Annotated in this window: 56 protein-coding genes, 1 tRNA gene, 2 pseudogenes and 1 riboswitch (1 of these 60 running past the window's edge); of the genes and pseudogenes, 25 read left to right on the forward strand and 34 right to left on the reverse strand. The window is 73.8% G+C overall.

Annotated elements, in window-relative coordinates; genetic code table 11:
• Positions 1-522: 522 nt before the first annotated feature.
• Together ACFWMZ_RS05830 and ACFWMZ_RS05835 are read right to left on the reverse strand one after the other, a co-directional pair.
• On the reverse strand, positions 523-1455 hold the full coding sequence (locus ACFWMZ_RS05830) for a M56 family metallopeptidase (protein WP_383178422.1): 933 nt from the start codon (positions 1453-1455) through the stop codon (positions 523-525).
• Between the two features lies 1 nt (position 1456).
• Entirely contained in the window at positions 1457-1852 is a 396-nt protein-coding gene (locus ACFWMZ_RS05835) for a BlaI/MecI/CopY family transcriptional regulator (protein ID WP_383178419.1), read from the reverse strand.
• Positions 1853-2207: 355 nt separating this feature from the next.
• On the opposite strand from ACFWMZ_RS05835, the gene ACFWMZ_RS05840 reads away from it, so the two are divergent.
• The 3 genes from ACFWMZ_RS05840 (at position 2208) to ACFWMZ_RS05850 (ending at position 4184) form a co-directional block, all read left to right on the forward strand.
• Complete coding sequence (locus ACFWMZ_RS05840) at positions 2208-2876, forward strand: hypothetical protein (protein WP_383199696.1); 669 nt, start codon at positions 2208-2210, stop codon at positions 2874-2876.
• Between the two features lie 493 nt (positions 2877-3369).
• Complete coding sequence (locus ACFWMZ_RS05845; protein ID WP_383178413.1) at positions 3370-3753, forward strand: GNAT family N-acetyltransferase; 384 nt, start codon at positions 3370-3372, stop codon at positions 3751-3753.
• A 167-nt stretch (positions 3754-3920) separates the two neighbouring features.
• Entirely contained in the window at positions 3921-4184 is a 264-nt protein-coding gene (locus tag ACFWMZ_RS05850) for a DUF5133 domain-containing protein (RefSeq protein ID WP_383178410.1), read from the forward strand.
• A gap of 213 nt (positions 4185-4397) precedes the next feature.
• On the opposite strand, the gene ACFWMZ_RS05855 is transcribed toward ACFWMZ_RS05850, so the two are convergent.
• Positions 4398-4802 carry a VOC family protein gene (locus ACFWMZ_RS05855; RefSeq protein ID WP_383178407.1) on the reverse strand — a complete coding sequence of 135 codons (405 nt, stop codon included), beginning with the start codon at positions 4800-4802 and terminating at the stop codon, positions 4398-4400.
• A 174-nt stretch (positions 4803-4976) separates the two neighbouring features.
• On the opposite strand from ACFWMZ_RS05855, the gene ACFWMZ_RS05860 reads away from it, so the two are divergent.
• A complete protein-coding gene (locus ACFWMZ_RS05860) occupies positions 4977-5615 on the forward strand; it encodes a DUF4232 domain-containing protein (protein WP_383178404.1) in 639 nt (212 codons plus the stop codon).
• A gap of 16 nt (positions 5616-5631) precedes the next feature.
• On the opposite strand, the gene ACFWMZ_RS05865 is transcribed toward ACFWMZ_RS05860, so the two are convergent.
• On the reverse strand, positions 5632-6150 hold the full coding sequence (locus ACFWMZ_RS05865) for a hypothetical protein (RefSeq protein ID WP_383178401.1): 519 nt from the start codon (positions 6148-6150) through the stop codon (positions 5632-5634).
• 236 nt (positions 6151-6386) lie between these two features.
• Here ACFWMZ_RS05865 and ACFWMZ_RS05870 point away from each other — a divergent pair, with 236 nt between their 5' ends.
• Complete coding sequence (locus tag ACFWMZ_RS05870) at positions 6387-6755, forward strand: hypothetical protein (protein WP_383178398.1); 369 nt, start codon at positions 6387-6389, stop codon at positions 6753-6755.
• Positions 6756-6772: 17 nt separating this feature from the next.
• Here the strand turns inward: ACFWMZ_RS05870 and ACFWMZ_RS05875 are convergent.
• The 6 genes and pseudogenes from ACFWMZ_RS05875 to ACFWMZ_RS05900 form a co-directional block, all read right to left on the reverse strand.
• A pseudogene (locus ACFWMZ_RS05875) lies at positions 6773-7100 on the reverse strand (DUF1295 domain-containing protein); the annotation flags it as partial.
• A 207-nt stretch (positions 7101-7307) separates the two neighbouring features.
• Positions 7308-7808 carry a TspO/MBR family protein gene (locus ACFWMZ_RS05880; RefSeq protein ID WP_383178395.1) on the reverse strand — a complete coding sequence of 167 codons (501 nt, stop codon included), beginning with the start codon at positions 7806-7808 and terminating at the stop codon, positions 7308-7310.
• Positions 7809-7896: 88 nt separating this feature from the next.
• On the reverse strand, positions 7897-8457 hold the full coding sequence (gene dps / locus ACFWMZ_RS05885; protein ID WP_383178392.1) for a DNA starvation/stationary phase protection protein Dps: 561 nt from the start codon (positions 8455-8457) through the stop codon (positions 7897-7899).
• A 280-nt stretch (positions 8458-8737) separates the two neighbouring features.
• On the reverse strand, positions 8738-9580 hold the full coding sequence (locus ACFWMZ_RS05890; protein WP_383178389.1) for an ABC transporter ATP-binding protein: 843 nt from the start codon (positions 9578-9580) through the stop codon (positions 8738-8740).
• Positions 9577-10641 (reverse strand): FecCD family ABC transporter permease, encoded by a 1065-nt coding sequence (locus ACFWMZ_RS05895; protein WP_383178386.1) that lies wholly within the window; start codon positions 10639-10641, stop codon positions 9577-9579. The genes ACFWMZ_RS05890 and ACFWMZ_RS05895 overlap by 4 nt, the downstream gene beginning before the upstream one ends.
• Before the next feature lie 6 nt (positions 10642-10647).
• Positions 10648-11646, reverse strand: a complete 999-nt coding sequence (locus tag ACFWMZ_RS05900) for an ABC transporter substrate-binding protein (protein WP_383199697.1) — start codon at positions 11644-11646, stop codon at positions 10648-10650.
• Between the two features lie 57 nt (positions 11647-11703).
• Positions 11704-11791, reverse strand: a riboswitch (cobalamin riboswitch).
• A gap of 195 nt (positions 11792-11986) precedes the next feature.
• Between ACFWMZ_RS05900 and ACFWMZ_RS05905 the strand changes: the two genes are divergently transcribed.
• Positions 11987-12790, forward strand: a complete 804-nt coding sequence (locus ACFWMZ_RS05905) for an IclR family transcriptional regulator (protein ID WP_383178380.1) — start codon at positions 11987-11989, stop codon at positions 12788-12790.
• A gap of 22 nt (positions 12791-12812) precedes the next feature.
• Here ACFWMZ_RS05905 and ACFWMZ_RS05910 read toward each other — a convergent pair whose 3' ends face one another.
• From ACFWMZ_RS05910 to ACFWMZ_RS05920, 3 genes are all read right to left on the reverse strand, one after another.
• Positions 12813-13622, reverse strand: coding sequence for an SAM-dependent methyltransferase (locus ACFWMZ_RS05910; RefSeq protein ID WP_383178377.1), 810 nt, complete (start codon positions 13620-13622; stop codon positions 12813-12815).
• 88 nt (positions 13623-13710) lie between these two features.
• Positions 13711-15366 carry a SpoIIE family protein phosphatase gene (locus ACFWMZ_RS05915; protein WP_383178374.1) on the reverse strand — a complete coding sequence of 552 codons (1656 nt, stop codon included), beginning with the start codon at positions 15364-15366 and terminating at the stop codon, positions 13711-13713.
• A gap of 175 nt (positions 15367-15541) precedes the next feature.
• Entirely contained in the window at positions 15542-16462 is a 921-nt protein-coding gene (locus ACFWMZ_RS05920; RefSeq protein ID WP_383178371.1) for an NADP-dependent oxidoreductase, read from the reverse strand.
• A gap of 70 nt (positions 16463-16532) precedes the next feature.
• Between ACFWMZ_RS05920 and ACFWMZ_RS05925 the strand changes: the two genes are divergently transcribed.
• The 4 genes and pseudogenes from ACFWMZ_RS05925 (at position 16533) to ACFWMZ_RS05940 (ending at position 20265) form a co-directional block, all read left to right on the forward strand.
• Positions 16533-17123, forward strand: a complete 591-nt coding sequence (locus ACFWMZ_RS05925; RefSeq protein WP_383199699.1) for a TetR/AcrR family transcriptional regulator — start codon at positions 16533-16535, stop codon at positions 17121-17123.
• Positions 17124-17241: 118 nt separating this feature from the next.
• The gene (gene hutU, locus ACFWMZ_RS05930; RefSeq protein WP_383199701.1) at positions 17242-18933 is read left to right on the forward strand and encodes a urocanate hydratase; all 1692 of its coding nucleotides are present in this window, start codon (positions 17242-17244) and stop codon (positions 18931-18933) included.
• 176 nt (positions 18934-19109) lie between these two features.
• Positions 19110-19885: pseudogene (locus tag ACFWMZ_RS05935) on the forward strand (phosphotransferase family protein).
• Positions 19886-20001: 116 nt separating this feature from the next.
• Complete coding sequence (locus ACFWMZ_RS05940) at positions 20002-20265, forward strand: hypothetical protein (RefSeq protein ID WP_383199703.1); 264 nt, start codon at positions 20002-20004, stop codon at positions 20263-20265.
• A 29-nt stretch (positions 20266-20294) separates the two neighbouring features.
• Here ACFWMZ_RS05940 and tatA read toward each other — a convergent pair whose 3' ends face one another.
• Together tatA and ACFWMZ_RS05950 are read right to left on the reverse strand one after the other, a co-directional pair.
• Entirely contained in the window at positions 20295-20564 is a 270-nt protein-coding gene (gene tatA / locus ACFWMZ_RS05945; protein WP_383199705.1) for a Sec-independent protein translocase subunit TatA, read from the reverse strand.
• A 232-nt stretch (positions 20565-20796) separates the two neighbouring features.
• Positions 20797-22299 carry a SulP family inorganic anion transporter gene (locus tag ACFWMZ_RS05950; protein WP_383178354.1) on the reverse strand — a complete coding sequence of 501 codons (1503 nt, stop codon included), beginning with the start codon at positions 22297-22299 and terminating at the stop codon, positions 20797-20799.
• Between the two features lie 400 nt (positions 22300-22699).
• On the opposite strand from ACFWMZ_RS05950, the gene ACFWMZ_RS05955 reads away from it, so the two are divergent.
• On the forward strand, positions 22700-23095 hold the full coding sequence (locus ACFWMZ_RS05955) for a MerR family transcriptional regulator (protein ID WP_383199707.1): 396 nt from the start codon (positions 22700-22702) through the stop codon (positions 23093-23095).
• 251 nt (positions 23096-23346) lie between these two features.
• Here the strand turns inward: ACFWMZ_RS05955 and mgtA are convergent, their stop codons facing one another.
• From mgtA to ACFWMZ_RS05980, 5 genes are all read right to left on the reverse strand, one after another.
• A complete protein-coding gene (gene mgtA, locus ACFWMZ_RS05960) occupies positions 23347-26004 on the reverse strand; it encodes a magnesium-translocating P-type ATPase (RefSeq protein WP_383199709.1) in 2658 nt (885 codons plus the stop codon).
• Positions 25997-26353, reverse strand: a complete 357-nt coding sequence (locus tag ACFWMZ_RS05965) for an ArsR/SmtB family transcription factor (RefSeq protein WP_383178345.1) — start codon at positions 26351-26353, stop codon at positions 25997-25999. Before ACFWMZ_RS05965 ends, mgtA begins: the two co-directional genes overlap by 8 nt.
• Before the next feature lie 370 nt (positions 26354-26723).
• Positions 26724-27353: a hypothetical protein gene (locus ACFWMZ_RS05970; protein ID WP_383178342.1), complete on the reverse strand. Its 630-nt coding sequence runs from the start codon at positions 27351-27353 to the stop codon at positions 26724-26726.
• 70 nt (positions 27354-27423) lie between these two features.
• Positions 27424-28038 (reverse strand): hypothetical protein, encoded by a 615-nt coding sequence (locus tag ACFWMZ_RS05975; RefSeq protein ID WP_383178340.1) that lies wholly within the window; start codon positions 28036-28038, stop codon positions 27424-27426.
• A gap of 193 nt (positions 28039-28231) precedes the next feature.
• A complete protein-coding gene (locus ACFWMZ_RS05980; protein WP_383199711.1) occupies positions 28232-28957 on the reverse strand; it encodes an SDR family oxidoreductase in 726 nt (241 codons plus the stop codon).
• Positions 28958-29028: 71 nt separating this feature from the next.
• Here ACFWMZ_RS05980 and ACFWMZ_RS05985 point away from each other — a divergent pair, with 71 nt between their 5' ends.
• A complete protein-coding gene (locus tag ACFWMZ_RS05985) occupies positions 29029-29403 on the forward strand; it encodes a MerR family transcriptional regulator (RefSeq protein ID WP_383178334.1) in 375 nt (124 codons plus the stop codon).
• A 22-nt stretch (positions 29404-29425) separates the two neighbouring features.
• Here the strand turns inward: ACFWMZ_RS05985 and ACFWMZ_RS05990 are convergent, their stop codons facing one another.
• Both ACFWMZ_RS05990 and ACFWMZ_RS05995 read right to left on the reverse strand, forming a co-directional pair.
• Positions 29426-30136 (reverse strand): type 1 glutamine amidotransferase, encoded by a 711-nt coding sequence (locus ACFWMZ_RS05990; RefSeq protein WP_383178331.1) that lies wholly within the window; start codon positions 30134-30136, stop codon positions 29426-29428.
• A gap of 146 nt (positions 30137-30282) precedes the next feature.
• Positions 30283-31569 (reverse strand): NAD(P)/FAD-dependent oxidoreductase, encoded by a 1287-nt coding sequence (locus tag ACFWMZ_RS05995; RefSeq protein ID WP_383199713.1) that lies wholly within the window; start codon positions 31567-31569, stop codon positions 30283-30285.
• A gap of 295 nt (positions 31570-31864) precedes the next feature.
• Between ACFWMZ_RS05995 and ACFWMZ_RS06000 the strand changes: the two genes are divergently transcribed.
• The 6 genes from ACFWMZ_RS06000 (at position 31865) to ACFWMZ_RS06025 (ending at position 36218) form a co-directional block, all read left to right on the forward strand.
• On the forward strand, positions 31865-32551 hold the full coding sequence (locus ACFWMZ_RS06000) for a class I SAM-dependent methyltransferase (protein WP_383199807.1): 687 nt from the start codon (positions 31865-31867) through the stop codon (positions 32549-32551).
• Between the two features lie 131 nt (positions 32552-32682).
• Positions 32683-32970, forward strand: coding sequence for a hypothetical protein (locus ACFWMZ_RS06005; RefSeq protein ID WP_383199715.1), 288 nt, complete (start codon positions 32683-32685; stop codon positions 32968-32970).
• A gap of 117 nt (positions 32971-33087) precedes the next feature.
• Positions 33088-34347, forward strand: coding sequence for a DUF308 domain-containing protein (locus ACFWMZ_RS06010; protein ID WP_383199717.1), 1260 nt, complete (start codon positions 33088-33090; stop codon positions 34345-34347).
• Positions 34341-34775 (forward strand): hypothetical protein, encoded by a 435-nt coding sequence (locus ACFWMZ_RS06015; protein WP_383199719.1) that lies wholly within the window; start codon positions 34341-34343, stop codon positions 34773-34775. The genes ACFWMZ_RS06010 and ACFWMZ_RS06015 overlap by 7 nt, the downstream gene beginning before the upstream one ends.
• A 115-nt stretch (positions 34776-34890) precedes the next feature.
• Positions 34891-35457: a hypothetical protein gene (locus tag ACFWMZ_RS06020; protein ID WP_383199720.1), complete on the forward strand. Its 567-nt coding sequence runs from the start codon at positions 34891-34893 to the stop codon at positions 35455-35457.
• Positions 35454-36218 carry a hypothetical protein gene (locus tag ACFWMZ_RS06025; RefSeq protein WP_383199722.1) on the forward strand — a complete coding sequence of 255 codons (765 nt, stop codon included), beginning with the start codon at positions 35454-35456 and terminating at the stop codon, positions 36216-36218. Before ACFWMZ_RS06020 ends, ACFWMZ_RS06025 begins: the two co-directional genes overlap by 4 nt.
• Positions 36219-36227: 9 nt before the next feature.
• Here ACFWMZ_RS06025 and ACFWMZ_RS06030 read toward each other — a convergent pair whose 3' ends face one another.
• The 4 genes from ACFWMZ_RS06030 to ACFWMZ_RS06045 all read right to left on the reverse strand — a co-directional run bounded on the left by ACFWMZ_RS06030 (position 36228) and on the right by ACFWMZ_RS06045 (position 38714).
• Positions 36228-36974: a hypothetical protein gene (locus ACFWMZ_RS06030; protein ID WP_383178311.1), complete on the reverse strand. Its 747-nt coding sequence runs from the start codon at positions 36972-36974 to the stop codon at positions 36228-36230.
• Between the two features lie 227 nt (positions 36975-37201).
• Positions 37202-37576 carry a VOC family protein gene (locus ACFWMZ_RS06035; RefSeq protein ID WP_383178308.1) on the reverse strand — a complete coding sequence of 125 codons (375 nt, stop codon included), beginning with the start codon at positions 37574-37576 and terminating at the stop codon, positions 37202-37204.
• 246 nt (positions 37577-37822) lie between these two features.
• Positions 37823-37999, reverse strand: coding sequence for a DUF397 domain-containing protein (locus tag ACFWMZ_RS06040; protein WP_383199724.1), 177 nt, complete (start codon positions 37997-37999; stop codon positions 37823-37825).
• A 7-nt stretch (positions 38000-38006) separates the two neighbouring features.
• Positions 38007-38714: a FadR/GntR family transcriptional regulator gene (locus ACFWMZ_RS06045; RefSeq protein ID WP_383199726.1), complete on the reverse strand. Its 708-nt coding sequence runs from the start codon at positions 38712-38714 to the stop codon at positions 38007-38009.
• Positions 38715-39038: 324 nt separating this feature from the next.
• Between ACFWMZ_RS06045 and ACFWMZ_RS06050 the strand changes: the two genes are divergently transcribed.
• The 3 genes from ACFWMZ_RS06050 to ACFWMZ_RS06060 all read left to right on the forward strand — a co-directional run bounded on the left by ACFWMZ_RS06050 (position 39039) and on the right by ACFWMZ_RS06060 (position 43286).
• Entirely contained in the window at positions 39039-40349 is a 1311-nt protein-coding gene (locus ACFWMZ_RS06050; protein WP_383178299.1) for an SLC13 family permease, read from the forward strand.
• A 95-nt stretch (positions 40350-40444) separates the two neighbouring features.
• On the forward strand, positions 40445-41926 hold the full coding sequence (locus ACFWMZ_RS06055; protein WP_383199728.1) for an acyl-CoA synthetase: 1482 nt from the start codon (positions 40445-40447) through the stop codon (positions 41924-41926).
• Positions 41919-43286 (forward strand): carboxyl transferase domain-containing protein, encoded by a 1368-nt coding sequence (locus ACFWMZ_RS06060; protein WP_383199730.1) that lies wholly within the window; start codon positions 41919-41921, stop codon positions 43284-43286. Before ACFWMZ_RS06055 ends, ACFWMZ_RS06060 begins: the two co-directional genes overlap by 8 nt.
• A gap of 54 nt (positions 43287-43340) precedes the next feature.
• On the opposite strand, the gene ACFWMZ_RS06065 is transcribed toward ACFWMZ_RS06060, so the two are convergent.
• Both ACFWMZ_RS06065 and ACFWMZ_RS06070 read right to left on the reverse strand, forming a co-directional pair.
• Complete coding sequence (locus ACFWMZ_RS06065) at positions 43341-43829, reverse strand: MarR family transcriptional regulator (protein ID WP_383178290.1); 489 nt, start codon at positions 43827-43829, stop codon at positions 43341-43343.
• 153 nt (positions 43830-43982) lie between these two features.
• Positions 43983-44480 carry a GNAT family N-acetyltransferase gene (locus ACFWMZ_RS06070; RefSeq protein ID WP_383178287.1) on the reverse strand — a complete coding sequence of 166 codons (498 nt, stop codon included), beginning with the start codon at positions 44478-44480 and terminating at the stop codon, positions 43983-43985.
• 158 nt (positions 44481-44638) lie between these two features.
• Between ACFWMZ_RS06070 and ACFWMZ_RS06075 the strand changes: the two genes are divergently transcribed.
• The 3 genes from ACFWMZ_RS06075 (at position 44639) to ACFWMZ_RS06085 (ending at position 46875) form a co-directional block, all read left to right on the forward strand.
• Complete coding sequence (locus tag ACFWMZ_RS06075) at positions 44639-45112, forward strand: VOC family protein (RefSeq protein WP_383199732.1); 474 nt, start codon at positions 44639-44641, stop codon at positions 45110-45112.
• 100 nt (positions 45113-45212) lie between these two features.
• Positions 45213-45839, forward strand: a complete 627-nt coding sequence (locus tag ACFWMZ_RS06080) for an RraA family protein (protein ID WP_383199734.1) — start codon at positions 45213-45215, stop codon at positions 45837-45839.
• Positions 45840-45915: 76 nt separating this feature from the next.
• Complete coding sequence (locus ACFWMZ_RS06085; protein ID WP_383178278.1) at positions 45916-46875, forward strand: D-2-hydroxyacid dehydrogenase family protein; 960 nt, start codon at positions 45916-45918, stop codon at positions 46873-46875.
• 30 nt (positions 46876-46905) lie between these two features.
• Here the strand turns inward: ACFWMZ_RS06085 and ACFWMZ_RS06090 are convergent, their stop codons facing one another.
• A complete protein-coding gene (locus ACFWMZ_RS06090; protein ID WP_383178275.1) occupies positions 46906-47763 on the reverse strand; it encodes a DMT family transporter in 858 nt (285 codons plus the stop codon).
• A gap of 99 nt (positions 47764-47862) precedes the next feature.
• Positions 47863-48801: an alpha/beta hydrolase family protein gene (locus tag ACFWMZ_RS06095; RefSeq protein WP_383199736.1), complete on the reverse strand. Its 939-nt coding sequence runs from the start codon at positions 48799-48801 to the stop codon at positions 47863-47865.
• Positions 48802-48897: 96 nt separating this feature from the next.
• Here ACFWMZ_RS06095 and ACFWMZ_RS06100 point away from each other — a divergent pair, with 96 nt between their 5' ends.
• Positions 48898-49278, forward strand: coding sequence for a MerR family transcriptional regulator (locus tag ACFWMZ_RS06100; RefSeq protein WP_383178431.1), 381 nt, complete (start codon positions 48898-48900; stop codon positions 49276-49278).
• Between the two features lie 72 nt (positions 49279-49350).
• Here the strand turns inward: ACFWMZ_RS06100 and ACFWMZ_RS06105 are convergent.
• The 4 genes from ACFWMZ_RS06105 to tmk form a co-directional block, all read right to left on the reverse strand.
• A tRNA-Thr gene (locus ACFWMZ_RS06105) sits at positions 49351-49424 on the reverse strand.
• Positions 49425-49553: 129 nt separating this feature from the next.
• Positions 49554-51149: an alpha/beta hydrolase gene (locus ACFWMZ_RS06110; protein ID WP_383199738.1), complete on the reverse strand. Its 1596-nt coding sequence runs from the start codon at positions 51147-51149 to the stop codon at positions 49554-49556.
• 159 nt (positions 51150-51308) lie between these two features.
• Complete coding sequence (locus ACFWMZ_RS06115) at positions 51309-52520, reverse strand: DNA polymerase III subunit delta' (protein ID WP_383199740.1); 1212 nt, start codon at positions 52518-52520, stop codon at positions 51309-51311.
• A gap of 628 nt (positions 52521-53148) precedes the next feature.
• On the reverse strand, positions 53149-54032 hold the end of the coding sequence (tmk, locus tag ACFWMZ_RS06120; RefSeq protein WP_383199742.1) for a dTMP kinase. It continues 2347 nt past the right edge of the window; 884 of the gene's 3231 nt are visible here — the last part of the coding sequence; the start codon falls outside the window, past its right edge; its stop codon occupies positions 53149-53151.

Below are 54032 nucleotides of genomic sequence, written 5' to 3' on the forward strand. Positions count from 1 at the left end.
CCGCCGGTGGGCGGGCAGACCGTCCCCCATTGCTCGGTCCGCCACCGTGACGGTGATGAATGGGAGAACCACCGCACCGCTCCACGACAGGGACCCCAGACGGCCACACCTGTCGGACGAAGGACTGCTCGGTGACGGCCCCTACCCACCACCGGCGGATAGTCGCCGACGAGACGGGAGGGCGGGGACGGGCCGGGGTGCCCCCGCAGCAAACTGACAACCTCGGCCGCCTTGAAGCGACTGACCCTTGAGCTGTCAGTTTGTGAGGAGGTACCCCGGCCCGGCCCCGCCCGCACCACCCGGCGAACGAACCGCGACCCCCAAGCCCGGCCGGCGCTTGAGGCCAATCAGTGACCGGCACGGGCAAGACGCGGCACAGCCACACCCCAGCCCGGCCGGCGATTGAGGCCAATCAGTGACCGGCACGGCCAAGCGGCGCCCAGCCAACCCCCAGCCCGGCCGGCGCCTGAGGCCGGCAGTGACCGGCACGGTCGGGATGGAGGGCGGGCACAAACGACAGCCCTACAGCGGCGTAGCCGCCTTGAGCACCAGCAGCAAGGTCAGGGCCGCGTTGGCCGAGGAGGCGGCGGAGGCCGCGGCCCCGGTGGTGGCCATGAGGAAGGCGAGCCCCGGCCGGGTCATGGCGGGCGGCAGGCGCCGCGGCGAGGGGGCGGGCCCCAGCAGCGCCGCCACCCGGCGCGGTACGGGCCCGGGCGCGGCCTCCGCGAAGGCCAGCCCGAGGCGCGGCCCGGCGCGGGAGCTGAGCGCCGCCCGGCCGACGGCGCGGGCGGTCAGGCGCCGGTCGCCGACGGCGAGGGCGGCCTCCTCGTCGGCCCAGCGCTCGGCCCCGTAGGCGACGGCGGAGCGCAGCGGGCGCAGCAGCGGGTTGAGGCAGGCGGCGAGGCGGACGGCGAGCAGGAGCCGGTGGTGGCGCCCGTCGAGGTGGGCCTGTTCGTGGGCGAGCAGGGCGTGCCGCTCACCGGGGTCGAGGCTCTCCAGCATGGCCCGGGAGACGACGATGCGGCCGGGCCGCCCGGGCAGGGCGTAGGCGTACGGCTCGGGGTCGGGCAGCACGGCGGGGCGCGCCCCCGGCATCCCCGCCAGGGCGCGGCGGGTGCGCAGGCGCAGCCGGGCCTCGCGGACCAGGGTGAGGGCGCAGGCGGTGAGCGCGGCGAGGAGGGCGAGGAGGGCGGCGCTGCCGGTCACCTCGTCGTAGGGGACGACGGCGCGGACCTCGGGGGCGGCCCAGGCGTCGGGGAGCGGGTTGCCCGGGAGGCGGGCCGTCCCGGCGACGACGAGCAGGGCGAGGCAGAGGGTGCTGCACACCGCGAGGACCAGGCTGAGCGCGGCGAGCAGCCGGGTGCCGGTGCGCGGGTGGAGGTGCTGCTCGGCGAGGCGGGCTATGGGGTGCGCGGTGAGCGGCAGGATCAGCGGGAGGAAGACGAAGAGTCCCATGTCAGCCGCCGTCGGTGTCGCCCCGGGCGCTCTCCAGCAGGGCCCGCAGAAGACGCTCGTCGTCGCCGGAGAGTGAGGAGACGAAGCTGGTGAGGACGGCGTCGCGGTCGCGTTCGCCGTCCAGGACGCGGCGCATCCGCAGAGCGGCGAGCCCGGCCTCGTCGGCGGCGGCCGTCCAGAGGAAGGCGCGTCCGGAGCGCTCGCGGGTGACGGCGTTCTTGGCGCAGAGCCGCGACAGGATGGTCATGACGGTGGTGTACGCGAGGTCGCCGCCGAGGCGTTCGCGGACCCAGGCGGCCGAGACGGGCTCGTCCGCGGTGTGCAGCACGGCGAGGACCTGTGCCTCCAGCTCGCCCTGTCCGCGCCGCCTGCCGGCCTGTGCGTTCTCCTCGGCCATGCGGCCACCTCCCGTTGTCCGACCCGACGGCTCCCATTCTCCGGGATGGGCGGGGATGGCGGGGACACCTCCGCCGATCAGGGGCGGGGGCCCGCCGGTACGCCCCGGGGGCAGACGACGGCAAGGCCGCCCGGGCAGCGCCGACCGGAGCCCGCACCCCACCCCGTCGCACATCCGTCGCGGCCCCGTCGCGAAACTGGCAGACAGTCACCACGCGATCCGCACACCCCGGAGGGCAACCTTCCCGCTGAGACAGGACCCGGACAAACGGGGGATCATTTCGGCACCGGTCCGCCCCTAGTGTCCGTGACGTCAGCAGGGAAACACCGCACTTCGAACGCCGCTGGAGATCACGATGCGTACACGTCTCACCACCCGTTCCGCCCGCCTCGTCCTGGCCGCCACCGCCGTGGCCGCGCTCGCCGTGACCACCACCGCCTGCGGCCCCGAGGACAACGGCGCGGCGCCCGCCGCCTCCGCCGCCGATTCCGCCAAGGGCGGCGGCGCCGACAGCGGCGGTGACTCCGGCGAGGAGGAAGCGGGCTCCGCCACCGGGACCCAGAGCAGCAAGGGCGGCGAGAGCAGCGGCAGCGGTGAGCAGGAGAAGGACGGCTACGGGCAGTCCTGCGGCACCAACGACCTGGACTTCACGCTCACCCCCAAGTCCCAGGCCGGCGGCTACTACCAGGTCACCGCCAAGGCGAAGTCGGGGATCACCTGCTACCTGGACGTCAACACGCCCAGCGTCTCCTTCGGGTCGAACGCCGAGGGCGTGGCCTCCCCCGTCGGGCAGGGCGGGGAGGACCCGATCAAGCTGAGCGGCTCCGCCGTCGCCTACACCGGCATCAACCCGAAGACCACCAAGGAGAACTCCGGCACGGAGTTCGAGCACGTCATCATCGCCACCACCGAGGACGACCCCCACCCCGCCCAGCTCAAGCTCCCCGAGCCGGCCCTCGTCGAGAAGCCGATCGTCACCAACTGGTCCGTCAACGCCTCCGAGACCGTGCCGATCCTGGTCTGACCCCTCGGTGACGGGCCCCGCACCAGGGGCCCGTCCGGCGTCACGGGCCGGACGGGCCGGACGGGCGGGAGAGCCCTGAGGGCAGCCGCACAGGCGGAGGGGCCGCACAGGCGGAGGGGGCCGGGCAGGCCGACGGGGACCTCGTCCTGGTCGTGATCGAGGTCCCCGCCGGCGGTCCCGCAGACGGAATGCGGGACCGGAGGGGCACCGGGACCACGGCCGGGTGGCCGCCGTCAGAAGGTCCCGGGTGCCGGGATGTGGACGGGCCGTGCGGTGCACGGGGCCTTCCGGGGGCCTCCCGGTGGCCGTAAGCACTCCGTCGGTCCGAAGCTGTGAAGGTGCGCCGCGCGAGTGGCGCCACGGCGGAACAGGCCCGGATCGCGGCCCTGGCCCGCCTGGATCTCTACAGTAATGTAGAACTCACCTGGGTCGGCAAGTGCCCACCACATTCCCCGGAGACGGGCCCCCTCCGGGCCGAGGCCGGGAGCCGCCCGTGACGCGACACCCCCGCTCCATCAGACCCGAGCCCGACGCCGCCCCCGCCTTCCACGCCACCTCGGGCGAGGATCCGGCGGGCCCCCGCGAACTGGTCGTCCGGGACAGCGCCGACCGCGAGATCGGCAAGGTCGAGTTCCGGATCTGCCGCGCCTGCGGCACCGGCCACGTCGACTCGGTCACCGTCGCCCCGTCCTGGCAGGGCCAGGGCCTGGCCCGCGAGGCCCTGCACCGCATCCTCCCGGACGACCTCACCCTGACCTGGACCACCTCCCGCCAGAGCGGCCAGGGCCGCGCCTTCTTCGCGGCGGTCACGGAGGAGACGGGGATCCCCTTTCCGGCGGGGCAGCCGGGGTGTGCGCATCTGCGGGGCCCGGGCTGAGGCAGACCGGCGGGCGCCGGGCCCTCCCCCGGTTGACGTGGGCCGGCGGCGTGACAGCACTCACCCCGGCGGCCGGGGGCGGTCTCCGTCCGGTGCGGCGGGGTGAGCATGGGAAGCGCGTACGCGGACATACGGAGATCAGCCTCATGAAGAAAGGGCCGCCACCCATGATCACCCCTCTTCCCCAGCTCCTGCGTACGCTGCTGTCCCGCTATGCCCAGGCACGCATCTCACAGTTCGAGTGCGACACGGCGGCCAACCGGCGGGCCCTGGGGGACGCCGCCTACACCCTGTGCGTCACCACCGGGACTCGCGACATCAAGGAAGCCCTGTACAGGGCGGACGACCTGCTGGCCGGAAACTGCCCGGAGGTCGGGCTCTCGGGGCCCACTCCCGGCAGGGAGCGGGCCGCTCAGCCCTTGGTCGCCTGACCCCCGGCACCTGGTCGGTGACGGCGGCCGGCAGTTGCTCGTCGGCCGCGCCGCCGGCTGCGATCAGCGCGTCGACTGCGTCGCCGGGCGGCTCGCCGCCGTACGCGAAACCGAGGAAAGACCCGCCTCACGCACCCGGTGGACGGCCGGTCCCCACCCGGTCCGCGCCGGAGTGGAAGGTGGACTTGGGGCAGGGGGACCGGCCCTGACGCGTCAGCCGGACGGCCGGTCGCCGCCGCCGCCGCTGGGTGCGTGGCTCAGGTCGACCACGCAGAAGATGTTGTCGTCCGGGTCGGCGAGGACCACGAAGTCGGGCTCGGGCGGGTACAGCTCCCAGTCGACGGTGCGCGCGCCGAGCCCGACCAGGCGGCGTACCTCCGCCTGCTGCTCCTCGGCCGAGTCGGTGAAGAGGTCCAGGTGGAGGCGGGGGCGCGGTTCGGGCGGGGACTCGCTGTACAGCACGGCGAGGGCCCGGCCCGAGCCGTCGGCGTGGTAGAGCGTCCGCCACGTGTCGGAGCGCCATTCCTCCGTCGCCACCAGATTCAGGGCCGCCGTCCAGAAGGCGACCGCGCGGGGGACGTCCGTGACACCGATGACGGGGATACCGAGTCGCAGCATGCGGCGAGCCTAGGGCCCGACACGCCCGGCGGCCACCTGTAACAGGAATGTCTGCGTGTAACAGACATGTATGAAGGGCCGGTCGGGCGGAACGGCCCACCGGGCCGGGTGGGTCTACATGATCAGCAAGGCTCGCTCGTACCGGGCACACGTCACGACCGCTAAGGAAGAACGATGCGCGCTCAGAAGATCACCCTCGCCGCTCTGGCCCTCGTCACCGGCCTCTCCCTCACCGCCTGCCAGGGCGACGACGACGCCGCCGCGAGCGCGCCGGACGCGGGTTCGCCCTCCTCTTCCTCCTCGTCGGACGGGGCGTCGGGCGACGGCGGCGCGGCCGACGGGACGGACGCGGCGACCGGCGGCGAGTCGGCCACCTCGGAGGCGCCCGAGGGCAGCGGCGGCGGCCAGATCAACACCGGGCCCTGCGAGACGTCGGACCTCGACATCAGCAGCGCCCACGGCATGGGCGAAGGCACCCTGCACATCGCCTTCAAGAACACCGGCGACGCCTGCTTCCTCAAGGGCTTCCCGGGCGTCGACCTCAAGGCCGACAGCGGCCCGGGCGGCATCAACTCCAACCGCAGCGACCTCGCCACCCCCACCGTCGTCCTCAAGACCGGCGAGTCGACCCGCGCCACCCTCCACTACCCGGCCAACGACTCCGGCGGCTCCGGCGTCGACATCACCCTGCTCGTCGTCACCCCGCCCAACGAGACCCACTCCAAGACCATCCCGACCAAGATCAACGTCCCCGTCTCCGACCACTCCACCTCGGACGTCACGATCGACCCGGTCGGCACCGGCAAGCAGTGAGCCCAGTGGGGCCGCGTCAGCCGACGGGCCCCCAGTCACGGCGCGGACGCGGCGGCTCCGCCGGGAGTTCCGGCACGCGAGCCGCCCGCCGCCGCCCCCGGACCCCGTCGCGCGCCCTCCCGTACAGCAGCGCGACGAGACCGCCGAGCGCGGGCAGCCCGAGAAGCCCCGCGAGCCCGACCGCGAACCACCCCTGGCTGTCGCCGTCGCTCAGATCGCGGACACCACTGACGGCGAGCGCCACCACCACGACGACCCAGGGCAGCAGCCACGGCCAGGGGGAGGGCTCCGGCACCGGCTCCCCGCGCCGCCCCTCGCAGTACGCCGCGTACCAGTAGCGGGCACACCACCAGGCGACCGCGAAGGCAGACCCCGCTCCCGCCACGACCCCCACACGTGCGAGCACGTCCAGGCGCTCGCGGATGGCGACGACCGTGAGGACCGCCCCGAAGAACCCCATGAAGAGGCACAACACCGTGCCGACCGTGAGGCGGCGCCACCGAGAGCCGTCGAGTACGCGAGGCGAGATGTACATTGCTCCACCCTAGGGACGGACGGGCCGCCGAGCCCGGCCGGCACCTGAGGCCACGGTTCCAGTCCGGCCGGCGCTTGAGGCCATCTCGTCAGCCCGTCCGGCGCCTGAGGCCGTCTCGTCAGCCCGGCCGGCGCTTGAGGCCACCCCGTTCGCCCCGTCGCAAGGGTGCGGGCGCACCCGGGGGGGCAGGCCTGGGGCGAAGCCCCAGTGACGCGAACCCCCGACCGGAGGTCGAGATGCACACCCCCTTGCTCCGCGCCGTAGGCGCCGCCACGGCCGTGTACGGCGCCCTGGTGACCGCCCGCCCAGCCCTTCTGGCCCGCCCGTCGGGCCTGACCACGCCGGACGGCGGGGTCGCGAGGGAGACGGAGATCTGCCTCCGTCCCCTGGTCTGGCGCGACCTGGCCGTGGGGATCGCCATGGCCACGGCCCCGGAGGGCCCTGCCCTGCGTACGGCCACCGCCGTACGCATCGCCTCCGACCTGGGCGACGCCCTGCTGCTCGGCCCGACCCTGGACCGCGCGTACCGTCCGAAGGTCCTCGCGGTCTCGGTCGGCTGGGCCGCCCTCTCGGTGATCGGTCTGTACGCCCGCCGGGGCAAATGACCGGCGCCCGGAGCCGCCTACCGCCTGGGCGGCAGCGGGAAGAACCCGCTGGCGCGCTCCCGGTGGGCGGCGTACCCGGGGCGCTCGGCCATGTGCCGCTCCAGCAGGGCCTTCCCGCTGCCGAAGATGAGCAGGTACGACATGACGAGCGGGGCGGCCACCGTGGCCCCGGCGACCGCCGGGTCCGCGCAGACCAGCAGGAACAGCCCCCACCAGACGCAGAAGTCGCCGAAGTGGTTCGGGTGGCGGGTCCAGGACCACAGGCCCCCGGTCCATGATCCGCCCCTTGCTGGCCGGATCGGCCTTGAAACGGGCGAGCTGCGCGTCCCCGACCGCCTCGCCGGCGCCCCGGGCGGCGGCGCGCAGGGCGAGTTCGCCCCAGCCGGTGCCGATCTCCAGCAGGCGGGTTCGGCGAAGAGCCGCAGCAGGTGCGGGCAGGTCCGCTCGTTGTGCACGAGGAACCCGGAGTCGACCGACCGGACCATCCCGTCGAGCATTCGGCCATGATGGCCTGACTGAATCATTCAGTCATACGTTCGCGGCCGTGCCCCCTCATTCGTTGCTCACCCAGATCGCCCAGTTCAGCGCCCCCGCGAACGCCACCCAGCACAGGTACGGCAGCAGGAGGGCGGCGGCCCTGCGGTCGATCCGGAGGAAGAGCAGGATCGTCGCGACGATGGCCATGGCCAGCAGGGCGATGTCGGCGAAGGCGAGACCGTACTGGCCGGCGCCGAAGAAGAGGGGTGTCCAGGCGAGGTTGAGGGCGAGTTGCGCGCCCCAGGCCGTCATGGCGCGGCGGCGGCCGCGGTGGGTGGTGCGGGCGACGAGCCACCCGGCGACGGCGATGGTGACGTACAGGACCGTCCAGACCGGGCCGAAGAGCCAGGCGGGCGGGGCCCAGGCCGGGCGGTCGAGGGAGGCGTAGGTCTCGCCCGCGTCGCTCGCGGCGAGGCCGCCGACGGCCGCGACGGCGAAGCAGAGGACCAGCAGGCCCAGCAGGAGCGGCCAGCCGCCCGCGCGGTTCACCGTCGGCGGGCGGGAGCTGCGGGCCATGGGGCCTCCTGTCTGCGGATTCGTCGCGGCGTCGTGGGCCACGCCGGCACGGCTGGGGTGCCGACGCGCCTGCCCGCGCCCGGCCGGATCAGTCGGTGGCGCGCTCGGCGGCCGACTCCTCGGTGGAGGCTCCGGCGGTACGCAGCGAGCCGCCCGAGGTCTCCAGGTGGGCGCGGACGAACCACTGGAACTGCTCCAGGTCGCGCAGCTGCTCGATGAGGAGGTCCTCGGTGGCCGGGTCGATCTCGCCCGCCTGGGCGACGGCCTTGCGGACATCCTCGACGACCCCGGTGTAGACGACGTCCAGGGCGCCGAGGTGGGAGATGGCGTCGCCCCGGCCGATGCTGTAGTCCTCCCAGGTGCGGGCGGAGACCAGCGCGCCGGGCGTGCCCTTGGCGACGCCGCCGAGCGCCGCGATCCGCTCGGCCACGTCGTCGGCCATGTCACGGACCCGGTCGACCTGCGGGTCGAGCATCTCGTGCACCGCGATGAAGTGCGGGCCGATCACGTTCCAGTGGATGTGCTTCAGCGTCAGGTGGAGGTCGTTGAGGGCGTACAGCCGCAGGCGCAGCAGGTCGATGAGTTTGCCGCCCTGCTCGACCGTGAGGCCGGGGACGGTGTAGCGGGGGGTGGTGGTGTCAGCGGGCATGGTGTGTGTCGTCCGTCCTGTGCGGGGGCCACCGGGGGTGCGGTGAGCTGGTGATCCCTTTCTGTTCCCCGTGATCGCGTGGCCCACCGCGCGCCCACTCGACGGAGTGACACCACCGGCCGGGTATTGACGCCATGCGGGCGAGAGCGGGCAGGGCGCCCTCACTCCGGGGAAGTGCCCTCACCCGCGGAGGGACCCGGCTGCCTCCGGGGGCGGAACTCATCGGCGCCGGGCGGGCTTTCGGCCCGGCGCGCGCGGCGTGCGGGGGCGCCCGCCCCGCCTACTCCGGCACGTAGACCACGTTCGGCGCCCCCGTCACCGGGTGCGGGGCGACGCGGGTGTGGACGCCGTAGACCTCGTGGAGGAGGTCTTCGGTGAGGACTTCGGTGGGGGTGCCGGTGGCGACGAGGCGGCCGGCGGCGAGGACGTAGAGGCGGTCGCAGTAGGCGGCGGCGAGGTTGAGGTCGTGGAGGACGACGAGGACGGTCGGGGGGAGGGTGCGGGCCAGGTGGAGGATGTCCAGCTGGTAGCGGATGTCGAGGTGGTTGGTGGGCTCGTCCAGGGCGAGGATGCGGGGGCGCTGGACGAGGGCGCGGGCGATCAGGGCGCGTTGGCGTTCGCCGCCGGAGAGTTCGTCCAGGCGGCGGTCGGCGAGGTGGGCGGCGCCGACGCGTTCCAGGGCGGCCCGCACCTGGACGGCGTCCTCGGCGGTGTCGCCCTCCCAGAACCGCTTGTGCGGGCTGTGCCCCATGGCGACGGTCTCGCGGACGGTGAGGCCGAAGGCGCCGGTCGCGTCCTGCGGTACGGCGGCGACCAGGCGGGCCCGCTCCTTGGCGCTCAGCCCGGCCGCGTCCTGCCCGTCGAGGAGGAGGCGGCCGGAGGTGGCGGTGAGGGTGCCGTAGACGCAGCGCAGCAAGGTGGTCTTGCCGCTGCCGTTGGGGCCGACCACGCCGACGGTCTCGCCGGGGGACACCTCCAGGTCGACGCCGTCGAGGAGGACGGCGCCCTCGCGGCCGCGGCCGGGCGGGGGGAGGCGGTAGCCGAGCGCTTCGGCGCGCAGGGAGCCGGGCGGGGCGGCGCCGAATCCGGGGTCGGTGGGGGCGGGGGCGGTGCGGTGGCTCATCCGACGATTCCTTCTCCGCGGGAGGACCGCCGCAGCAGCCAGAGGAAGAACGGGCCGCCGGTGAGGGCGGTGACGACGCCGACGGGGATCTCCTCGGGCGAGGCGACGGTCCGGGCGACCAGGTCGGCGACGACGAGGAAGAGGGCGCCGCCGAGCGCGGTGACCGGCAGCAGTCTGCGGTGCCCGGCGCCGACCAGCAGGCGGGCGGCGTGCGGCACCATCAGGCCGATGAAGCCGATCGCCCCGCTGACCGCGACCAGCACGCCGACCACCAGGGAGGCGAGGACGAAGGCGGCGGCGCGGAACCGGTGGGTGTCCAGGCCGAGGACGGTGGCGCCCTCCTCCCCGGCGAGGAGCAGGTCGAGCGGCCTGGAGAGGGCGAGCAGCAGGGCGGTCCCCACGATCAGCACGGCGGCCGGGAGGAAGAGGCCGTCCCAGCGGGCGCCGCCGAGGCCGCCGAGGGTCCAGAAGAGGATGGCGCGGGCGTGCTCGGCCTTGCTGGAGAGCACCAGGGCGAGGCTGGTCAGCGCGGAGAGGATGTACTGCACGGCGACCCCGGCGAGGATGAGCCTGCCGGTGGTCATGGTTCCGCCGCGCCGCGCCATCGCGTAGACGACGACCAGCGCGCCCATCGAGCCGGTGAAGGCGGCGACGGGCAGGGCGACCGTGCCGAGCAGGCCGGTGCCGACGCCCGCGACGATGACGAGGACCGCCCCGGTGGAGGCGCCCGAGGAGGCGCCGAGCAGGAACGGGTCGGCCAGCGGGTTGCGGACCAGCGCCTGGAGGACCGTACCGGCGACGGCGAGCCCCGCGCCGACGACGACGGCGAGCAGCACGCGCGGCAGCCGCACGTTCCAGATGACCGGCGCCAGCGGCGTCGGCTCGCTGCCGGTGAGCGCGGCCAGCACCTCGCCGGGCGGAATGCGGACGGAGCCGAGGGCGAGCCCGGCGACGCCCGCGACGAGCAGCAGCCCGGTGAGGAGGGTCAGGACGACGGGGTACGGCAGGGCCCGGCGGCGGGACTTGACCGCCGCCGGGGTGTCCGCGAGGGCGGTCACCACGGGGCCCTACCGGGCGGCGCGGTCGGGGTGGAGCTGGTCCGCCAGCTCGTCCACGGCGTCGGGGACGCGTGGGCCGAGGACGGCGGAGGAGAGCGGCAGGACGGCGAACCGCCTGTTCTTGACGGCCGGCACGTCCTTGAGCGCCGGGTCGTTCAGGAGCTGCTTCTTCTTGGCGGAGACGGGCGTGCCGCCGTAGTCGTAGATGACGGCGATCTCCGGCTGGCGCTCGACGACCTTCTCCCAGGAGACGTCGCCGAAGGACTTGTCGAGGTCGGCGAAGACGTTGCGGCCGCCGGCGCGGGTGACGATGTCGTTGCCGATGCCGTGGCCGCCGGCGGTGAAGGCGGAGCTGTCGCCGCTGTCGAAGACGAAGACGGCGGGCTTCTTCGCGCCCTTGAGCCGTTCGGCGGTGGCCGCGAGCTGCTTCTTCTCCTCGGCTATCAGCTTCTCGGCCCGCTCGGGCACGCCGAACGTCCGGGCCACCTCGCGCAGTTCCTTGCGCAGCTCCTTGACGCCGACCGGTCCTTCGGTGCAGCCCTCGACGTTGAGACGGGTGGCGATGCCGTCCTCGACCAGGGCGGAACGGTCGCGGCCCTCGCCCTTGTCGAAGGCGCTCGGGTAGCCGCCGTAGACGAAGTCGGGGGCGGCGGCGATCAGCTTCTCGTGCGAGGGGTACTCGTCGGCGACGACCTCGATCTGGTCGTAGGCCGCGCGGTACTCGGGGAGGATCTTGTCGTCCAGGAAGGCGGTGCCCACCATCCGGTCCTCCAGGCCGAGGGCGAGCATGACCTCGGTGACGTGCTGGTTCATCGTCACGGCCCGCTCGGGCGCCTTCTCGAAGGTGGTCTTCACCCCGCAGTTGGTGACGGTGTACGGGAAGCCCTTGCCGCCCTTTTCCCCCTTGGCCTCGGCCGGGCTGTCGCCGCCGGCGCCGCAGGCGGTGAGCGGGAGGAGGAGCGCCGCGGTGGCGGCGAGCGCGCGCGGGGCGCGACGGGGTCCGGACATGACCGTGCCTCTCCGGGGGATGACCGCGTCCCCTGGTAGTGCGGAAAGGCGGCGGGTCAGTGTCGGACTCCCAGGCCCGCCCGCGTGTACGCGCCGCGCCTGGTCACCGTGGCGGGACCGCGCCGGATTCGCACCGGCTTCCTGTCCTCCGCCGCCTGGGTGAACGCCGCGATTCTGCCACGGGGGAGACGGAGGTTCCGGGGCGAGGCGGGGAGACCGTCCTCACACCGGGCGAGGGGGAGCGCTGAGGGACGTCCGCGACGGCCCGGCCCGTGCGCCCGGCGCCCGGGGCGGCCATGCTGGTCCCCGACCGCCCAGCCCCGCCGACCACGGAGCCCCGTTGCCCCCACCCCCCTCCTCCAGCGCCTCCCCCGCCGTCGCCCGCGCCCTCGACATCCTGCTGCACCTCGCCGGGCGCACCGGCCCGGTGCGCGCGGCCACGCTGGCGCGGGAGTTGGGGATGCCCCGGTCGTCGGCGTACCACATTCTCAGCGTGCTGGCGGATCGCGGGTTCGTCACCTATCTGCCGGGCGAGCGGGCGTACGGGCTCGGGGTCTCCGCCTTCGAGATCGGGTCGGCCTATCTGCGGCACGAGCCCCTCGAACGGCTCGCGCAGCCGGTGGTGCGGCGGCTCGCGGCACGGCTCGGACAGACCGTGCACCTCGGGGTGGTCTACGGCGCCGAGACCGTCTACCTGCTGAAGGAGCGGCCGTCCGCCGCGTCCGCCGCCGCCGACACCGCCCTCGTCACCGACATCGGGGTCCGCCTCCCGGCCCACCTGACCGCCAGCGGCCGCGCGATCCTCGCCCACCTCCCCGAGGCGCAGGTCCGCGCCCTCTATCCGCGCCCCGGCGACCTCATCACCCGCACCGGCCGGGGCCCGCGCTCGCTCACCGAACTCCTCGGTCTGCTCGCCGCCGACCGCGCCCGCGGCTGGTCCGAGGAGACCGAACTCGTCTCCGGGGGCCTGCGCTCCCTGGGCACCGCCGTCTTCGACCACCACGGCCACCCCGTCGCCGCCCTCTCCACCACCTGGCAGCGCCACTACGCGCCGCACGCCACCGACCGGGTACGGGACGACCTGGCGCGGGCGGCGGCCCGGCTGACCTCGGCGGTGTCGGGGCGGGCGCCGGACAGCGGCTGAGGGGCGGGGGCCCGGCGTGGGGTCAGCGCTTCCGGGCGACCGCCCCGTACATGGCGATGTCGCGGCTCTCGATGCCTTCCTGCTCGGGGCCGGGGCGCCAAGCGTGGACCTGGGTGACTCCCGGTTCCAGCAGGTCCATCCCGTCGAAGAAGGAGGTGGCGGTCTCCAGGTCGCGCAGCACCATCGGCATGCCCTGCTGCCGGTACTCCGCCGCCACCCGGTCGACCTCCTCGGGGGCGAAGTCCGCGGTGCCGATGGTCATCGCCAGACAGCTGCCGGACGGCAGCGGGTCCAGTAGCCGCTGGACCAGGCGCCGGTCGTCCGGGGGCAGGATGAAGTGCATGATGCCGATGACCATCAGGCCGACCGGCCGGTCCAGGTCGATGAGGTCGCGGAACTCGGGGCTGTCCAGAATGGCGTCCGGGTCGTGCATGTCCGCGTCCACGTAGGCGGTGGCGCCCTCGGGCGTGCTCCGCAGCAGGGCGCGGGCGTGGGCCAGGACGATGGGGTCGTTGTCGACGTAGACCACGTGCGACTGAGGCGCGACCTCCTGCACCACCTCGTGCAGGTTGGGTGAGGTCGGCAGGCCCGTCCCGACGTCGAGGAACTGGCGGATGCCGTGCTCCTCGGCGAGATGACGGGCCGCGCGGTGCATGAACCGCCGGTTCTCCAGCATGTGGACGGGGAGGGCGGGCCAGTGCTCGCACATCACGTCGCCCGCCTCGGCGTCCACGGGGTAGTGGTCCTTGCCGCCCAGGATGTAGTCGTAGACGCGGGCGGAGTGGGCTCGCGAGGTCACGAGAGTGCTCGGGCGCTGGTGCGGGGTGTTCATGCGGCGTCTCTTTCGCTCAAGGATGGTCGTCTTCCTCTGCCTGTCCCGGGAAGCCCCGGGACATGTGCGCGGTGGGGGCGTCGTGGCGTCACCGGTCCGCCCGGGCCTGCAGAGCTATGACGGCGATGTCGTCCAGGCGGTTCTGGACCGGCGGCAGGAATCCCTGGACCAGGGCGGGCACGGACACCCCCTGCCCGGCCAGTTCGTCGGTCCGCTCGCGCAGGCGCCGGAGATTGTGGCCGATGTCGGTGCCCGGTGTCTCCACGAGCCCGTCGGTGTAGAACACCAGGACGTCCCCCTCCCGCAGGACCGCGTGCAGGTCGGTGCGGGGGAAGGCGTCGACGACGCACAGCGGCGGGTCCGCGGTCGTCAGGCCGTGCAGGTACCGCGCGGGCTGCCCGGCCGGGATCAGCAGGGGCGGGGGATGTCCGGCGTTGGACAAGGTGATGTGCCAGACCCCCTCGGTCTCGCGGCGCAGGATCGCGTGGACCGCCGTGATCATCGACGGGCTGTCGAGCGCCTGCACGATCCGGTCCAGGCGGCTCAGGGTGGTGGCGGGGCTGACGTCGGGGCCGCTGTCGTAGGCGAGGGCCCGCAGCATGCTGTTGACGCGGCCCATGGCGGTGGCCGCGTCCACGTCGTGGCCCACGATGTCGCCGATGGAGAGGGCGAGCGCGTCCGGCCCGAGCTTGACGGCGTCGTACCAGTCCCCGCCGACCTCGGCGTCCGAGTCGGCCGGGTGGTAGAGCGCCGTACTGACGAGGCCGTCGACGGACGGCGGGGCGGCGAGGAAGGACTGCTGCAGGGCGAGGGCCGTCTCGCGGGCGCTCTGCAGCTCCATGGTCCGCCGCAAGGGGCCGCTCATCTGCTGGAACACCTCCTGCAGCAGCCAGAGGTCACCCTCGTCCGGGGGCGGGTTGCCCCGGCAGGTCGCGGTGGCGGCCAGCGCGACGGTCCGCCCGGACACCACGACGGGCACCAGCGCCACGCTGGTCGCCTCGGCCTCGCGCAGCCACCGGCCGGAGGCGGGCGACATCCCCTCCTCGGACGGCTGCCCCCGGGGGAAGGTCAGCAGTTGCGCCTTCTGCTCGCGCATCGCCTGTTGCGCGACCGGCCCCAGGAGGAAATCCGGCCCCAGCGGAGACAGGGCGGGCAGGCCGGGGGCGAGGTCCACGCGCTCGATCGACGCCGCGGCCGACGGGCTCCCCGTACGCCAGAAGTCGCTCTCCGTCTCGCTCGGCAGGAGGAAGATGGCGACCGCGTCGGCGAGTTCGGGCACGACGGCGGCCGCGGTCGTCATGAAGGCCTCGCTGAGGTCGCGGGCGGCCGGTACCGGGGCCATGCGGGCCAGCAGCTTCTCCCGTGTCCGGGTGCGCCAGTGCTCCTCGGCGTCGGCGACACTGCCCACCCACTCCACCTCTCCGGCGTGGTCCTGGACGGGTGTGGCGACGATCCGCACGTGCCGGTGGCGGCCGGGGTCACCCTCCACCCGCAGCCGCACGATGGCGTCCACGGGGGAACGCTGCCGGGTGGCGCGGCGCCACTGGCGCTGGAACCAGTCCCGGTCCTTCGGATGGACCGCGTCCGTCCACGAGCCGTCCCCGTCGGGATGCCACAGCTTCTCCTCCACCCCGCCGCCCACCAGCGTGGTGACGACCCCGTCGGGCGACATCACCCAGACCGTCTGGGGCTCGGCGCCGAGCAGCGCCTGGTACCGCAGAAGGAGGCGGTCGCTGTCGGTCACCGCTCCCTCCTTCATTGGCGATACCGGCGCCCGGGCGGCGGCAGGGCTTCCGCCGGCGGCGGGTGGGCCTGCGGGCGCCTCGCACAGCGGAGCGACCCACGCGTCGAGCGCCGAGGGAAGACCCCCTTCCGCTGCGCCAGTATCTCCCCCTTCCGGGCCGACAGCACGCCAGGACCTAGGCAGGCGCCTGGGCGGTGTGCTCGTCCACGATCAGCACCCGCCGCCCCCGCGTGTGCCCCGCCTGGCTGTCGACGTGGGCCCGCGCGGCGTCGGCAAGGGGGTACGCGCGGTCGACCGGGATGTGGAGGTGGCCCCGGGTGAGGAGGGCGACGGTCTCCGCGAGGGCCTGCGGGACGCTTCCGGCCGTGCCGGAGAAACGGACACCCAGGTCCGGTGCGGTGAGGTCGGCGATGGAGACGACCTTGCGCGGGTCGCCGGTCAGCTCGACCAGTTCGCGGATCACCCCCGCACCGGCCAGGTCCAGCGCGGCGTCGACGCGGCCGAGCCGACGCACCCGCCCGGCCCAGCCCTCGCCGTACGTCGTGGCGCGGGCTCCCAGGCCGCGCAGGTACTCCTGGTTGGCGGCCCCGGCCGTGCCGATCACCGCGACGCCCCGGGCGCGGGCGACCTGGAGCACCGCCGAGCCCACCCCGCCGGAGGCGCCGCTGACCAGCAGCGTCTGTCCGGGGCGTACGCCCACCTCGCGCAGGACGCGCAGCGCGGTCTCCATCACGGAGGGGTACCCGGCCGCCTCCTCGAAGGTCAGCCCTTCGGGCATCCGGGCCCAGGCCGACAGCACGGCGAACTCGGCGTAGGTGTCCGTGCCTTCGCCGAACACGCGGTCACCGACGCGGACGTCTTCGACGCCCTCGCCGACCTCGTCCACCACGCCGGAGGCGTCCAGCCCGAGCCCGGCGGGGAGTGCGGTCGGGTGGGCGCCGAGTTTCTGGCCCTCGCGGATTCTCCAGTCGACCGGGTTCACGCCCGCCGCCCGCACGGCGATCCGTATCCGGCCGGGGCCCGCGTGGGGCTCCTCGGCCTCGGTCAGCCGGAGCACGTCGGGACCGCCGAACTCGGTGAAGCTCACTTTTCTCATGCCGGAGAACTTAGCACTAACGGTTAGCTTTTTGGAACTGATCCACTTTTGTCGCTGATAGCGTGAGCCCATGACCGTCCCGACCCCGACCGGGCGCCGCGAGCGCAAGAAGGCCGCCACCCGTCAGAAGATCGCCGACACCGCCCTGCGGCTCTTCCTGGAGCGCGGGTACGACGCGGTGGGCATCCGCGAGGTGGCCGCCGAGGCGGACGTGGCCGTCACCACGCTCTTCTCCCACTTCGCCTCGAAAGAGGCCCTGGTGTTCGAGCAGGACGCCGACTTCGAGCGCCGCCTCGCCGAGGCGGTCACCGGCCGGGCGCCGGACGAGCCGCTCGTCCCGGTCCTGCGCCGAGAGGTCGAGGCCCTGGTGCGGCACTGCACGGCCGACGAGGCCGCCCCGCTCTGGCACCTCATCGACTCCTCCCCCGCGCTGCGGCAGTACGAAGCGTCGATGCGGCTGCGCCACGCCGAGTCCCTGGCCCTGGCCGTCGCCGCCGCTCCCGGGGAGCCCAGGACCACCACGGCCTGCCGCGCCCTCGCCCGGTTCGCGATCGACGCCTACGCGCTGGCCCGGGACGCCGACGACCCCCGGGCCGCCCTGGACGAGGTCTTCCCGATGATCGAGGCGGCCTGGGCGGCGACCGGCCCGGCCCGCTCGTAGGCCCCCCACCTCCGCCGTCTCGGATCCGAGATTTCGCGGCGCGCCCTCTGGTCCGCTCCTCCGCCGGGACCTGTCATGGGGGCACCCGGTCCGCCCGGCCCACCCCCAGGAGGCAGCAGTGAGCAGCGTTTCCCCGGAATCCACGGACTCCCCCGCCACCGTCCCCGCCCCGGTCCGTGCCGCGCGCGGCACCGAGCTGAGCTGCCTCGGCTGGCAGCAGGAGGGCGCGCTGCGGATGCTCATGAACAACCTCGACCCGGAGGTGGCCGAGCACCCCGAGGAGCTGGTGGTCTACGGCGGCACCGGCAAGGCGGCCCGGAACTGGGAGGCTTACCACGCCATCGTCCGCACCCTGCGCACCCTCAAGGACGACGAGACGCTCCTCGTCCAGTCCGGCAAGCCCGTCGGCGTGCTGCGCACCAGCGAGTGGGCGCCGCGCGTGCTCATCGCCAACTCCCACCTGGTCGGCGACTGGGCCAACTGGGAGGAGTTCCGCAAGCTGGAGCAGCGCGGGCTCATCATGTACGGCCAGATGACGGCCGGTTCGTGGATCTACATCGGCAGCCAGGGCATCCTCCAGGGCACCTTCGAGACCTTCGGCGCCGTCGCCCGCAAGCGGTTCGGCGGCTCCCTGGCCGGGACGATCACGCTGACCGCCGGGCTCGGCGGCATGGGTGGCGCCCAGCCGCTCGCCATCACCATGAACGACGGCGTCGCCCTCTGCGTGGAGGCCGACCCGACCCGCATCGCCCGCCGTATCGAGCGCCGCTACCTGGACGTCGCCGCCGACGACATCGACCACGCCCTGCGCCTGGCCACCGAGGCCCGCGACGCCCGCCGCCCGCTCTCCATCGGCCTTCAGGGCAACGCCGCCGAGCTCTTCCCCGAGCTGCTGCGCCGGGGCGCCCCGATCGACATCGTCACCGACCAGACGTCGGCCCACGACCCGCTCGCCTACCTCCCCGAAGGCGTCACCGTGGCCGAGTGGCGCGCCCTGGCCGCCGCCGACCCGGCCGCCTTCACCGAGCGGGCCCGCGCCTCCATGGCCCGGCACGTGGAGGCGATGGTCGGCTTCCAGGACGCGGGCGCAGAGGTCTTCGACTACGGCAACTCGATCCGTGACGAGGCCCGCAAGGGCGGCTACGACCGGGCGTTCGCCTTCCCCGGCTTCGTCCCCGCCTACATCCGGCCGCTCTTCGAGGAGGGCCGCGGCCCGTTCCGCTGGGCGGCGCTCTCCGGCGACCCGAAGGACATCGAGGCGACCGACCGCGCGCTGATCGAGCTCTTCCCCGACAACACCCACCTGCACCGCTGGCTGAAGATGGCCGGCGAACGCGTCACCTACGAGGGCCTGCCCGCCCGCATCTGCTGGCTCGGCTACGGCGAACGCCACCGCGCCGGGCTCCGCTTCAACGAGATGGTCGCCTCCGGCGAACTCTCCGCCCCCGTCGTGCTGGGCCGCGACCACCTCGACTCCGGCTCGGTCGCCTCCCCCTACCGCGAGACCGAGGGCATGCTCGACGGCTCCGACGCCATCGCGGACTGGCCGCTGCTCAACGCCCTGGTCAACACCGCCTCCGGGGCCACCTGGGTCTCCCTGCACCACGGCGGCGGCGTCGGCATGGGCCGCTCGATCCACGCGGGCCAGGTCTGCGTCGCCGACGGCACCGACCTCGCCGCCGCCAAGCTGGAGCGCGTCCTCACCAACGACCCCGCCATGGGCGTCCTGCGCCACACCGACGCGGGCTACCCGCACGCGAGCGAGGTGGCCCGGGAGCGCGGGGTGCGGGTGCCGATGAACGAGGGGTGACCCGGCGGCCGGCAGGGCGGGCGCCACCCGCTCCGGGCCGGGTGCCCGGCGCCGGACGCCCGCCCTCTCGACGCCCCGGGAAAAGGGCGAGGGGCGGAGCCGGGCCACTGGGTAAGGTGCGCGAGTTGCTCCGCCGGAAGAGGCGGGGCGACGCTCGCGGGAGAGAGACCGGAGACATGCGGGAGTCCGAAGTTCGGCGAGCGATGGCCGCCGCCACGTCGATCGCCTCGTCACTCGGCCTGCCGGCCGGCGACGCGGTCGTCCTGCACGACTCCAACAAGCTCACGCTGCGGCTGCTGCCCGCCGACGTCCTGGCCCGGGTGGCTCCCGTGGCCGACCAGGTCGCGGAGTTCGAGGTCGGTCTCGCTCAGCGGCTGGCCGGGGCCGGGTGCCCGGTGGGCACGCTCGATCCCCGGTGGAGCCGCGCGTCCATGAGCGGGACGGCTTCGCGGTCACGCTGTGGACCTACTACGCGCCCGTGGCGCCTGGCGAGCTCGCACCGGCCGACTATGCCCGCGCGCTCGTACGGCTCCACACCGGCATGCGTGAACTCGACGTTCCCGCGCCCCGGTTCACGGAGCGCGTCGCGCGGGCCGAGCGGCTTGTGGCGGACCGCGACCGCACGCCCGGCGCCGGGCAGTTGCTGCACGGCGAGCCGCACCCGGGGAACGTGCTCCCCACGGAGAACGGCCCGCTCTTCATCGACCTGGAGACCTGTTGCCGGGGCCCCGTCGAGTTCGACCTGGCCCACACGCCGGAGGAGGTCGGCGCGCACTATCCGGGCGTCGACCGGGAGTTGTTGCGCCAGTGCCGGCTCCTCGTGCTGGCACTCATCACGGTGTGGCGCTGGGACCGGGACGACCGGTTCCCGGAGGGGCGCCGGCTGGGCACGGAGTGGCTGGGCCTGCTCCGGGCGGCACTGGGCGACCACGGCCCGGGGACTCAGGGCTGATCACGGGGCCCCGCTCGCACGCGGCGCAGACCTTCCGACTTGCCGGAAGAGCGGCAGAGTCGGCGCGGCTCGATCTCTTCAACAGTTGCGTAATTGTACAATTATGCTTGCTCGACATGGATGACGTGACGCCCGCGAACAGCCCGCCCCCTCCCCGCCCCGACCGGTCCGAACTCGCCGAACTGCACGGCGGCCCCGCCGCAGGACTGCGCCTGCGCGTCACGGATCGCCCGGCGGTCCTCCAGATCACGCGCCCGTGCCCCGTGGAAGAGGCGCCCGGCGGCGACGAGTTCGGCATCACCGAGGTGTACGTCTACCGGCGCGACTGGCGGATGAAGAGCCCACCCCTGCGGTACGGGTACGACCCGGCGAGCCCGTAGGCCCGAGGGGGAGGCGGGCCGGGCCAGGGTCAGGCGGCAGGGGACCCGGACCGCTCGGCCCCCGTGCCTGCGGCCCGCCCTGCCGCGCCCTCGCCGGCAGCGGCCTCTCCCACCGCCCCCTCCCCCGCCGAGGCGGCGCCGCCCTCTTCCTCCTTCAGCGCCCGCGCCTCGCTCTTCAGGATGCGCAGGGAGCGCCCCAGCCCCCGTGCCGCGTCGGGCAGTTTCTTCGAGCCGAAGAGCACGATCACCACGAGGGCCACGATCAGCAGATGCCAGGGCCGCAGGGCGTTGGCGTACATGGCGGGGGCGTCCTCTCCTCGTACGGCGCGGCACCCCCGGGGGCGCCCCGCCTCATCAGTTGCCGGCTTGCGCAACCATAACAACCGGTGGTCGACGGCGAGGTCTGCGGGGATGGCGCGGCGAGCAGGCGGACGGACGGCCCCGACCCCCGGGCCCGCCCCCGAGGTGCCGGGTGTGGGAACGGCGAAGGACCCCGGCGGGGGCCGGGGTCCTTCGGATCTCGCAGGGCCGTCAGTGACTGGCGAGTTCGCCGGTGAGCCTGCCGTGGAGGTCGGCGCTCAGGTCGTTCAGGCCGATGATCTCCACCCTCTTACCGCGCTGCGCGTACTTGGTTTCGACCGCGTCCAGGGCTGCCACCGAGGAGGCGTCCCAGATGTGGGCGGCGCTCAGGTCGATGACGACCTTTTCGGGGTCGGTGGCGTAGTTGAACTGGCCGACGAGGTCGTTGGAGGAGGCGAAGAACAGCTCACCGGTCACGGAGTAGACGACGCCGGCGTCGTCCGGGCCTGCGACGGCGGTGACGCGGGCGAGGTGGGCGACGCGCTTGGCGAAGATGACCATGGCGGTGACGGAGCCGACGACGACGCCGATGGCGAGGTTGCCGGTGGCGACCACCACGACCACGGTGACGGCCATGACGGTGATCTCCCCGGCGGGCATCCGCTTCAGGGTCTTGGGGGCGATGGAGTGCCAGTCGAAGGTCGCGAACGACACCATGACCATCACGGCGACCAGGGCGGCCATGGGGATGTCGGAGACGACCGGGCCGAAGACGATGCACAGGACCATCAGGAACGCGCCCGCGAGGAAGGTCGAGAGTCGGGTGCGGGCTCCGGAGACCTTCACGTTGATCATGGTCTGGCCGATCATGGCGCAGCCGCCCATGCCGCCGAAGAAGCCGGTGACGATGTTGGCGACGCCCTGACCGATCGACTCGCGGGTCTTGGAGGAGGGGGTGTCGGTGATGTCGTCGACGAGCTTCGCGGTCATCAGCGATTCCATCAGGCCGACCAGCGCCATCGCGAGCGCGTACGGCGCGATCGTCGTCAGCGTGTCGAGGGTGAACGGCACGTCCGGCAGACCGGGGACGGGCAGGGAGGACGGCAGGGCGCCCTTGTCGCCCACGGTCGGCACCGCGATCCCGGCCGCGACCGTGATGACGGTCAGGACGACGATCGAGACGAGCGGGGCCGGGATCACCTTGGTGACCTTCGGGAAGAACACCATCAGCGCGAGGCCGCCGACGAGCAGCGGGTAGACCGCCCAGGGCACGTCGCGCATCTCGGGAACCTGCGCCATGAAGATCAGGATCGCGAGGGCGTTGACGAAGCCGACCATCACCGAACGCGGCACGAACCGCATCAGCTTCGCCACCCCCAGCGCGCCGAGCGCGATCTGGACAACGCCCGCGAGGATGACGGCGGCGACCAGGTAGCCCAGGCCGTACTCCTGGTTCAGGGGGGCGATGACCAGGGCGACGGCGCCGGTGGCGGCGGAGATCATCGCACGGCGGCCACCGACGACCGAGATGACCACGGCCATGGTGAACGAGGCGAACAGTCCGACCGCGGGGTCGACCCCGGCGATGATCGAGAACGAGATCGCCTCGGGGATCAGGGCGAGGGCGACGACGAGGCCCGCGAGGACCTCGGTGCGCCAGACTTTCGGGTTGTTCAGCCAGTCGGGCTTGAGGCCGCGCAGCCGCGCGGCGGGAGTCACAGCAACAGAGGACAAGGAGACGTGTACCTGTCGTACTCGGGCACACCGCGGGCAGGCCGGAGCGTGCGGGAAAGGGAGCGCGGGAGACCGGCAGTCATCCCGCGGGCGGTCCGAGGCGGGCCGGGGAAGCCGTGGAGGACGTGAGCCGGCGACCTGGGCGGTGCCCGGCTGGGCAGGTCACGTCCGAAGGCGAAGGGTCACGGCGGGCAGGCGGCGGCGATCGACGTCATGGGCTCGCACACGCTCTCTCCTGCAAGAATCGGGGCTTCGCCGGGGGCGCCATCGGCCTCGGAACGGCAAAGCGGGGCGGCCGGGCCGCCCTCACCATCATCAACTCTACCCTAACGTTAGGGTAGGGATTGGTGGGCCGCACGGGACGCGGACCACTGCGACGGGAAGGGCCAGGAGAACGGGCGTGGACGACAGGCACATGCAGATCGGCGAGGTCGCCGCGCGGACGGAGCTGTCCCTGCGCACCATCCGGCACTACGAGGAGACCGGCCTGGTCGTCCCCTCCGCCCGGTCCCAGGGCGGCTTCCGCCTCTACACCGAGACCGACGTCGCTCGCCTCGTGGTCATCCGCCGCATGAAGCCGCTGGGCTTCACCTTGGAGCAGATGCGCGACCTGCTGGCCGCCACCGACCGCCTGGACGGCGACGACGCCCTTGAAGACGGCGAACGCGAACTGCTGCTGGAGCGCGTACGGGCCTACCGGCAGACCGCCGCCGAGCAAGTGGAGAAGCTGCGCGTCCAACTGGCACGCGCCGAGGACTTCGCCGCCACCCTGGGCGCCCACCTGGAAGCCAGGTAACCCGGTGTGCGCACAGCGGGTCACGTGACGAACCTGACGGACAGGTCCCAGCCGGCCCGCCCGGTCGCCGTTGCCCGCCGCCGCGGAGGGGAGAGCCTCCGCGGAGGGGAGAGCCGCCGCGGAGGGGAGAGCCTCCGCGGAGGGACTCGTTGTCGGCACTCAGGCGCTGGACGGCTGCGATCGCGACCTCCAGTCGTGCGGCCAGGTCGCGCTTGCCGGCCCGCGGTCGCGCGTTGCCGGCCTCAGCCTGGTCACGGCTGAGCGGGGCCGCCAGGGGCCGGCCCCGGGTCGGCCGCCCGCTCGTGCCGTCTCCGGGCGACGGCGAGCACCGCCGCGTACAGGGCCAGCACGGTGGCGAGCAGGGCGTAGTACAGCGGAGGCAGCGTGCCCATCGCGAGGAGGGGGCCGAGCGGGGAGAGCGGCAGCAGGACGCCGATGACCGCCAGTCCGAGGGCGGCCCGGTGGACGGGGCCCGCGCCCCTGCCCTCGGCGGCGTGGCGGCCGCCGCGCAGGACGACCATGACGAGGGCCTGGGTGAGCAGGTTCTCGGTGAACCACCCGGCGTGGAAGACCTCCTGGGAGGTGTGGACGCCGCGGGTGGTGAGGGCGAGGACACCGAAGGTGGCCACGTCGGCGGCGGCGTTGATGAGCCCGAAGCCGGTGATGAAGCGGAGGAAGCCGTGCGGGCGCAGCCGGATCGGGCGGCGCAGCACGGCACGCGAGGGGCGTTCGTAGGCGAAGGCGAGCTGGGCGGCGTCGAAGCAGAGGTTCTGCACCAGGACCTGAGCCGGGAGCATCGGCAGGAACGGCAGCAGCAGGGCGGTGGCGAGCATCGCGAAGACGTTGCCGAGGTTGGAGGAGAGGGTGATGCGCAGGTAGGTGCCGATGTTGCCGCCGCTGTGCCGTCCGGCGGTGATCGCCCGGTCGACGGCGGCCAGGTCCTTCTCGGCGAGGACGACGTCGGCGCTCTCCCGTACGGCGTCCACGGACTCGCGGGGGCAGAGGCCGACGTCGGCGGCGTGCAGGGCGGGCAGGTCGTTGACGCCGTCGCCGAGGAAGCCGACGGTGTGCCCGGCGGTGCGCAGCGCGGTGACGATCCGGGCCTTGTGCTCGGGCCCGCACCGCGCGAAGACCGTCGTACGCCGGGCCGTGGCGCCCAGTTCGGCGTCGGTGAGCCGGTCGGCCTCGGCGGCGGTGAGCACCCGGCCGGGGTCCAGGCCGAGGGCGCGGCAGACCTGGGCGGCGGTGCCCGGGTGGTCCCCGGTGAGGATCTTGACGCCGACCCCGCGCCCGGCCAGTTCCCCGAGGGCGTCGGCGGCGGTCGGAGCGAGGGCGTCGCCGAAGGTGACGAGGCCGCGGAAGGTCAGCCCCCGCTCGTCGGCGTGGCTCCACCCGCCCTGCCGGGCGGGCCGCTCGGCGACGGCCACCGCGAGCAGCCGGGCCCCGGCGGCGGCCTCGGCGGCGGCGAGGCCGAGGAGCCGGGCGCGTTCGGTGGCGTCCAGGGCGCACCGGTCGAGGACCTGCTCGACGGCGCCCTTGACGACGAGCGTGTGGCGGCCGAGCCGGCCCGGGGTGCGGACGACGGCGGTGGAGAGGCGGCGGACCGGGTCGAAGGGGAGCGCGGCGACGCCCTCGGGCCCGTCGGCGGCCTCGCCCCCGGCGGCCTCCAGCACCGCCTCGTCCAGGGCGTCGGGGACGGGCAGGTCCGCGAGGTGCAGGGTCCACCAGGCGTTGGCCCCGGCCCACCGCAGCACCTCGGGGTCGTCGCGGCCGTCGGCGCCGAGGGCGCGGGTGACGACGGGCCGGTCCTGGGTGAGGGTGCCGGTCTTGTCGAGGCAGAGCACGTCGACGGCGCCGAGGTCGTGCAGGGCGGGCAGCCGGGTGACGATGACCCGGTGGTCGCGGGCGAGCCGGGCGGCGCCGCGGGCCAGCGCCGTGGTGACCACCACCGGCAGCATCTCGGGGGTGAGCCCGACCGCGACCGCCACCGCGAACGGCAGCGTCTCCAGCCCGCGCCCGTGCAGCGCCGCGCCGGCGACGAGGACCAGCGGCGGGGTGAGCAGCATGAAGCGGATCAGTGTCCAGGAGATGCCGTGCACCGACCGGTCGAAGGCGGTGAACCGCCGCTGCCCGCCCGCCCGGTGGGCGGCGGCGAACCGGGTGCCCGCGCCGGTGGCGGTGACCAGGGCGGTGGCGCTGCCGTAGGCGACGCTGCTGCCCTGGAAGCAGAGGTGCGGCGGGGCGAACGGGCCGGGCGGCGCCGGTCCTGGCTCCTGCACGGCGTCCTTGGGGACCGGCGCCGACTCCCCGGTCAGCGCCTGCTGGTGGACGCTGAGCCCGGTCGCCCGCAGCAGCCGTACGTCGGCCGGGACCAGACCGCCCGGCCCGAGCCGGACCACGTCGCCGGGGACCACCTCGCCGACCGGTACCTCCCGCGCCTCGGGCGCCGCCTCGCCGTCGGCGCGGCGCACCACGGTGGCCGTGGTCGGCAGCAGGTCGCGCAGCAGGGCGACGGAACGGTCCGCCCGGTGCTCCCCGGAGGCCCGCAGTACGCAGCTCACCAGCACCAGGGAGCAGATCACGGTGGCCGTGCCCCACGCGGCGACGGCGGCGGAGAGCACGCCGAGGCAGAGCAGCACGGTGGTGAAGGGGTCGCGCAGGCTGCGCAGGAGACGGCGGCGCCGGGTGACGGGGCGGCGGGCCGGGGGGACGTTCTCCCCGTACCGGGCGAGCCGCCGGGTGGCCTCGTCCTCGGTGAGGCCGCGCGGGCCGCTGCCGTGGGCGCGGAGCAGCTGGAGCGCGGTGAGCCCTGCGGCGTCCGGGGCGGCGGGGGTCTCGGTGGTGTCGGGGGCGGGTGGCTGGGGTGGTACGGGTGCGGCCGCCCTGCGGACGGCCGCCCGGTCAGCCACCGGCTCCGCGCAGGCGCCGGGGCCGGTCCGCCGCCGCCGCTTCCTCGGCGAGCCGCCCGACCATCGACTGGACGACGGTCACCACGTCCGGGTCGTCGACGAAGTAGACCTGGCGGCGGCCCTCACGCCGGGAGCGGACGAGACCGGCGAGCTTGAGCTTGGTCAGGTGCTGGCTGACGGCGGGCAGCGCCCCGCCGACCCGCTGGGCGAGCCCGCTCACGTCGCTCTCGCCCTCGGCCAGCGCCCAGACGATGTGCAGCCGCGCGGCGGAGGAGAGGAGCCCGAAGGTGGTGGCCGCGGCGGCGAGCACCTCGGCGGGCGGGTCCTGGAACCCGGCGTCCTGCGCCACTGTCGCTCTCCCTCTCCAGCCCCGGTCGGCCCCCTGCCTCACCGGCGTCCTGGCCCGTGGGCGTCCGGCCCGTCGGCGGGGTCAGTCTAGGCCCTGTCCGGCGGATCTCCGTGGGCCTGCGACGCCTGGCACGCACTCTCGCCGTACGCCCGAATCACCCGAGTACGTCCAGTACGAGGGAGATCCGGGCGCACGCCGAGAGCACGCACCAGACGCCGCAGGCTCTTCCACGAAGATCCGCCGGACAGGGCCTAGGGGGGTGGGCGCCCGCGGGCCCCACGCCCGCTTCCGGAGCGGACGGCCTCCCCGCCCGGCCACGCGTCGCGCGGGCGGGCGGGCCTCAGCCGGGATCAGCCGGGATCAGCCGGGATCAGCCGCAGTGTTCGGCGCGTTCCTCCTCGGTCATCTCGCGGGTGTTCTGGGTCTTGGAGCTGGTGCCCTCGGGCACCGGACCGGTGGCCTCGAACGGCACGTACCAGTAGTAGTGGCCGTGGAAGCGGCTCCCGAAGTGCAGCTCGTAGGTGCCCGAGACCCGCTGCATCTCGGGGGCGCGGTTGATGGTGCCGACGTGGCCCGGGCGGACCTCCAGGCTGGTGGTCTCGCTCTCGGTGTGCGAGCTGGACCAGCTCTGCTCGTAGCTGGTGGTGAGGGTGGTCTTGAAGACGTCGGCGTACCCGGCCTCGACGCTCAGCGAGACGCCGAGGCTGGTGGACTCGCTGGTGGTGTCCGACCAGGTCACGCTGGAGGTCTGGTTGTCCTGGGTGCAGTTGTACGCGCTGTCGCCCACCTGGTGGCCGTCGCCCTTGAAGGTCTCGGGCGGGCCGTCCGGGTGGAAGACGCACTTGTCGGTGCCGTTGTCGCACTTCTCCAGCAGTTCGCGGGAGGTGGGCGGGTCCTCGTGGTCCTGTGCCCCGGCCGCCTGCGCGGGGGACGGGGCGAGGATGAGCCCCGCGGTGGCCGCGGCGGCGGCGAGAAGGACGGTGACCGAACGCTTCGCCATGGTCTCTCCGTTGGTCTCGGTGTGGGGGGAAGCGGGGGTGTGGGGCCCCCGGTACGCGGAGTCCGTCCGCTCAGCTGAAGCCGACGGACCGCGTGCGGTCGTTCATGTACGAGCCGATGTCCGGGGTGTTCTCCTTGAACGGCCCGTCGCGGTCACCGCCGAGGCCGGGCTCGGGGTAGAGCCAGATCCAGCACTCGGCCCACGGCTGCACGGAGGAGATCCGGTTCTGCCAGGCGTCCTCGAAGGTGTACTCGTAGTCGACCTGGTCGTTCTTCTCGCACGGCGCCTCGCCGTACACGGTGAAGGAGTCCCCGCCGTAGTTCGTGTCGTCGTAGAAGGTGCCCTGGATGACCGAACCGGCCCGGACCGCCGCCTCGTCCTTCGCCAACGCCACCGTCTCGCGGCGCAGTTCGGGGCTCTGCGCGGCGGTGACGGCGGCGGCGGGGGCGTCGGTGATACGTCCGCCGGAGGCGGTGCTCACCGCGTCGGTGAAGGTGTCGAAGCACTCCTGGTGGCGGGTGTCCAGGTCCAGTACGCAGTGCTGGACCGTCGCGCCCGGCGCCGCTCCGGCGGGAGCGCCGCCGAGCAGCAGCGGAGTGCCGGCGGCCAGGGCCAGGGCGACGGCGCGCAGCGTGCGGCGGGGGGTGGCGGCCGGGGTGGGGCGCCGGCCTCTGTCAGGTGCCATCGGTGAGGCTCCTCTCGAAGTTGTCGAGGACATGCCCGCACCTTCTCGAACTCGTACGCCCCCAAACCGGCCCGCCCGAAGATGCCCGCACCCGCCCGGCGAACCCCCAGGTGACGCGGGACGGCCAAAAGCGGAACGCCCGTTCCGGGTCCGTTTGCCGACGGCCCTCCGCACGGGCGGCAGCGGCGGGGCGCTACGCCCTGCCGCTGCCGCCCGCGGCCAGGTGCGGGTACAGCAGGGCCGGGTCCTCGCCGAGCCGCGCCTTCCAGCGGGCCGTCCGCCCGTCGGCCAGCACTTCGAGGGAACCGGCCTGCAGGCCGTCCAGGGCCGCGCGGACGATCGTGTCCGGGTCGGACTTCTCGTCCTCGATGGTGGCCATCATGTCGGTGTCGACGCTCGCCATCGCCAGCGCCGTGACCTGCGTGCCCTGCCCGGCCAGTTCGTACCGGACGCCGTTGGTCAGCGCCCAGGCCGCCGCCTTGGACGCGCCGTAGCTGTTGGAGTGCTCGTACGCCATCCACGCCATGACCGACAGCACGTTCAGCACGGCCCCGCCGCCGTGGGCGGCCAGGACCGGCGCGAAGGCGCGCACCATGCGCAGGGGGCCGAAGTAGTTGGTCTCCATCTCCCGCCGGATGTCCCCCTCGGCCCCGTCGGTGAGCCGGGCGAAGGTCGACACTCCGGCGTTGTTGACGAGCAGGGTGGTGTCGGCGGCCGTACGCGCGGCCCGGGCGACCGACGCGGCATCGGTGACGTCCAGCTCCAGCGGGACGACCCCGGGCAGCGCGGGAACGGTCTCGGGCCGGCGGGCGGCGGCGTAGACCTTCTCGGCTCCCCGGCGCCGCAGTTCGGCGACGAAGCTGCGTCCGATGCCCCGGTTCGCGCCGGTGACGAGGGCGATCTCCTTGTGTATGTCCATGCTCGGTACGCTAGAACCTCACGTCGACGTGAGAGTCAAGGGCGGAGAGAGGGGAGTTCCGGCCGGTGGTCATGGCGGACACGACGAACGAGCTGAAGATCGGCGAGGTGGCCCGGCGGGCCGGGGTCAGCGTGCGCGCCCTGCGGTACTACGAGGAGCAGGGTCTCCTCACCCCCGGGCGCACCTCCTCGGGCCAGCGCCGCTACACCGAGGGCACCGTCGAGGTGGTCCGCCTCTTCCAGCGGTTCTACGCGGCCGGACTCAGCAGCCGGGCCATCGCGGCCCTGCTGCCCTGCGTGAACGGCGGCCGCCCCAGCGCCCCGCAGCGCCGCATGCTCCACACCGAACGCGACCGGCTCGCGACCCGGATCGAGGAGATGGCCAGCGCCCTGCACCGACTCGACCAGCTCATCACCGACGCCGACCGGGACGCCGGCACCGCCTAGGTCTGTCGACCCGTTCCGGGCCTCACCGCGCCCGCCGGACCAGCCCCGCGAACCGCCCCGCCACCTCGCCCCACACCGCCGCCGCCTCCGCGTCGTCCACCACGGCGGCCCGGTGCAGGGCGTCCCGCTCGTGCCCGTGGCGCCGCAGCCGGTCCTCGTTCCAGCGGAGGATGCCGTCGGCCGTCGCCTCGGGGTGGAACTGGACGCCCCATGCCCGCTCCCCCACCCGGAACGCCTGGTACGGGCAGTTCTCGCTCTCGGCCAGCCAGCGGGCGCCCGGCGGCAGGCGGGTGATGGCGTCCACGTGGTTCTGGATCGCGGTGGGCCTCGGCGGCAGCGCGCCGAAGAGCGGGTCCCCGGCGGCCTCGGGGCGCAGCCGCAGCCGGGTCGAGCCGAACTCGGGGCGGCCGTGCTCCCCGCGCACCTCTCCACCCGCGACCTGGGCCAGGAGCTGGCCGCCGAGGCAGATGCCGAAGTAGGGGGCGCCCTCGTCCAGGGCCTGGCGGGCGAGGGCGCGGGTGGGGGCGAGCCAGGGCGCCCGGTCGTCCTCGCCGGGGAGGTAGCCGCCGCCGAGGACGAGGAGGGCGGTGTGGTCGAGCCGGACCGGTACCGGCTCCCCGGCGTACGCCTGGACGACCACCGGGGTGACCCCGGCCGCCGTCAGCCAGGGCGCCCAGCGCCCGAGCCCGCCGCGCGGAAAGTTCTGGATGACCAGTGCCGTCGCCGTCGTCACGCCCACGCGCCCCCTCGCCGGTGCCGGAGGATCCGGCTGCCCGGTCGCCCAGTACACAGCGGCGCGGCCGGAGGAGTCCACCCCCGGCCGCGTACGCCCCGGCACCCGCCACCGTCACAGGGCGGGCCGGTCACAGGGCGGCCCGCTCACGCGGCGGGCCGGTCCGACCCCTCTTCCACAGCCGCCTGCTCGGGACTCCCCACGAAGACGTGCTGCCGCGTGTGGCTCAGATAGGCGAAGATCCACGACACCAGGGCACGCGCCTTCTGACTGGCGCCCGACAGCAGCGCCAGGTGGACGGCGAGCCAGACCAGGAAGCCGGCCGGGCCGCGCACCAGCCGCCGTCCGCGCCCGAGTTCGGCGACAGCCGACCCGCGCCCGATCATCGCCATGTACCCGCGGTCCTTGTACGCGAACGGCTCGGTCGCACGCCCCGCCCGCTGAGCGAGGATGTTGCGGGCCGCCCAGGCCCCCGACTGCTTGGCGACGGAGCCGAGTTGCGGCAGCCGCTCGTCCCGGTCGTCGGTGATGTTGGCGGCGTCCCCGAGGACGTACACCCCGTCGAACCCGGGCACGGTCAGATCCTTGGCGACGTCGATGCGCCCGCCCCGCCCCTGCGGCATCCCCGACTCGCGGAGCAGCGGCCCGGCCTTCAGGCCACCGGCCCAGATGACCAGGTCGGTGTCCATCGTGGCGCCGTCGGCGAAGCTGAGCCCGTCCTTGCGCACCTCGGTGACGGCCGAGCCGAGCTTGAGCCGTACCCCGCGCTCGACCAGCCGGCTGGCGGCGTACGCCTGCGACTTCTCGCTGAACCCGCCGAGCGTCCGGTCGACCATGTCCACCAGCGCGACCGAGCACCGCTTGGCGAGCTCCGCCGAGAAGAGCTTCGGCACCACGTAGTTGATGGCGTCCGCGATGGCCCCGGCGGTCTCCACCCCGGTCGGCCCCGCCCCGACCACGGCCACGTTCATCGACCTCTGCTCGGTGTCCGTGTCGGCCTGGTCGAGCAGCGCCACCAGCTCGGAGCCGAGCCGGGTGGCGTCGGTGGCGGAGTACAGGGGGTACGACTTCTCGCGCGCCCCCGGAGTGTCGAAGAAGTTGGCCTCGGCACCGCAGGCGACGATCAGCCCGTCGTCCGCCTCGTACACGGTCCCGTCCGCGAGGGTGATGGTCCGGCGGCCGGGATCGACGGCGGTCACTCTGGCGGTGAGCACCCGGACCGACGGCTGGTTCCGGAAGATCGACCGCAGCGGCCGCGCCAGCTCGGAGACCCCGATCTGCGCGGTCGCGAGCTGATAGAGCAGCGGCTGGAACTGGTGGTACCCGTGCACGTCCACCAGCAGGGTCCTCACCCCAGCACGGCCGAGCTTCTTGGCGGCTTCGATTCCCGCGAAGCCGCCTCCCACGACGATGACCTCGTACGTCTCTGCCATGCCTTAACGCTATGCCCGCTCCCCCGGGGGTGCATTCCGGGTGACTTCGGAGGGTGAGCACCACAGCCGCACCGCCTCCCCGGAATCGGACATTCCAGGCTGTTGGTCACCCGGGGTGAGCACACCCCGCGTAGGAGGAGTGAGCCGCGATCCGGCCATCCCCGGAGGGCGCCACCCGGCACGGCCGGCGGCCCCACGGCCACGCGCCCATCCACGCCCGCCCTGGAACCCCCGGGCGCGCCGATCGAGGGAACCGGCCATGCCCGCCGGCCGTTCGGCAACCATGGAAACCACGATGCGGGCGGGCTATCAAGGGACCGGGCCGGGCGCGATCACGCCGGACGGGTGCGCCGTGGAGCTGTACTCCCGGCTGCCGGTCGGTGGCGAGCCGGACATCATCGCGGCCGCCGTTCCGGCAGGGGCGCACATCCTGGAGCTGGGGTGCGGTGCCGGGCGGATGACGCATCCGCTGCTGGAGCGCGGCTTCACGGTGACCGCGGTGGACGAGTCGGCGGAGATGACCGACCGCGTCCTCGGCGCCCGCACCGTGTGCGGCCCCATCGAGGAGCTGGAGCTGGGCGAGACCTTCGACGTCGTCCTGCTGGCCTCGTTCCTCGTCCACGCCGGGGACGCCGAGGTCCGCCGCGGCCTGCTCCGCACCTGCCTGCGCCATCTCGCCCCCGGCGGGGTCGTCCTCATCCAGCGCGAGGGCGCGGACTACCACACCGCCGTCCCGCGCGAGCGCGTCGACCCGAGCGGCTTCACCGTCCGCATCGCCGAGGACGAGCCGATCGGCGACGGGGTCCACCGCGTCCGCTGCGAGTACGCGTTCCCTGACGCGACCTGGACGCAGACCTTCCTCTCCCGCCCGTTGAGCCGCGAGCAGTTCGAGGCCGCCTTGGCGGAGGTCGGGCTGGAGGTCGACACGCACCTGACGGACGACGGGATCTGGGTGCGCGCGGTGCCGGTGGCCGCGGGATAGCCCCGCCTGCCCGATTCGTCGCAGAACCTCCCTTCCCACGACCGGGGTTGGACCCGTGTGCGATCAATTGGCTACCCTGCGCCAACCCATGGGGTCGCCTCGCGGCCACCCGTCACGCGGAGGGAGCGTCCATGCCGGACCTGACCGTGGACTTCCACCTGCTCAACCAGTCCGACAAGCAACTACGCGCCCTACGCCGCGAGTTCGAGAACCTGGGCGAATGGAAGGACGACATCAGGGCCGTCGTGGGCGCCCCGGCGCTCCAGAAGGCCATGACGGATTTCATCGACAACTGGGACGACAACCGGAAACGCCTCCTCGAATCCCTCGAAGAGGTCGGAAAAATGGTCAAGGGCACCCGGGACGCCTTCAAGAACCTGGACGACGAGCTGGCCAAGGCCGGGAAGGGCGCCAAGTGACGCCCGTGCCCCTCGACTGCGGGGCCGTCCATGGCTAGGCCCCGCGACTGGACTCCGCTCCGCGAAGGCGACCCCGTACCCGGCGACCCTGGCGGCGTCCGCCGCCAGGTCAAGCACATGAAGAAGGTCGCCGAGTACCTGCGCACCCAGGCGGCCTCCCTCACCGCCATGGCGGACGCCGACAACCTCACGGGCAAGTACGCCGACGAACTCGCCGAGAACGCCCGCGGCCTCGGCCGCAAGCTCGACCTGGCCGAGGACCGCTACCGCGAGGTCAAGGGCCACCTCAGCGGCTGGGCCGAAGACCTCGAAGAGTTCCAGAAGCGCGCCGACCGCGCCCTCCGCGACGCCAAGGACGCCCAACGGACTATCGACGCCCACGAGTCACGCGCCGAGGACCCGCCCCGCCCCTCCGACGGCAAGCCGGCCGAGAAGCCCGCCGACACGGGCAAGGAGGACCCCCGCCTCAAGCAGGCCAAGGAAGACCTCCACGACGCCCGGACCCGCCTGGACACGGCCGAGGGCGACTACGAGGAACGCGCCGACCACGTCGCCCGCAAGATCCGCTCCTCCATCGACGACGACATGAAGGACAGTGTCTGGAACGACTTCAAGGGGTGGGTCGCCGACGCGGAATGGCTGAGCAAGTTCGCGGACTGGGCGGGCTGGGCCACAACCGTCTTAGGACTGGTCGCCATGGTCTTCCCCTTCGTCGGCGGCGTCGTCGCAGCCCTGACTCTCGCTGCGTTTTTGGTCCACCTGGTACAAGCGGCCACCGGCAATGGATCATGGTACGACGTCGTCATGGATATCGGGGCTTTCAAATTGGCCCGCGTGGGGACCAAGGCGGCCGATAAGATCAAGTCGCTGCAGCAGGGCTCACGCAATACCGCCGCCGATCTGGCGAAGGACAGGGCCAAGGCCCAAGCTTCAAGCGCCAACAAAGGCGCCAGAGACTCCGCAGCAAAGAGGGAGCGGAAGCGAGGGGGGACTTCCGGGTCGAAGCGAAACAAAGCACGGGCCAGCCGCCTCAACATGGAGAGAAAGAATCGGGCGGCCGGACACGATGCCGCCGAAGAGGTGCGTAACGCAGACCTGCCGGACATCACGCGGGGGGAGAAGCGTGAGGCGCTGCTCGACAAGGCCATGGGCCAGCAGATGAAGGACATCAGAAATCTGCGAGACATGCACCCGGACAACGCCGCTCTTGCCGCGAACGCCCGGAAGGCAGAGGGTCTACTCCTCGTTCACCAGGGCGCATGGGGCGTCAGCACCGTTGCCGATTTGGGCGACAAGGCCATCGATTCACAGTTTGAGCAATACGGAGCATGGAAGGACGGGATGACCGCCCCAATGGCAGGAACATCGCAGTGGTGAGAGAGAAGCGCCACCCCGAAGGCGCGGCGGCAATCAACGACAGGGACGGAGGCGTGGGCGAACGAGCCGTCCGACGGGGAATACTCGCAGTGAAGATCGTTTTCGCCTTGGCGTTCCTCCATCTCTGGATTCCTCTCATGACCGAAGACATGTTCGAAAGGATGATTTTCCCGCTACCCACGTGGGAATGGGCTCTCTATTCACTCACGCCAGCCATCCTCCTTTTCGTCGCCCGAAACTCCGCCCACCGGTCCCTCGTGAACAGGGAAACGGGCGTCCTCTGCGTCGCCCTCCTTCATTACCTTGTCTTCGCCACTATCTGGGCCGTCGGCGGCAACGCCCTTCTCTGGGTAGCCGTTGGCGCCAGCGTCTCGGGGCTTGCCGGACTATGGGCCTTCAGGCGAGGGGAGCACTCCGTTGTCAGGTGAGACGCCGACATCCACACCGGCCAGGGCGGCCACCGCTCCGTTCGCCACCGGCTACCGCCTCCTCCTCCCCGCCCAATGGGAGCAAGTCCCCCTCCGCGAAGGCACCGAGGAAGCCGTGCGGCGCATTCTGCGGGAGGCGTTCGCGCGGATCTCGCCCGAGGCCCCGCCCGACACGGTGGGCCCCTACAAGCGGGAGCTGGAGCGGCGGTTCCGGGCCGCTGTGGCCGAGGCTCAGCGCGGGCGGGCGCTCGATGTGTACCTGCCGGTGCGGCCGGTCGGGGAGAGCAATCTGGGGGCCTCGATCGTGGTGTCCGAGGCCCTGCTGCCCCGGCACCGGCGGAAGGGCCACGGCGGACCACCCGCCTCCCCGACCGACGTCGCGGTGCAGTTGCTGACCCGTAACGCCCCCGCGGCCGTCGGCGAGGCGGACCTCAGCTCGGGGGAGATCGACGGATCGCTCGCGGTGCGGCGGGAGTATGTGGCCGCCGCCGGTCCCTCCCGGGGAGCCGAACTGGCCACCCGCAGAGTGGAGTACATCGTCTCGGTTCCGGGCGACCCGGCGCGGTGGTTCGTCGCCGCCTTCTCCACGGTGGGCGCCGGTGACCCCGGTGACGAACTGGCCGAGGCCCTGGTCACCTGGTTCGACGCCCTGATGGAGACCTTTCGGTGGAGGTACGCGTGAAGAGGTTGAGTCTGTTCCGCCGGTCCGGCGCGTCCCAGGGATCCGACGGCCCCGCCGAACGCCCCCGCTACGGCGACTACGCCGGCTACACCGGATACGACGCGTCCACCAAGTACACGCCGTACACCCTGGACAGCGGATACGTCGGCTATCACGGCTTCTACGCCATCATCGACACCGAGTACCTCGACTGGGACCGGTGGGTGCACGTGGTGCCGCGGGACCCCGACACCCACGACGAGTGGCGGGACATCGGGGCCTGGTGCCGGCAGGAGGCGTCGGACCTGTGGGAGGACAGCGGGCTGGATCCGGGCCCGGGCGGGGTCGCGTACACGGCGACGATGCTGGAACGGTGCGCCGAGGTGTTCTGCCCGGTGGGCTCGAACAACGACCTGTTCCTACGGATGACGCATCCGGCCGACACCCCGCTTCCCGTCCTGGGAGTGGTCCGGCCCTCGTTCGGACCGCGCGAGGAGACCTTGCGCGCCCTGACCCTGGCCGACGATCCGGAGGCGGTCGAGCCGCCGGTGACGGCGTCGTTCACCTCTCCCCACCTCGGCGAGGGCCTCACGACCTTCCGCTACATCCCGCAGGAGGACGGCGCGAACGGCCTCTTCGCCTGCGTGCGCTACGCCTGGCAACTCACCGAGCCTCCGGCCGAGATGGTGCTGTGGACCGCGACCGACGACACGGCGCAGCTCCTCGACGCGGTCGAGGACATCGAGGAGCTGGCCCGTACTCTCCGGGTCTACGACCCCTGACAGGCGCCCTCACCCCTGCGTCTGCTGCGGGTCGACCACCTCGTCGGCCGGGGGCTCCTCGGCGTCGACCTTCTTGTTGTAGTCGGTGAGGGTGGTCTCGCTGGGGTTCTTCCCGCCCTTGCTGACGGCCTTGAGGATGTAGGGCTTGCCCTCGGTGGCGACGTAGAGGGTGAACTCCTCGCCGTTCTCGGCCTTCTTGGTGAGGGTCAGGGCGGATTCGCCGTCGACCTCGGTCTCCTCGCCCTTCTTCATTCCCTTGCGCTCGGACTTGTCGCTGTCGAGGGCGGCGACGATGGCCTGCTTGTCGCACATCCCCTCGGTACCGGCCTGCTCCGGGTCGGACTTGACCCACTTGCCCGCGAGCTTGTCGACGGTCTTCTGGGAGCCGGGCTGGGCCTGGAGCATGTTCTTCCAGAACTTCTCGTCGCCGCGCATGTAGACGGTCTCGCCGACCTGGAGCACGTCGGCCTCGGCCTCGGGGCCGGTGAGGGTGCCGGTGCAGTTGTCCTTGTTGTCGACGCTGAAGTCCAGCTTCACCTGCTGGCCCTGCTGCTGCCCGGTGCCGGTGATGTGGACCGACTCGGCGTCGCGGGTGGCCTTCACGGCCGACGCGGCTATCTCGTCGGCGCTCTTGCCGGAGAACGCGGCCTTGTCGTCGGAGCCCGCCGAGCCGCCCCCGCCCTCCCCGCAGCCGACCAGCACGGACGCGCCGAGGGTCACGGCGCCGAGCGCGATGAAAGCCTTTTTCGCAGACATGGAATTCCTCCCGTGGGAATGCAGGAAAAGCGCGAGAACATGAAAGGCGGAGCCGGGGCAATTCGCCTTGCGGTGTGCGGCGACCGGCTTCTGACCTTTCCGTGAAAGCGCGCCTGCCCTGCATTCCGGTGAGGATTCCGGGGACATTCTGTGACGGCGTGTTCGCGCCACCGGGCGAGCGTGTTCGGCCGTTCTCGCCCCACCGGCGCAGGCGGAGGGCGGTCGCCCTACCCCTTCCCCTCCACCACCTCCGTCGGCTTCACGCAGACGCAGAAGAGGTTCTGTTCCGGGTCGGCGAGGATCACGTAGTCGTCCTCGGGGTCGTCCGTGACGTGCTCGACGCGGCGGGCGCCGAGGGCGGTCAGGCGGGCGACCTCGCCTTCCTGGTCGTCGGTGTAGAGGTCCAGGTGCATCTGGTCGCGGGCCGTGACGGGGGTGCGGGAGCGCTGCAGCGAGAGGTTGACGCGGTCGCCGCGCAGGACGCGGAAGTCGTCGCCGGGGTCGGCGGAGGACGGGGCGAGAGCGAGTGCCGCGCTCCAGAAGCGCGTCATGGCGTCGAGGTCGGCACAGTTGATGACGGTGGAACCGATGCGGATACCCATACCTCAGCACCTTCCCCGCTCCGCCCCCGCCGACGGGCCAACCGGGCCGCACGCCCCTCCCCCAGCCCCACGACCGGGGGCCTCGGGGAGTGCGCAGTCGCCGCCGCCCCACCGGGCCCGGGCGGCGGCATCGTCATCGGCTTCGCCGCGCTGGCGCCGGCGGCGATCACGCGCCTGGTGGGGGTGGCACGGGAGGCGGCGGGACCGCGCCCCCGGGTGGGCCGACCCCGCCCTGGACAGTGAGCCTCAGCCCTGAGACTTGGCGAGCGCCACCAGACCGGCGAACCCCTCGCGGGAGAGGACGAGATGGGGGCCGCCCTGGTCCTTGCTGTCCCGCACCCGGAACTCACCCGTGGCCGCCGCGTGTCCCGGGGCCCACTCGACGCACTGGCCGCCTTCGCCGCCGCTGTAGCACGCCCACATCCGGCTGTCAGCGCTCCCCCGGCTCCCACTCCAGCAACCGCACCTTCGCCACCGTCCGTACGTGCCGCCGCATCGCGGCGGCGGCCTGCTTCGGGGTGCCGGACTCGATCGCGTCGAGGATGGCGTGGTGCTGGGCGAGGGAGCGGTCGGGGCGGCCGGGCTGGCGGAGGGACTCGCGGCGGCTCTCGGTGATCTGCTCGGTGAGGGAGGCCATGAACTCGGCGAGGAGCGGGCTGTGTCCGGCCTCGGTGACGGCGGCGTGGAAGAGGCGGTCGCCCTCCTCTCCGTGGCCGCCGCCCGCGATCTCCTCGGCCATGTGGACGAGGGCGGTGCGCAGGGCGGCGAGGTCGTCCTCGGTGCGGCGGGACGCGGCGAGTTCGGCGAGTTTGGTCTCCAGGGCCTCCCGGGCCTCCAGGACGTCGGGGAGGCGGCGCCTGCGTTCGACCAGGCGCTCGACCGGCTCGTGGTCGAGGGTGTCGCGGAGCAGGTAGGTGCCGCCGCCGTGCCGGGTCTCGACCAGGCCCTGGACCTCCAGGACGACCACGGCCTGCTTGACGGAGGCGCGGCTCACCCCGAGGCGCTGGGCCAGGTCGCGTTCGGCGGGCAGGCGGTCCCCCGCGGTCAGGCGGTGCTCGGCGGCGTAGGCCCGGAGGCGCTCCAGGACCTGTTCGTAGAGGCGGGTGCGGCCCATCGGGCGCAGCGCGTCGTCGGTCATGAGAAACCCCTGTCCTCCGGCTGCCGCCGGCTCCCCTGCCGTCCCCCCGCCGACCGGGCGCGCGGCTGCCTCGGGGCGCCCGGACCGGTCGCGCCCGGAGCGTAACACCGGGAGCCGGAGCGGCCGTTGGCTCCGTACCCGGCGGCCGAGTGGCTGAACCAATTCGTGCGCGACCCGTTGACAGGCGCCGCCGCAGGGCCGAGCGTGGTCCAGCCACTGGGCCACCGAGGCGGGACGCTTCGTGGGCCCCGGGTCCTTTCGGGCTCAACACCCCACTGGACCCCGTGACATGACCCATTGGGACCCATGGGACGGGAGCCCCTGATGTCTGCCGAACTACTCTCCATCCTGGTGCTGGCGGTGCTGTTCGTCGTCGGCACCACGCGGTCCGTGAACATGGGCGCACTGGCCTTCGCCGCCGCCTTCGGGGTCGGCACCCTCGCCGCCGGGCTCGACGCGGACGGGATCTTCGCCGGGTTCCCCGGTGACCTCTTCGTGGTCCTCGTCGGCGTCACGTACTTCTTCGCCATCGCCCGCGCCAACGGCACCACCGACTGGCTGGTGCACGCCGGGATCCGGCTGGTGCGCGGCCGGATCGCGCTGATCCCCTGGGTGATGTTCACCGTCACCGGGGTGCTGACCGCGATCGGCGCGGTCAGCCCGGCGGCGGTCGCCATCGTCGCGCCGCTCGCCATGGGCTTCGCCGCCCGCTACGGCATCAAGCCGCTGCTGATGGGCGCCCTCGTCGTGCACGGCGCCCAGGCCGGCGGCTTCTCCCCGATCAGCATCTACGGCTCGACCGTCAACGGCATCCTGGAGCGCGAGGGCCTGCCCGGCAGCCCCGTCGCCCTCTTCCTGGCCAGCCTCTTCGCCAACCTGGCCATCGCCGCCCTGCTCTTCGTCGCCCTCGGGGGACTGCGGCTGCGGGGGCGGGACCTGGGGGACGAGAAGGGCGAGGGCGCGGCGGACGGGACCGGCGGCGCCGGCGGTACGGGCACCCTGACAGGAACCCGCACCGTCCCCGAGGCCGACCTGCTCCGCCTCACCCCCGCCCGGATCGCCACCCTGGCCGGCCTTGTCGCGCTGGTCGTCGCGGTCCTCGTCCTCGACCTCGACGCCGGTCTCACCGCCATCACCCTCGCCGTGCTGCTCGCCGTCGTCTGGCCGGACGACAGCAAGGCCGCGGTCGCCCACATCACCTGGCCGACCGTGCTGCTGATCTGCGGCATGCTCACCTACGTCGCGGTGCTCCAGGAGATGGGCACGATCGACTGGGCCGGGGAGCACGTCGGCTCGATCGGCATCCCGCTCCTCGCGGCGCTGCTCTTCTGCTACATCGGCGCGATCGTCTCCGCCTTCGCCTCGTCGGTGGGGATCATCGGCGCCCTCATCCCGCTCGCCGTGCCCTTCCTGGAGCAGGGCGAGATCGGCGTCGTCGGCATGGTCGCGGCGCTCTCCGTGTCGGCGACCGTGGTCGACGTCAGCCCGTTCTCGACCAACGGCGCGCTCGTCCTCGCGGCAGCCGAGGACACCGACCGCGAACACTTCTTCCGCCAGCTCATGCTGTACGGCGGCGCGGTCACCGTGCTGGCCCCGGCCGTGCTGTGGCTGGCGCTGGTGGTGCCAGGCTTCTGACCCGGGTAACCCTGGTCAGAAGGCTCCGCCCGGCCAGGGCCCCCGCCCGACCCGACCGACCTCGACCGCACCCGACCGACCGAGGAGAACCACCCGTGACCTCACCCGCCTCGCCCCCCGCCCCCGACACGGCCCCGCTCTTCCCCGCCCTGCACACCCCGCCCACCCCGCCGAAGCCCGCCCTGCGCTTCGGCGACCGCGAGCTGGAGTACGGGCAGGTGGCCCGCCTCGCCGGAGCGCTGGCCCGGGAGCTGCCGCGCGGGCGCCGGGTCGCCGTGTGGGCGACGCCCAGCCTGGAGACGGGTGTGGCGGTGGTCGCGGCGCTGCTGGCCGGGGTGGCCGCCGTACCGCTCAATCCGAAGGCGGGGGCGCGCGAGCTGGCGCACATCCTCGGGGACAGCGACCCGGCGCTGGTGCTGGCCACGCCCGGCGAACCGCTGCCGGAGCAGTTGGCGGGGCTGGAGCGCAAGGACGTGGTGACCGATCCGGAGGCCGTACCGGAGACGGTGGCGCTGCCCGCCGAGCCGGGCCCCGAGGCGCCCGCGCTGATCGTCTACACCTCGGGCACCACCGGCCCGCCCAAGGGCGTGGTCCTCCCGCGGCGCGCCCTGACCAGCACGCTCGACGCGCTCCAGGACGCCTGGCAGTGGACCGCCGACGACACCCTCGTCCACGGTCTGCCCCTCTTCCACGTGCACGGCCTGATCCTCGGCGTCCTCGGCCCGCTCAGGCGCGGCGGCTCCCTGGTCCACCTGGTCCGCTTCTCCACCGACGGCGTACGCCGGGCGCTGGAGGGCGGGGCGACGCTGATGTTCGGCGTCCCGACGATGTACCACCGGATCGCCGAGGAGGCGGCCGGGGACCCGGCGCTGGCGGCGGCGCTCGCCAAGGCAAGGCTGCTCGTCTCCGGCTCGGCCGCGCTCCCCGTCCACGACCAGGAGCGGATCGCCGCCGCCACCGGCCGCCGGGTCGTCGAGCGGTACGGGATGAGCGAGACCCTGATGAACACCAGCGTCCGCGCCGACGGCGAGCCGCGCCCCGGCACCGTCGGGGTCCCGCTGGCCGGGGTGGCGCTGCGGCTGGTCGAGGACGACGGCACGGAGATCGGGGCGTGGGACGGCGAGACGGTCGGGGAGATCCAGGTGCGCGGCCCGAACCTCTTCACCGAGTACCTCAACCGCCCCGACGCCACCACCGAGGCCTTCGACGGCGACTGGTTCCGCACCGGCGACATGGCGGTCCGCGAGCCCGACGGGTACGTGCGCATCGTGGGCCGCCGCGCCACCGACCTCATCAAGTCCGGCGGCTACAAGATCGGCGCCGGCGAGATCGAGAACGCCCTGCTCGACTTCCCCGGCGTCCGCGAGGCCGCCGTCACCGGCGAACCCGACCCCGACCTGGGCGAACGCGTCGTCGCCTGGCTCGTCTCCGACCGAGGCCCGCTGGACGAGCAGGCGGTGGCCGACCACGTCGCCCGCCAGCTCGCCCCGCACAAGCGCCCCCGCGTCATCCGCTACCTCGACGCCCTGCCCCGCAACGACATGGGCAAGATCATGAAGCGGGCCCTGCATGGCTGACCGCGACGCCCTCACCGCCCGCTCCCTGCTCGCCTCCCTCGACCCGGAGTACGTGGAACTGGGTTTCCTCGGGCCCGAGTTCACCGACGGCCCGCTGCACTGGCCCGGCTACGGCGACGCCCGCGCCCGGGCCCGCGCCCGGACCGGCGAGCGCGAGTCCGTCGTCTGCGCCACCGCCCGCGTCGCCCATGACGGGAAGGGCTCCTGCCCTGCGCCCGAAGCCGTCGTGATCGCCTTCGAGTTCGGCTTCCTCGGCGGCTCGCTCGGCGAGGCCACCGGCGACCGCATCGAGGCCGCCTACGCCCACGCCCGCACCCGCCGGCTCCCCGTGGTCTCCCTGGTGGCGACCGGCGGAAGCCGCATGCAGGAGGGGATGCGCGCCCTCAGCCAACTCCAGCGGGTGGCCCGGCAGACCGTCCTCACCCGGCGCGCCGGACTCCCGCAGATCGCGGTGGTCCGCGACCCCACCACCGGCGGCGGCTGGGCCACGCTCGCGGCCGGCGCCGACGTGGTCCTCGCCCTGCCCGGCGCCCAGGTCGGCTTCGCCGGCTCGCGGGTCCGCCCGGCAGGCGCCGAGCCGTACGCCTACACCGCCGAGGGCCAGTACGCGGCCGGGCACCTCGACGCCCTCACCGGACCCGCCGAGCTGCCCGGCGCCCTCGGCCGCTGGCTCACCCTGCTCGCCACCCCGCCGGCACCCGCGCGCCCGGCCGACCCGCCGCACGCGCTCGCCCCCGGGCCCCTCCCGGCCGACGGCGCCGAGGCGGTCCGCCGGTCCCGCGCGCCCGGACGCCCGCGCGCCGACGCCTACCTGGACGCCTACTTCGCCTGGCGCGAGGAGATCCGGGGCGACCGGACCGGCGCCACCGACCCCGGCCTGCGCTGCGGCTTCGGTCACCGCGACGGGCGGACCATCGCCTACGCCGCCCAGTGCGGCACCGCGACGCGGCCCGCCGGGTTCCGCACCGCCGCCCGCCTGGTGCGCACCGCCGACCGGCTCGGCATCCCCGTCCTCACCCTCATCGACACCCCGGGCGCGGCCAACGACGCCGCCGCCGAAGAGGGCGGCGCGGGCCCGGCCATCGCCGACCTCTTCGCCGCCGTCGCCGAGGCCGAGGTCCCCGTCACCTCGCTGCTCATCGGCGAGGGCGGCTCCGGGGGCGCGCTGGCGCTGGCCGCCCCCGGCCGCCTCTGGACCACCCCCGACAGCTACTTCTCGGTCATCGCCCCCGAACTGGCCGCCGCCATCCTCAAGCGGCCCCCGGACGAGGTCCCGGCCACCGCCGACGCGCTCCGGCTGCGCCCGCAGGACGCGGTGGAGCTGGGGGTGGCGCGGGGCGTCGTACCGGGCGGGGCGTAGGAAGGCGCGTACGCGCGGGAGGCTCCGGCCGGGCGTCCCGCGCGTACCCGTACCTCAGCGCGCGGGCACGGTCGCCCCCGTGTTCCGCATCAGCCGCATCAGCACACGCAGGGTCGTCGCGTAGTCGGCATCGTCGATGCCCGCGTGCAGCTCGGCTCGCCACTCGGGAGCGCGCGCCTTGAGGCCGGCGCGGGCCGCGTCCCCGGCCTCGGTGATCCACAGCCGCCCCTCCCCGTCCCGGGTGACCCAGCCGGAGGCGAGCAGCACCTCCGCCTCGGCGGCGAGGTCGTCCTCGGGCCTGAGGAAGGAGGCCATCGCGGCCTGGAGTTCGCCGACGGTCTTCCCCTCCCCGTCCGCCGCGACGTCGTTCGGCGAGAGGAACCGCAGCATCCAGAACCGGGGCTGGGTGAACCCCGCCTCGGCCTGCTTGCGCCGCACGAACCCGATGGTCTCCTCGTACGCCAGCTTGGTCCAGTAGGGGGCGGGCTGGCCCGCCAACTCCTCGTCGGTGTACCGGTGGTGCGTGTCCGTCTCCACGGTCATGGTGGTGTCCCCTCGTCCTCACGTCCGCATGTCTGCGCGTCTGCGCGTCTTGGCCGACGCGGCCCAACGTAGAACCTCGACCAAGGTTGAGAGCAAGGGTCGTTGCGGACGGACGTCCGGACCGGCGGGGCGGCGGAGGCGGAGCCCGGTCCGTCAGCCGTCGACCAGCGACCGGTGCATGATGTGCAGTCCCACGTAGCCCTCGCTCGGGTGGTGGAATCCCTCGGGCAGCGTGCCCAGCACCTCGAAGCCCAGCGACTCGTACAGCTTCACCGCATGGGTGTTGGTCTCCACCACGGCGTTGAACTGCATCGCCCGGTACCCCTCGGCGCGCGCCCAGTCGATCGTGTAGGCGCAGAGCGCCCGGCCCACGCCGCGCCCGCCGTGCGCGGGGTCGACCATGTAGCTGGCGCCGGCGATGTGGGAGCCGTTGCCCATGTGGTTGCGGTTCATCTTGGCGGTGCCGAGGACGGTGCCGGAGTCGTCCACGGCGACCACGGTGCGGCTCGGCGCCTTCATCATCCACCAGCCCTCGGCGTCCTCCCGGGACAGCTCCAGCGGGTAGGTGAACGTCTCGCCCGCGCGGACGATCTGCTCGAAGAACGGCCAGACGGCGTTCCAGTCCTCGGTGCGGGCCTCACGGATCAGCATCCGGCCATCCTGGCCCCACCGTCCCCACCCCGTCCACGGCTTTCCCTCGCCCCCGCCTCCCCAGGGGGCGCCACCCACCCTTGACCTCGACTCCGCTTGAGCTCCTACGTTCGGCCGCGTACGCCGCCCCGCCCCGCCCACGCCCCGAGGAGCCCGCCATGCCCGCCCCAGCCCCCGGCACCGTCCCCGCCCCCTACCGGCACGCCGTGATCCCGCACATCCTCGTGGACGACGCGAACGCCGCCCTCGCCTACTACGAGCGGGCCTTCGGCGCCGAACCGCGCTTCCGCCTCGACGGCGACGACGGCGAGGTGGTGCACGCCGAGATCACCGTGGCGGGCGCCGTCCTGATGCTCGGCGACGCCCGCGGTGAGCTCCGCTCCCCGGCCGCCCTCGGCGCCACCCCCGTCATCCTCCACGTCTACGTCCCCGACGTGGACGCCCTCACGGCCCGCGCCACCGCCGCCGGGGCCGAGCTGCTGGAGGGGCCGGCCGACCAGTTCCACGGCGACCGCACCGCGATGCTCCGCGACCCCTACGGCCACCTCTGGATCCTCCTCACCCACCTGGAGGACCTCGCCCCGGAGCAGATCGCGGAGCGGAGGGCCGAGGCGGGAGGGGCGACCGGCTGACCTCCCGGGAACCGGTGACAGCACGGCGCGCGCTCCGTACGCTGGCGGCGGCGCGCGCCCCGCCCGCGCCGAGCCGCGACGCCCCGTCCCAAAGGACCCCGTGACCGCCACGCCCACCCCCCTCAGCGACGTCTCCCCGACCACCCTCGCCGACCTCCTCGGCCGCGAACAGGTCATGGACTTCGGGGTGCGGACGCTCTGGCCCACGCCGCCCCGGGTCGCGGGCCCGGCCTTCACCGTCCGCTGCGCCCCCGGCGACCAGCTCATGCTGCACGCCGCCATCTACCGGGCGGCGCCCGGTTCGGTGGTGGTGGTCGAGGGCGGCGGCACCGAGTACGCGGTCGCCGGGGGCAACGTCTGCGCCGTCGCCCAGCGCCGGGGCGTCGCCGCCTTCGTGGTGGACGGGGTCGTCCGCGACCTGGCCGAGATCCGCGCCTCCGGCTTCCCCGTCTTCGCCCGGGGCGTCGTCCCCAAGCCCGGCACCAGGAAGGCGGTGTCGCCGCTGGGCGGCGAGGTGCGGTGCGGCGGTGTCACGGTCCGCGCCGGTGACCTGGTCGTCGCCGACGAGGAGGGCGTGGTCGTGGTCCCCGCCGACCGGCAGGACGAGCTGCTCCGAGCGGCCCGCCGCAAGCAGTCGGCGGAGGCGGCCCAGTCCCTCGACGCCTGGGAGACCGACCACTACGCCCGCGTCCAGCAGGCCCTCGCCGCCCAGGGCCACACCGACTGACGGGTCCGCACCGCCCGCGTAACCGTCCCGCGTACGCCCTCCCGCGAACAGCACCCCGAACGGAGCCCCCCCCCGCATGCCGCTGCGCTGCGCCCTGCTGGACGACTACCAGGGGGCCGCCACCACGGCCGCCGACTGGTCCCCCGTCCTGGACCGCGTCGAACTGACCCGCTTCCCCACGCACCACACCACCGAGGACGAACTCGCCGAAGCCCTGGCGGACTTCGACATCGTCGTCACCCTGCGCGAACGCGTCGCCTTCCCCGCCTCCCTCCTCGCCCGGCTCCCCCGCCTCCGCCTGCTGATCGCCTCGGGCATGCGCAACTCCGTCATCGACCACGAGGCGGCCCGCGCCCACGGCGTCACCGTCTGCGGCACCGCCAGCTCCTCGGTCCCGCCCGTCGAACTGACCTGGGCCCTGATCCTCGGCCTCGCCCGCCACCTGGTCGCGGAGAACACCGCGCTGCGCACCGGCGGCCCCTGGCAGTCCACCCTCGGCACCGACCTGCGCGGCCGCCGCCTCGGCGTGGTCGGGCTCGGCAGGATCGGCTCCCAGGTCGCCCGGATCGGCGCCGCCTTCGGCATGGAGGTCGCCGCCTGGAGCCAGAACCTCACCCCGGAACGCGCCGCCGAGCACGGCGTCCGCCTCGCGCCCGGCCTGCCCGACCTGCTGGCCGAGAGCGACGTGGTCACCCTCCACCTCAAGCTGGGCGACCGCACCCGGGGGCTCATCGGCGCCCGCGAACTGGCCCTGCTGAAGCCCACCGCGTACTTCGTCAACACCTCCCGCGCCGCCCTGGTCGACCACGACGCGCTGCTCGCCGCCCTGCGCGAGGGCCGCATCGCCGGAGCCGGCCTCGACGTCTTCCCGGCCGAACCCCTCCCCGCCGACGACCCCGTACGCACCACGCCCCGCCTCCTGGCCACCCCCCACCTCGGCTACGTCACCGAGCACACCTACGCCACGTACTACCGCGAGGCCGTCGAGGACATCGCCGCCTACCTCGACGGCGCCCCGGTACGCGTCCTCGGCTGAGCCCCGGCCCCGGCCGGCCGCGGCGGGCCCTCACCCCGTCAGGTCCCGCAGATGCGGCACCGCGCGGGTCAGCTCCCGCACGCCCCAGGCGATCAGCGCCACCCCCGCCAGCTCCGGCACCACCCACCAGCCGCCGCGCACGCTCTCCTCGAAGACGACGATGCCGAGGAGGAGGCTGACCGAGGCATCGCCGATGGTCAGCGCGGGCTGAGAGGCGGCGAGCGGCCCGGCCTGGAGCGCGTTCTCCAGCAACAGCACCGCCGCGACCCCGGTCACCGCGAAGCCGTACGTCTGCCAGGTGGCCAGGAACGCGGTGAGCCCGTCCGAGGCGAGCGTTCCGGTGGCGGACTTGAGCAGGGCCGCCGTCAGCGCGTTGCCGACCGCCGACGCGCCCCCGAGCGCCGCCGCCCGGAACAGCGGCGACCGGCTCCCCCTCGACGCCCCCACCGCCAGCACCATCGCCCCCACACAGCCCACCAGCACCGGAATCCACCGGCTCATCGGCGCGTCCACCCTGGCCCCGGACGGCGCCGCCGCCCCCAGCACCACCACGAGCCCCACGACCACCGCGGCCACCGCCCACCACCCCTCGCGCGGCAGCTTCCGGTGCAGCAGCGGCACCCCGATCAGCAGCGCGAACGGCAGCTCCAGCACGAACACCGGCTGCACCAGCGCCAACGGCCCGTTGGCCAACGCCAGCGCCTGGAACAGCGCCGCCCCGACGACCCCGGCGATCCCCAGCAGCCACACCGGCTTCCGCGCCAGCTCCCGCACCAACCGCCAACCCCCACCGGACGCCACCGACGAGGCCGCCTTCCGCTGAAGGGCGGTACCGGCCGCGTTGCTGGCGGCACCGAGAACGGCGAAGAACACGGCAAGAACGAGCATGCGCCATCCGTGCCCGGGGGCACCCCGGACCTCCCCGCCCCGGGCGGATTGCCGCCGATCGGAGCAGGAAGCCGATCGGATCAGGTGGCGGCCGGCCCCTCACCCGGCCTTGGAGACGATCCGGCCCAGCGGGTGGGAGCCCTCGGCCAGCAGCAGCCGGGCCGCCTCCCAGCCGGAACTGTCGACGCCGAGCGCGTGGCGGAGGTACGCCAAGGTGACCTGCTGGACGAGGGCGACGCGGGCCGGGTCCTCGTCGGTGGTCTCGGTGACCTCGTAGCCGGAGATCCCGCCGAGGAAGTGCTCCGCCCCGAAGAGGGTGAGCAGACTCTTCTCACCAGGGCTCAGCACGTACGGGTCGGCCATCCACTCCGGACCCCGAACGGTCAGCGGCGAGTCGTCCCGGTCCCCCGCGACCACGAGGGCCGGGGCATTCAGGTGGGCGAAGTCCGGGCTCCGCAGCCACGGCAGGTTCTCGGCCGCGAACGGTGTCAGGGCCGCACCGCCCCGGCCCGCCGTGGCGAGCAGCACCCCCGCCTTGACCCGCGCGTCGGACAGGTCCTCCGCCGTACCGGTCTCCGGATCGAGGACGCGTAGCCCCAGCAGCGCCCCCGCCGTCTGCCCGCCGAAGGAGTGCCCGGCCACCGCGACCCGGCTCCGGTCGACCCGCCCCGCCAGTCCCGGAACCTGGGCCTCCAGCACGCCGAGGTGGTCGAGGACGCGCCGCATGTCCTCGACCCGGTACCGCCACAACCGCGGCCGCCGCGGATCGTCCGCGGCCATGCCCCCCGCCTTCGCGTCGAGATGGGTGGGCTGCACCACCACCAACCCCCGCGCCGCCCAGTAGTCGGCCAGCGGCCCGTACCCCTCCAAAGACGCCCCGAACCCGTGCGCGAACACCACGACCGGCAGCCCCCGCCCGGCCACGGGCGCGGAGACGCGTACCCGCAGGTCCTGTCCGCGTCCGGGCGCGGGCAGCACGAGCGGCTTCACGGAGACGACGGGGACGGGGGCGGGCGCGGGGACGGGGGCACTGCTCATGTGAAGCACTTCCCTCTACCGGTAACGGGGGGGCATCTGTCCCGAGCTACGCTAAAACCTGACGCTGACGTCAGAGGCAAGAAGAGGGGACCCATGATGCGGATCGGCGAACTCGCCACCAGGACAGACGTCAGCGTGCGCGCACTGCGCTACTACGAGGAGCACGGCCTCCTCACCGCCGACCGCAGCCCCAGCGGCCAGCGCCACTACCCGGCCGGCGCCGTCGACCGCGTCCACCTCATCCGGCAGCTCTACGCCGCAGGCCTCTCCAGCAGAACCATCCGCGACCTGCTCCCCTGCGTCATCGACGGCCAGGCCACCCCCGAGCTCCTCCACCGCCTGACCGAGGAACGCGACCACCTCACCACCAGGCTCACCGAACTGACCCACACCCGCGACCGACTCGACGCCGTCATCACCAACGCCGACGCCAACCTGCGGACGGGGAGGGCTTGCCGGGGCGGGGCCGAGGCGTGAACGCCTCGCGGCGAGAGCCCCCAGACATGAAAAAACCCCAGGTCACGGCGAGTGAGTCCTGGGGTAATTCCGAGCCGCCTTCGGGATTCGAACCCGAGACCTACGCATTACGAGTGCGTTGCTCTGGCCATCTGAGCTAAGGCGGCAAGCTGCGGAAGAAGAACCTCTTCGGGTCCCGTCTCCGGGGAAGAGGTTCGCATCAGCAGCGACGTTAAGTCTACAGGGTTCCGCGGGATGCCTCGGACCGGGGCCGGGGCAGGGGTGCGGCCCCGGGGTCAGCAGCGGGTGCCGTTCTTCGGTGGGGTGCCCTCCAGGAGGTAGGTGTTGACGGCGGTGTCGACGCAGTCGCTGCCGCGGCCGAAGGCGGTGTGGCCGTCGCCGTCGTAGGTGAGGAGGGTGGCGGAGTCGAGCTGGGAGGCGAGGCCGCGGGCCCAGCGGTACGGGGTGGCCGGGTCGCGGGTGGTGCCGACGACGACGATCGGTGCGGATCCGGTGGCCTCGATGCGGTGCGGGCCGGAGGTGGCGGGGGTGGGCCACCGGGCGCAGTTCAGGGAGGCCCAGGCGAAGCCCTCGCCGAAGACGGGGGAGGCCTTACGGAACTCGGGGAGGGCGGCCTCGACCTCGTCGGGGGTGGTGAAGGCCGGGGGGAGGTCGAGGCAGTTGACGGCGGCGTTGGCCGACATGAGGTTCTGGTAGCCGCCGTCGGCGTCGCGCTCGTAGTAGAGGTCGGAGAGGGCGAGCAGGGCATTGCCGTCGCGGTCCTTGACGCCGCTGGTCAGCGCGGCGCGCAGCTGGGGCCAGCCGGCCTCGTCGTAGAGGGCGGCGATGACGCCCATGGTGGCGAGGGACTCGGTGAGGGCGCGGCCCTGGCCGGCGGGGAGGGGGTCGGCGTCGAGCTTGTCGAAGAACGCCGTGAGGTTCCGCCCGGCGTCGGCGGGGTCGCCGGTGCCGAGGGGGCAGTCCTTCTGCCGGGCGCAGTCCTTGGCGAAGGCGGTGAAGGCGGTGTCGAAGCCCGCGGTCTGTTCGAGGTTGAGCCGCCGGGCGTCGAGGGTCGGGTCCATGGCGCCGTCGAGGACCAGCCGGCCGACGCGGTGCGGGTAGAGACCGGCGTAGGTCGCGCCGAGGAAGGTGCCGTACGAGGCGCCGACGTAGGTCAGCTTCTCGTCGCCGAGGGCGGAGCGGGCGAGGTCGAGGTCGCGCGCGGACTCGATGGTGGAGACGTGGCCGAGGGTCTTGCCCGCGTCGGCCTGACACCCCTTGCCGTACTTCTCGAACGCGGTGACAAGGGTCTTCCGCTCGGCCGGAGTGTCCGGGGTGGTATCGGTGGCGGTGTGCCTGTCCATGGCCGGGCCGTCGAGGCAGTTGACGGGTTCGCTGTCGGCTACGCCGCGCGGGTCGACGGCCACCATGTCGTACCGGGCGCGGACCGGCGCCGGATAGCCGAGGGCCGCGTACGACTGGAGGTATCCGATGGCGGAGCCGCCCGGGCCGCCCGGGTTGACGAGGAGGGAGCCGAGGCGGGCGCCGGGGCCGGTCGCCTCCTTGCGGGAGATCGCCAGGTCGAGAGTGCCTGCCGTGGGGTTGTCGTAGTCCAGCGGCGCCTTGAGGGTGGCGCACTCGAACTCCTCCTTGCCCGCGCCCTCGCAGGTCCGCCACGCCGGGCGCTGGTCGTAGAAGGGGGCGAGCGCCTTGGGCGTCGCCTTCGGGAGGGCGGCGAGGACGGTGTCGCCGGAGGCGTCCGCCGTGGTGCCCTCCGCGCTGCACGCCGACACGAGAGCGGTGGCCGCGGCGAGGAACACGGCCAGCACCGGACGGCGGGGCGAGCGGCGGGGCGAGCGGCGGGCGGGGGGCCGGGGGCGACGGTTCTCCATGCGCCCGACTCTAACGCTTAGCGCTGACACGATTACTTTGCGTGATGGGCGAGTGGGGGCGAGGACGCCCTTCAGCTCGGGTGACGTGGCCGCCGAACCACTCGTACGGGCGACGGGAAGGCGGCGGCGGGGGGCGGACCGGGTGGGCCGGGCGGGGCCCTACCCGGCCCGGAGGGCCATGGCCATCGCCTCGACGGCGAGCAGGGGGGCCACGTTCCGGTCGAGGGCTTCGCGGCAGGCGGCGATGGCCTCGATCCGGCGGAGGGTGGCGGCGGGGGTGCTCTCCTCGGCGATGCGCTGCAGGGCGTCGCGGAGCTCGACGTTGGCGACGACCTCCGGGGAGGAGCCGAACTGGAGGGCGAGGACGTCGCGGTAGAAGCTGGTGAGGTCGACCAGGGCCAGGTCGAGGCTGTCGCGCTGGGAACGGGTGCGCCGGCGCTTCTGCTTCTCCTCCAGCTCCTTCATGGCCCCGGCCGTGCCGCGCGGCATCCGGCCGCCGCTCTGCCCGCCGAGGGCGGACCGCATCGCCTCGGTCTCCTTCTCGTCGGTCTCCGTGGCCGCCTGCTTGGAGTCCTCGGAAGCCGCGTCGATCAACTCCTGTGCGGCCCGCAGTCCCGCGCCGACGTCGCCCACGCGCAGCGGCAGCTTGAGGACGGCGGCCCGGCGCGCGCGGGCCCGCTCGTCGGTGGCCAGGCGGCGGGCCCGGTCGATGTGCCCCTGCGTGGCCCGCGCGACGGAGGCGGCCAGCGCGGGGTCGACCCCGTCGCGCCGGACCAGCGTGTCGGCGACGGCGTCCACGGGCGGCGTACGCAGCGAGAGGTGCCGGGAACGCGAACGGATCGTCGGCAGCACGTCTTCCAGCGAGGGGGCGCAGAGCAGCCAGACCGTCCGGGAGGCCGGTTCCTCGACGGCCTTGAGCAGGACGTTCCCCGCGCCTTCGGTGAGGCGGTCGGCGTCCTCCAGGACGATCACCTGCCAGCGGCCGCCCGCGGGCGACATCTGGGAGCGCCGGACCAGGTCACGGGTCTCCTTCACACCGATGGAGAGCAGGTCGGTGCGGACGACGTCCACGTCCGCGTGGGTGCCGATCAGGCTGGTGTGGCAGCCGTCGCAGAAGCCGCAGCCCGGGCTGCCGCCCGGCAGGGCCCGGTCCGGGCTGGTGCACTGGAGGGCGGCGGCGAAGGCCCGCGCCGCGTCGGCCCGGCCCGCGCCGGGCGGCCCGGTGAAGAGCCAGGCGTGGGTCATCCGGGACGCCTCGGGCAGCGGGCTGCCCGTCGACGCCGCCGTCACATAGGCGTCGGCGTCCCGGGCGGCCGCGTCGAGCTGCCCGATCACCCGCTCCTGGCCCACCAGGTCGTCCCACACCGCCATCCGGTGCGCCTCCGTCCACATCCACGCCCGCCTACCGCCCCACCAGGCTGGGAGGACTCGGCCGGCTGCACTGCTCCGAGCCCGGCACCCGCGGGCCCCGGCTCCCGCCGTACGCCGTACCTCACCGAACTCGCTCGGCCCATTGTCCGCGACGCTACTGACAGGGCCCAAATGAGACGCTGGGGGCGGGGGCGATTGGGCGCGAGGTGCGGGGCCGGGGGGTGGTAGGCGGTCTTACTCCTGGTGGGGCGCGGCCAGCCCCCAGGAAGCCGGCCTGGCCAGGCGGAGCCCACGAAACGGGCAACGGGCGTACCCACGACTGTGGGGCCGAGGCCAGCAGGCAGGCAAGCGGGCGATCCGGCAGCCGAGCTATCCCCCCGGGTCGACTCCAGTCACCGCCCACGCGTGCTTGCCAACGCCACCCAACGCCCCGGCGCCCGCGAGCAGCCGACCTCCCCGAGACAGGGGAACCCGCACCCGAGCCCAGGCACCCGCGCCCGAACGTCCCGGCGAGCCGGTCAACGCGTCAGCCGACCACTCACCGAGCAGTTCCAGCTCCCGGGAACAACCCCGGCCCCGGGCCCCCGGGGCCACCCCTCATGACGAGGGCGTGGCCCCGGCCCGAGCGCTACCGCCGACCGCGTCCCGACCCGCCCCGCGGGTCGTCGTCCCCGTCGTCGTGCGGGCCGAGCAGTTCGTCGGCCAGGCTGGGCAGGTCGTCGAGCGGGGTCTCCTCCGCCCAGTCGGGGCGGGGGCGCGGGGCGGTCGGGTCTATCTGGGGCAGTTCGCGGGTGCGCTCGTTCTCGCCGGGGGTGGTCCGGTCCGTCGGCGCCGCGTCCCGGGGGCCGCTCGCCGAGTCGTCGCGGAAGTACCCCGGCGGCACACGGTCCGCGGGTGCGTCCGAACCAGGCCAGCGGTCCGGCTGGGCCTCTTCCGAGACGCGCGGGAAGACCTTGGTCTCCTCGTCGTCCCCGGCGCCCGGCTCCGGAACCTGGGGGATGACGGCGGTCTCCTCGGCGTCGGACGGGCCGGGCTCGGGGGCCTGCGGAAGGACCGCCGTCTCCTCGGCGTCGGAGGAGGCCGAGCGGCCGGCGTCGCGGCCGTCGTCCTTGGTGAGGGAGTGGGACGGGCCCGGCTCCCGATCCTCGGGCTTGCGCAGGGAGTGCACGGGGGTGGGCACGGTCGTCTCGTTGTCGGCCGGGGGTGCTTCGGCGCGCTGCGCCGCTTCCCGCTCGGCCGCGCGACGCGCTTCCTCCTCGGCCCGGACGCGGGCCTCCTCCTCTGCCTTGCGGCGGGCCTCCTCGGCCCGGACGAGCGCTTCCTCGGCCTGGCGCTGCTTCTCGCGGCGCCGCTCCTCGGCCTCCTTGCGGAGACGCTCCTCCTCGACCTTGCGCAGGCGCAGCCGCTCCTGCTCGGCGGCGCGCAGCTCCTCCTCGGCGCGGAGCCGGGCCCGCTCCTCCTCGGCGCGGCGTTCCGCCTCCTCGGCACGGCGGCGGGCCTCCTCGGCCTGGC

Origin of the sequence: Streptomyces sp. NPDC058373 (genome assembly GCF_042723275.1) — a bacterium.
GTDB lineage: Bacteria > Actinomycetota > Actinomycetes > Streptomycetales > Streptomycetaceae > Streptomyces.

Bases quoted from the DNA above. Each gene is read 5' to 3' on its own strand.
- ACFWMZ_RS05830 (WP_383178422.1), bottom strand. From the start codon at position 1,455: ATGGGACTCTTCGTCTTCCTCCCGCTGATCCTGCCGCTCACCGCGCAC.
- ACFWMZ_RS05835 (WP_383178419.1), bottom strand. From the start codon at position 1,852: ATGGCCGAGGAGAACGCACAGGCCGGCAGGCGGCGCGGACAGGGCGAG.
- ACFWMZ_RS05840 (WP_383199696.1), top strand. From the start codon at position 2,208: ATGCGTACACGTCTCACCACCCGTTCCGCCCGCCTCGTCCTGGCCGCC.
- ACFWMZ_RS05850 (WP_383178410.1), top strand. From the start codon at position 3,921: ATGATCACCCCTCTTCCCCAGCTCCTGCGTACGCTGCTGTCCCGCTAT.
- ACFWMZ_RS05855 (WP_383178407.1), bottom strand. From the start codon at position 4,802: ATGCTGCGACTCGGTATCCCCGTCATCGGTGTCACGGACGTCCCCCGC.
- ACFWMZ_RS05860 (WP_383178404.1), top strand. From the start codon at position 4,977: ATGCGCGCTCAGAAGATCACCCTCGCCGCTCTGGCCCTCGTCACCGGC.
- ACFWMZ_RS05865 (WP_383178401.1), bottom strand. From the start codon at position 6,150: ATGTACATCTCGCCTCGCGTACTCGACGGCTCTCGGTGGCGCCGCCTC.
- ACFWMZ_RS05870 (WP_383178398.1), top strand. From the start codon at position 6,387: ATGCACACCCCCTTGCTCCGCGCCGTAGGCGCCGCCACGGCCGTGTAC.
- ACFWMZ_RS05880 (WP_383178395.1), bottom strand. From the start codon at position 7,808: ATGGCCCGCAGCTCCCGCCCGCCGACGGTGAACCGCGCGGGCGGCTGG.
- dps (WP_383178392.1), bottom strand. From the start codon at position 8,457: ATGCCCGCTGACACCACCACCCCCCGCTACACCGTCCCCGGCCTCACG.
- ACFWMZ_RS05890 (WP_383178389.1), bottom strand. From the start codon at position 9,580: ATGAGCCACCGCACCGCCCCCGCCCCCACCGACCCCGGATTCGGCGCC.
- ACFWMZ_RS05900 (WP_383199697.1), bottom strand. From the start codon at position 11,646: ATGTCCGGACCCCGTCGCGCCCCGCGCGCGCTCGCCGCCACCGCGGCG.
- ACFWMZ_RS05910 (WP_383178377.1), bottom strand. From the start codon at position 13,622: ATGAACACCCCGCACCAGCGCCCGAGCACTCTCGTGACCTCGCGAGCC.
- ACFWMZ_RS05920 (WP_383178371.1), bottom strand. From the start codon at position 16,462: ATGAGAAAAGTGAGCTTCACCGAGTTCGGCGGTCCCGACGTGCTCCGG.
- ACFWMZ_RS05925 (WP_383199699.1), top strand. From the start codon at position 16,533: ATGACCGTCCCGACCCCGACCGGGCGCCGCGAGCGCAAGAAGGCCGCC.
- ACFWMZ_RS05940 (WP_383199703.1), top strand. From the start codon at position 20,002: ATGGATGACGTGACGCCCGCGAACAGCCCGCCCCCTCCCCGCCCCGAC.
- tatA (WP_383199705.1), bottom strand. From the start codon at position 20,564: ATGTACGCCAACGCCCTGCGGCCCTGGCATCTGCTGATCGTGGCCCTC.
- ACFWMZ_RS05970 (WP_383178342.1), bottom strand. From the start codon at position 27,353: ATGGCGAAGCGTTCGGTCACCGTCCTTCTCGCCGCCGCCGCGGCCACC.
- ACFWMZ_RS05975 (WP_383178340.1), bottom strand. From the start codon at position 28,038: ATGGCACCTGACAGAGGCCGGCGCCCCACCCCGGCCGCCACCCCCCGC.
- ACFWMZ_RS05980 (WP_383199711.1), bottom strand. From the start codon at position 28,957: ATGGACATACACAAGGAGATCGCCCTCGTCACCGGCGCGAACCGGGGC.
- ACFWMZ_RS05985 (WP_383178334.1), top strand. From the start codon at position 29,029: ATGGCGGACACGACGAACGAGCTGAAGATCGGCGAGGTGGCCCGGCGG.
- ACFWMZ_RS05995 (WP_383199713.1), bottom strand. From the start codon at position 31,569: ATGGCAGAGACGTACGAGGTCATCGTCGTGGGAGGCGGCTTCGCGGGA.
- ACFWMZ_RS06000 (WP_383199807.1), top strand. From the start codon at position 31,865: ATGCGGGCGGGCTATCAAGGGACCGGGCCGGGCGCGATCACGCCGGAC.
- ACFWMZ_RS06005 (WP_383199715.1), top strand. From the start codon at position 32,683: ATGCCGGACCTGACCGTGGACTTCCACCTGCTCAACCAGTCCGACAAG.
- ACFWMZ_RS06010 (WP_383199717.1), top strand. From the start codon at position 33,088: ATGAAGAAGGTCGCCGAGTACCTGCGCACCCAGGCGGCCTCCCTCACC.
- ACFWMZ_RS06030 (WP_383178311.1), bottom strand. From the start codon at position 36,974: ATGTCTGCGAAAAAGGCTTTCATCGCGCTCGGCGCCGTGACCCTCGGC.
- ACFWMZ_RS06035 (WP_383178308.1), bottom strand. From the start codon at position 37,576: ATGGGTATCCGCATCGGTTCCACCGTCATCAACTGTGCCGACCTCGAC.
- ACFWMZ_RS06040 (WP_383199724.1), bottom strand. From the start codon at position 37,999: ATGTGGGCGTGCTACAGCGGCGGCGAAGGCGGCCAGTGCGTCGAGTGG.
- ACFWMZ_RS06045 (WP_383199726.1), bottom strand. From the start codon at position 38,714: ATGACCGACGACGCGCTGCGCCCGATGGGCCGCACCCGCCTCTACGAA.
- ACFWMZ_RS06050 (WP_383178299.1), top strand. From the start codon at position 39,039: ATGTCTGCCGAACTACTCTCCATCCTGGTGCTGGCGGTGCTGTTCGTC.
- ACFWMZ_RS06060 (WP_383199730.1), top strand. From the start codon at position 41,919: ATGGCTGACCGCGACGCCCTCACCGCCCGCTCCCTGCTCGCCTCCCTC.
- ACFWMZ_RS06065 (WP_383178290.1), bottom strand. From the start codon at position 43,829: ATGACCGTGGAGACGGACACGCACCACCGGTACACCGACGAGGAGTTG.
- ACFWMZ_RS06070 (WP_383178287.1), bottom strand. From the start codon at position 44,480: ATGCTGATCCGTGAGGCCCGCACCGAGGACTGGAACGCCGTCTGGCCG.
- ACFWMZ_RS06075 (WP_383199732.1), top strand. From the start codon at position 44,639: ATGCCCGCCCCAGCCCCCGGCACCGTCCCCGCCCCCTACCGGCACGCC.
- ACFWMZ_RS06085 (WP_383178278.1), top strand. From the start codon at position 45,916: ATGCCGCTGCGCTGCGCCCTGCTGGACGACTACCAGGGGGCCGCCACC.
- ACFWMZ_RS06090 (WP_383178275.1), bottom strand. From the start codon at position 47,763: ATGCTCGTTCTTGCCGTGTTCTTCGCCGTTCTCGGTGCCGCCAGCAAC.
- ACFWMZ_RS06095 (WP_383199736.1), bottom strand. From the start codon at position 48,801: ATGAGCAGTGCCCCCGTCCCCGCGCCCGCCCCCGTCCCCGTCGTCTCC.
- ACFWMZ_RS06100 (WP_383178431.1), top strand. From the start codon at position 48,898: ATGCGGATCGGCGAACTCGCCACCAGGACAGACGTCAGCGTGCGCGCA.
- ACFWMZ_RS06110 (WP_383199738.1), bottom strand. From the start codon at position 51,149: ATGGAGAACCGTCGCCCCCGGCCCCCCGCCCGCCGCTCGCCCCGCCGC.
- ACFWMZ_RS06115 (WP_383199740.1), bottom strand. From the start codon at position 52,520: ATGGCGGTGTGGGACGACCTGGTGGGCCAGGAGCGGGTGATCGGGCAG.